The sequence below is a fragment of the Pseudanabaena sp. CCNP1317 genome (assembly GCF_034931345.1).
Classification (GTDB): Bacteria; Cyanobacteriota; Cyanobacteriia; order Pseudanabaenales; family Pseudanabaenaceae; genus Pseudanabaena; species Pseudanabaena galeata.
In genome coordinates this window covers 57,672-113,949 of the sequence record NZ_JAYGIF010000006.1, presented here as the reverse complement: position 1 = coordinate 113,949, position 56,278 = coordinate 57,672, and the positions used below count along the sequence as shown (strand labels likewise).

The 56,278-nt window shown below is 41.7% G+C and carries 45 protein-coding genes and 1 tRNA gene (1 of these 46 running past the window's edge); 18 read left to right on the top strand and 28 right to left on the bottom strand.

All coding sequences use genetic code 11. The features are described 5' to 3' along the window. The 9 genes from VB775_RS03950 to eis form a co-directional block, all read right to left on the bottom strand. On the bottom strand, positions 1–695 hold a 695-nt coding region (locus VB775_RS03950), incomplete at its 3' end, for a tetratricopeptide repeat protein (RefSeq protein WP_323216648.1). 458 nt (positions 696–1,153) lie between these two features. Next, positions 1,154–1,990 (bottom strand): Rpn family recombination-promoting nuclease/putative transposase, encoded by an 837-nt coding sequence (locus tag VB775_RS03945; protein ID WP_281006350.1) that lies wholly within the window; start codon positions 1,988–1,990, stop codon positions 1,154–1,156. A gap of 306 nt (positions 1,991–2,296) precedes the next feature. Further along, positions 2,297–3,157 (bottom strand): Rpn family recombination-promoting nuclease/putative transposase, encoded by an 861-nt coding sequence (locus tag VB775_RS03940; RefSeq protein ID WP_281006349.1) that lies wholly within the window; start codon positions 3,155–3,157, stop codon positions 2,297–2,299. Between the two features lie 13 nt (positions 3,158–3,170). Further along, the gene (locus VB775_RS03935) at positions 3,171–3,839 is read right to left on the bottom strand and encodes a DUF928 domain-containing protein (RefSeq protein WP_281006348.1); all 669 of its coding nucleotides are present in this window, start codon (positions 3,837–3,839) and stop codon (positions 3,171–3,173) included. Positions 3,840–3,921: 82 nt separating this feature from the next. Beyond that, on the bottom strand, positions 3,922–5,904 hold the full coding sequence (locus tag VB775_RS03930) for a CHASE2 domain-containing protein (RefSeq protein ID WP_281006347.1): 1,983 nt from the start codon (positions 5,902–5,904) through the stop codon (positions 3,922–3,924). A 145-nt stretch (positions 5,905–6,049) separates the two neighbouring features. Continuing rightward, the gene (locus VB775_RS03925) at positions 6,050–6,667 is read right to left on the bottom strand and encodes a DJ-1 family glyoxalase III (RefSeq protein WP_323216647.1); all 618 of its coding nucleotides are present in this window, start codon (positions 6,665–6,667) and stop codon (positions 6,050–6,052) included. Continuing rightward, entirely contained in the window at positions 6,627–7,412 is a 786-nt protein-coding gene (locus VB775_RS03920; RefSeq protein ID WP_281006345.1) for a GGDEF domain-containing protein, read from the bottom strand. Before VB775_RS03920 ends, VB775_RS03925 begins: the two co-directional genes overlap by 41 nt. Before the next feature lie 5 nt (positions 7,413–7,417). Continuing rightward, positions 7,418–7,807 carry a Fur family transcriptional regulator gene (locus VB775_RS03915; RefSeq protein ID WP_281006344.1) on the bottom strand — a complete coding sequence of 130 codons (390 nt, stop codon included), beginning with the start codon at positions 7,805–7,807 and terminating at the stop codon, positions 7,418–7,420. 51 nt (positions 7,808–7,858) lie between these two features. Then, complete coding sequence (eis, locus tag VB775_RS03910) at positions 7,859–9,085, bottom strand: GNAT family N-acetyltransferase (protein ID WP_281006343.1); 1,227 nt, start codon at positions 9,083–9,085, stop codon at positions 7,859–7,861. A 288-nt stretch (positions 9,086–9,373) separates the two neighbouring features. Between eis and remA the strand changes: the two genes are divergently transcribed. From remA to VB775_RS03895, 3 genes are all read left to right on the top strand, one after another. Further along, a complete protein-coding gene (remA, locus tag VB775_RS03905; RefSeq protein ID WP_009629073.1) occupies positions 9,374–9,634 on the top strand; it encodes an extracellular matrix/biofilm regulator RemA in 261 nt (86 codons plus the stop codon). Positions 9,635–9,960: 326 nt separating this feature from the next. Next, entirely contained in the window at positions 9,961–10,581 is a 621-nt protein-coding gene (gmk, locus tag VB775_RS03900; protein ID WP_281006342.1) for a guanylate kinase, read from the top strand. A gap of 187 nt (positions 10,582–10,768) precedes the next feature. Then, positions 10,769–12,085, top strand: coding sequence for a D-alanyl-D-alanine carboxypeptidase (locus VB775_RS03895; RefSeq protein WP_281006341.1), 1,317 nt, complete (start codon positions 10,769–10,771; stop codon positions 12,083–12,085). Between the two features lie 350 nt (positions 12,086–12,435). On the opposite strand, the gene VB775_RS03890 is transcribed toward VB775_RS03895, so the two are convergent. From VB775_RS03890 to VB775_RS03875, 4 genes are all read right to left on the bottom strand, one after another. Next, positions 12,436–12,744: a hypothetical protein gene (locus VB775_RS03890; RefSeq protein ID WP_281006340.1), complete on the bottom strand. Its 309-nt coding sequence runs from the start codon at positions 12,742–12,744 to the stop codon at positions 12,436–12,438. Positions 12,745–13,017: 273 nt separating this feature from the next. Further along, a complete protein-coding gene (locus tag VB775_RS03885) occupies positions 13,018–13,410 on the bottom strand; it encodes a type II toxin-antitoxin system VapC family toxin (protein WP_281006339.1) in 393 nt (130 codons plus the stop codon). Further along, positions 13,394–13,621, bottom strand: a complete 228-nt coding sequence (locus tag VB775_RS03880) for a hypothetical protein (protein ID WP_281006338.1) — start codon at positions 13,619–13,621, stop codon at positions 13,394–13,396. Before VB775_RS03880 ends, VB775_RS03885 begins: the two co-directional genes overlap by 17 nt. Before the next feature lie 247 nt (positions 13,622–13,868). Next, positions 13,869–16,088 (bottom strand): NACHT domain-containing protein, encoded by a 2,220-nt coding sequence (locus tag VB775_RS03875; RefSeq protein WP_281006337.1) that lies wholly within the window; start codon positions 16,086–16,088, stop codon positions 13,869–13,871. A gap of 294 nt (positions 16,089–16,382) precedes the next feature. Here VB775_RS03875 and VB775_RS03870 point away from each other — a divergent pair, with 294 nt between their 5' ends. After that, positions 16,383–16,553: a hypothetical protein gene (locus VB775_RS03870; RefSeq protein ID WP_281006336.1), complete on the top strand. Its 171-nt coding sequence runs from the start codon at positions 16,383–16,385 to the stop codon at positions 16,551–16,553. An 89-nt stretch (positions 16,554–16,642) separates the two neighbouring features. Here the strand turns inward: VB775_RS03870 and VB775_RS03865 are convergent, their stop codons facing one another. From VB775_RS03865 to chlP, 3 genes are all read right to left on the bottom strand, one after another. Further along, positions 16,643–16,777 carry a hypothetical protein gene (locus tag VB775_RS03865; RefSeq protein WP_323216646.1) on the bottom strand — a complete coding sequence of 45 codons (135 nt, stop codon included), beginning with the start codon at positions 16,775–16,777 and terminating at the stop codon, positions 16,643–16,645. Between the two features lie 324 nt (positions 16,778–17,101). After that, complete coding sequence (locus VB775_RS03860) at positions 17,102–17,521, bottom strand: hypothetical protein (protein WP_281006334.1); 420 nt, start codon at positions 17,519–17,521, stop codon at positions 17,102–17,104. Positions 17,522–17,769: 248 nt separating this feature from the next. Beyond that, positions 17,770–18,990 (bottom strand): geranylgeranyl reductase, encoded by a 1,221-nt coding sequence (chlP, locus tag VB775_RS03855; RefSeq protein ID WP_281006333.1) that lies wholly within the window; start codon positions 18,988–18,990, stop codon positions 17,770–17,772. A gap of 365 nt (positions 18,991–19,355) precedes the next feature. Between chlP and VB775_RS03850 the strand changes: the two genes are divergently transcribed. Further along, positions 19,356–21,050: an alpha/beta hydrolase gene (locus tag VB775_RS03850; RefSeq protein ID WP_281006332.1), complete on the top strand. Its 1,695-nt coding sequence runs from the start codon at positions 19,356–19,358 to the stop codon at positions 21,048–21,050. Between the two features lie 162 nt (positions 21,051–21,212). Further along, positions 21,213–22,292, top strand: a complete 1,080-nt coding sequence (acsF, locus tag VB775_RS03845; protein WP_281006331.1) for a magnesium-protoporphyrin IX monomethyl ester (oxidative) cyclase — start codon at positions 21,213–21,215, stop codon at positions 22,290–22,292. Between the two features lie 101 nt (positions 22,293–22,393). Here the strand turns inward: acsF and VB775_RS03840 are convergent. Then, positions 22,394–22,465, bottom strand: a tRNA-Lys gene (locus VB775_RS03840). Between the two features lie 137 nt (positions 22,466–22,602). Between VB775_RS03840 and VB775_RS03835 the strand changes: the two genes are divergently transcribed. The 3 genes from VB775_RS03835 to VB775_RS03825 are packed head-to-tail and all read left to right on the top strand — an operon-like array spanning position 22,603 to position 24,807. After that, positions 22,603–23,274 (top strand): hypothetical protein, encoded by a 672-nt coding sequence (locus tag VB775_RS03835; RefSeq protein ID WP_281006330.1) that lies wholly within the window; start codon positions 22,603–22,605, stop codon positions 23,272–23,274. 2 nt (positions 23,275–23,276) lie between these two features. After that, positions 23,277–23,633 (top strand): protein kinase, encoded by a 357-nt coding sequence (locus VB775_RS03830; RefSeq protein WP_281006329.1) that lies wholly within the window; start codon positions 23,277–23,279, stop codon positions 23,631–23,633. Further along, entirely contained in the window at positions 23,596–24,807 is a 1,212-nt protein-coding gene (locus VB775_RS03825) for a protein kinase domain-containing protein (protein ID WP_281006328.1), read from the top strand. The genes VB775_RS03830 and VB775_RS03825 overlap by 38 nt, the downstream gene beginning before the upstream one ends. 245 nt (positions 24,808–25,052) lie before the next feature. On the opposite strand, the gene VB775_RS03820 is transcribed toward VB775_RS03825, so the two are convergent. Beyond that, positions 25,053–26,693, bottom strand: a complete 1,641-nt coding sequence (locus VB775_RS03820; RefSeq protein ID WP_323216643.1) for a ShlB/FhaC/HecB family hemolysin secretion/activation protein — start codon at positions 26,691–26,693, stop codon at positions 25,053–25,055. 255 nt (positions 26,694–26,948) lie between these two features. Between VB775_RS03820 and VB775_RS03815 the strand changes: the two genes are divergently transcribed. Further along, positions 26,949–32,255, top strand: coding sequence for a CHAT domain-containing protein (locus VB775_RS03815; RefSeq protein ID WP_281006326.1), 5,307 nt, complete (start codon positions 26,949–26,951; stop codon positions 32,253–32,255). A 2-nt stretch (positions 32,256–32,257) separates the two neighbouring features. Here the strand turns inward: VB775_RS03815 and VB775_RS03810 are convergent, their stop codons facing one another. The 4 genes from VB775_RS03810 to VB775_RS03795 are packed head-to-tail and all read right to left on the bottom strand — an operon-like array spanning position 32,258 to position 38,611. Then, on the bottom strand, positions 32,258–32,962 hold the full coding sequence (locus VB775_RS03810; protein WP_281006325.1) for a hypothetical protein: 705 nt from the start codon (positions 32,960–32,962) through the stop codon (positions 32,258–32,260). A 19-nt stretch (positions 32,963–32,981) separates the two neighbouring features. Then, positions 32,982–35,597: a CHASE2 domain-containing protein gene (locus tag VB775_RS03805; RefSeq protein ID WP_281006324.1), complete on the bottom strand. Its 2,616-nt coding sequence runs from the start codon at positions 35,595–35,597 to the stop codon at positions 32,982–32,984. Between the two features lie 9 nt (positions 35,598–35,606). Beyond that, entirely contained in the window at positions 35,607–37,094 is a 1,488-nt protein-coding gene (locus VB775_RS03800) for a DUF1822 family protein (protein WP_281006323.1), read from the bottom strand. Between the two features lie 44 nt (positions 37,095–37,138). After that, positions 37,139–38,611, bottom strand: coding sequence for a hypothetical protein (locus VB775_RS03795; protein ID WP_281006322.1), 1,473 nt, complete (start codon positions 38,609–38,611; stop codon positions 37,139–37,141). A gap of 225 nt (positions 38,612–38,836) precedes the next feature. Between VB775_RS03795 and VB775_RS03790 the strand changes: the two genes are divergently transcribed. From VB775_RS03790 to rph, 5 genes are all read left to right on the top strand, one after another. Continuing rightward, the gene (locus VB775_RS03790; protein WP_281006321.1) at positions 38,837–39,040 is read left to right on the top strand and encodes a hypothetical protein; all 204 of its coding nucleotides are present in this window, start codon (positions 38,837–38,839) and stop codon (positions 39,038–39,040) included. A gap of 290 nt (positions 39,041–39,330) precedes the next feature. Next, positions 39,331–39,657: a hypothetical protein gene (locus tag VB775_RS03785; protein WP_281006320.1), complete on the top strand. Its 327-nt coding sequence runs from the start codon at positions 39,331–39,333 to the stop codon at positions 39,655–39,657. 60 nt (positions 39,658–39,717) lie between these two features. Continuing rightward, positions 39,718–41,151, top strand: a complete 1,434-nt coding sequence (locus VB775_RS03780; protein ID WP_281006319.1) for a ricin-type beta-trefoil lectin domain protein — start codon at positions 39,718–39,720, stop codon at positions 41,149–41,151. Between the two features lie 251 nt (positions 41,152–41,402). Further along, positions 41,403–43,049, top strand: coding sequence for a GspE/PulE family protein (locus VB775_RS03775; protein ID WP_281006318.1), 1,647 nt, complete (start codon positions 41,403–41,405; stop codon positions 43,047–43,049). 128 nt (positions 43,050–43,177) lie between these two features. Further along, complete coding sequence (rph, locus tag VB775_RS03770; protein WP_281006317.1) at positions 43,178–43,894, top strand: ribonuclease PH; 717 nt, start codon at positions 43,178–43,180, stop codon at positions 43,892–43,894. A gap of 27 nt (positions 43,895–43,921) precedes the next feature. Here the strand turns inward: rph and VB775_RS03765 are convergent, their stop codons facing one another. Continuing rightward, positions 43,922–44,356, bottom strand: coding sequence for a c-type cytochrome (locus VB775_RS03765; RefSeq protein WP_281006316.1), 435 nt, complete (start codon positions 44,354–44,356; stop codon positions 43,922–43,924). A 314-nt stretch (positions 44,357–44,670) separates the two neighbouring features. On the opposite strand from VB775_RS03765, the gene hemE reads away from it, so the two are divergent. Beyond that, positions 44,671–45,708: a uroporphyrinogen decarboxylase gene (gene hemE, locus VB775_RS03760; RefSeq protein WP_281006315.1), complete on the top strand. Its 1,038-nt coding sequence runs from the start codon at positions 44,671–44,673 to the stop codon at positions 45,706–45,708. A gap of 110 nt (positions 45,709–45,818) precedes the next feature. Here hemE and VB775_RS03755 read toward each other — a convergent pair whose 3' ends face one another. From VB775_RS03755 to hslO, 3 genes are all read right to left on the bottom strand, one after another. Further along, complete coding sequence (locus VB775_RS03755) at positions 45,819–46,439, bottom strand: hypothetical protein (RefSeq protein ID WP_281006314.1); 621 nt, start codon at positions 46,437–46,439, stop codon at positions 45,819–45,821. A 21-nt stretch (positions 46,440–46,460) separates the two neighbouring features. Then, positions 46,461–47,336, bottom strand: coding sequence for an S-methyl-5'-thioadenosine phosphorylase (locus VB775_RS03750; RefSeq protein ID WP_281006313.1), 876 nt, complete (start codon positions 47,334–47,336; stop codon positions 46,461–46,463). 101 nt (positions 47,337–47,437) lie between these two features. Continuing rightward, the gene (hslO, locus tag VB775_RS03745) at positions 47,438–48,373 is read right to left on the bottom strand and encodes an Hsp33 family molecular chaperone HslO (protein ID WP_281006312.1); all 936 of its coding nucleotides are present in this window, start codon (positions 48,371–48,373) and stop codon (positions 47,438–47,440) included. Positions 48,374–48,869: 496 nt separating this feature from the next. Between hslO and VB775_RS03740 the strand changes: the two genes are divergently transcribed. Together VB775_RS03740 and VB775_RS03735 are read left to right on the top strand one after the other, a co-directional pair. After that, positions 48,870–50,399, top strand: a complete 1,530-nt coding sequence (locus VB775_RS03740; RefSeq protein ID WP_281006311.1) for a tetratricopeptide repeat protein — start codon at positions 48,870–48,872, stop codon at positions 50,397–50,399. Between the two features lie 30 nt (positions 50,400–50,429). After that, positions 50,430–54,041 carry a PAS domain S-box protein gene (locus VB775_RS03735; RefSeq protein WP_281006310.1) on the top strand — a complete coding sequence of 1,204 codons (3,612 nt, stop codon included), beginning with the start codon at positions 50,430–50,432 and terminating at the stop codon, positions 54,039–54,041. A 94-nt stretch (positions 54,042–54,135) separates the two neighbouring features. Here VB775_RS03735 and apcD read toward each other — a convergent pair whose 3' ends face one another. Both apcD and VB775_RS03725 read right to left on the bottom strand, forming a co-directional pair. Then, positions 54,136–54,621: an allophycocyanin subunit alpha-B gene (gene apcD, locus VB775_RS03730; protein WP_281009429.1), complete on the bottom strand. Its 486-nt coding sequence runs from the start codon at positions 54,619–54,621 to the stop codon at positions 54,136–54,138. Positions 54,622–54,767: 146 nt separating this feature from the next. Beyond that, a protein-coding gene (locus VB775_RS03725; RefSeq protein WP_281006309.1) for a transglutaminase TgpA family protein crosses the window boundary here: on the bottom strand, positions 54,768–56,278 show its 3' portion. It continues 799 nt past the right edge of the window; only the last 1,511 of its 2,310 coding nucleotides appear in the window; its start codon lies beyond the right edge, outside the window — the gene reads right to left on this strand; the stop codon is at positions 54,768–54,770.

The window sequence follows — 56,278 nt, the reverse complement described above, 5'->3', positions numbered from 1 at the left end:
GAGTAGTTCCCCTGTGACTCATATAAAGCTGCGAGATTATTGAGACTGGAGGCGACATCGGGATGGTCGGCTCCTAATGCTTTTTCTCTAATTGCGAGGGAACGTTTATAAAGTGGTTCGGCGGCTGTGTAGTTCCCCTGTGACCTATACAACAATGCGAGATTATTGAGGCTAGTGGCGACAGAGGGGTGATTGGCTCCTAATGCTTTTTCCCAAATTGCGAGGGAACGTTTATAAAGTGGTTCGGCGGCCGAGTAGTTCCCCTGTGACTCATATAAAGCTGCGAGATTATTGAGACTGGAGGCGACATCGGGATGGTCGGCTCCTAATGCTTTTTCTCTAATTGCGAGGGAACGTTTATAAAGTGGTTCGGCGGCTGGGTAGTTTCTCTGTGAATAATATAAACCTGCGAGATTATTGAGGCTAGTGGCGACAATGGGATGGTCGCCGCCTAATGCTTTTTCAAAGATCGTTAGAATCTTTTGTGCTAGTGGAATGGCATCTTGGTATTTTCCCTCATTGCGGAGTTGAAACATCTGTTGAATTAGTTTCTCAAGTTCTTTCACCTCTGCTGCCTGCTCCGAAGCAGCAGAATTTGATTGACTAAAACTCGGCGCAACCAAATGAACACCAAACATTCCCAACATCAAAATCAATCCAAACCGACTCACCGCCACACCAACTTTACGCATCATTTCATCATCTCCATTGATTGAACGTTAATTCGATTTAAAGGTACAGATTAAGATCCCCGACTTTTTTTGTGAACTGGCAAATTGTCATTGCTTGCTTAGAAAAAGTCGGGGATCTGGGCATTTACAAATTTTTTAGGCTGACCAATCTAAACAGATCCCCGACTTTTTTTGTGAACTTGCAAATCCCTATTGATAGCAAAGAAAAAGTCGGGGATCTTAGCCTCTACACAGATGATCCCTTCAGGGGCAAAGCATTCCCACAGAAATCTATAATTTTTCAGGCAATTCCAATTTGGGAATGCTTTGCCCTAACCTCACAACGCAGAGACAAATTATCGGTAAAAGCACAAAGGGTTTAGCATTTGCATTTCAAGATTGTGGTGGGGAGTATAAAAATATTGGCGCAAATGCTAAACCCCTACAAATTTGTGTTTATAGGGGCGCAATAATTTATGACATCAACGCGGCGATAATCGCTTTGGTGACTTTGAGGCTTTTGGCGGCTTAGTGCTAGTTTTTTGCAACTTTTGGACTTGCTTGAGACTTAATCCAGTAATTTGCACAACCAAATCTACAGCTATATTAGAGCGCAACATATTTAAGGCAAGCTGCTTAGTAGTTTCAGCCTTACCTTTAGCTTCGCCTTCAGCGATGCCTTCAGCCATACCTTCCCGCAGGATTGCTTGATAAATAACTGATTCTTTCATGATTTCGCTCCTTAGTAATCTTTGGATGATTTCTTGGCTCAGGGCTATGCCTGATATTATAGCGGTCGATGCAGCTACGTTACTTTGCACCTGTTTATCGGTAATATTTTCGATTTGCTTGGCAACTTGTCTTAACGTTTCTTCAGGGTTATCGGTTTGTGACAGCGTTGCAAAAGGTAATAGCCCTCGATATTTTTGAAATATTTCCGTAGGCTGTTCCCAGAGTCTAATCACATTAAATTTATGATTTAGCTCCCCAGCATTGAAAGTATTTTCATATACGAAGGGCGATTGGCTGGGAGTGAGGTAAATGACTACTTGATATATCTCTGTGTCTGCAAATTGCCGATACAGCCGCAATCGATAATCTGCCATACGGAAAGGAATGTTTTTATTCGCCTCGGTCTGAAACTCGATGTGGAGAATGATTTTTGATGACTGGAGGAATATTACCGAGTCAGCGCGAATTGGCTCAACTGAGAGTTCAGAGGGTTTGAGTGTAGTCAGGGCGATCGCTTCCCCTAAAAGCCAACTGGCAAAATCGGTGGGGAAGGTTTCGGCTAAGAACTTACAGATATTGTCGATCATGTTACAAACTCAACCTCCCGACCCACAGAGCGATCGCGCTAAAATAATTTGCGTCATATTAACTCTTCAAAATACACAGATCGTCCTTGTAGGGGCAAAGCATTCCCACAGAAATCTATAATTTTTCAGGCAATTCCAATTTGGGAATGCTTTGCCCTAACCTCACAACGCAGGGACAAGCGATCGGTGAAAGCATAGAGGGTTTAGCATTTGCGTTTCAAGATTGTGGTGGGGAGTATAAAAATATTGGCGCAAATGCTAAACCCCTACAAATTTGTGTTTATAGGGGCGCAATAATTTATGACATTAACGCGGCGATAATCGCTTTGGTGACTTTGAGGCTTTTGGCGGTTTAGTGCTAGTTTTTTGCAACTTTTGCACTTGCTTTAGACTTAATCCAGTAATTTGCACAACCAAATCTATAGCAATATTAGACTTCAGCATATTTAAAGCAAGTTGATTAGTAGTTTCAGCAATGCCTTTAGCCTTACCTTCTGCGATGCCTTCAGCAATACCTTCAGCAATACCTTCAGCCTTGCCTTCCCGCAAAATTGCTTGATAGATAACTGATTCTTTCATGATTTCGCTCCTTAGTAATCTTTGGATGATTTCTTGGTTCAGGGCTATGCCTGATATTATAGCGGTCGATGCAGCTACGTTACTTTGCACCCGCTTATCGGCAATATTTTCGATTTGCTTGGCAACTTGTCTTAACGTTTCTTCAGGGTTGTCCGTTTGTGACAGCGTTGCAAATGGTAATAATCCTCGATATTTTTGAAATATCTCCGTGGGCTGTTCCCAGAGTCTAATCACATTAAATTTATGATTTAGCTCCCCAGCATTAAACGTATTTTCATATACGAAGGGCGATTGGCTGGGAGTGAGGTAAATGACGACTTGATATATCTCTGTGTCTGCAAATTGCCGATACAGCCGCAGTCGATAATCTGCCATACGGAAAGGAATATTTTTATTTGCCTCTGTCTGAAACTCAATGTGGAGAATAATTTTTGATGACTGGAGGAATATTACCGAGTCAGCGCGAATCGGCTCAATCGAGAGTTCAGAGGGTTTGAGGGTGGTCAGGGCGATCGCTTCCCCTAAAAGCCAACTGGCAAAATCAGTGGGGAAGGTTTCGGCTAAGAACTTACAGATATTGTCGATCATGATTATTATGACTTCATTTAATCGCTGGCAATTCCTTCAAGTCTCCGAACTTGTAGCGCATTAACCACGACTCCCATTCAGACTGAATTAGGCGATCCTTGGGGTTACTTCGGCGCAACAAATCTAAGACCATCAAAGCATCATATTCAAACGCTCGATAGCGCTCCCACAAAGCTAATTGCGATTGAGACTTCGCTTCAACCAGCGCCACCCTTTGCAAATCACCCACCACAAAATCATCAAAGTGGCGATTTACAGGATCGCAAATGATACTGAATTCCCACTTGTAACTTTTCTCCGTAGAAAGCTCTTTGATGATAGGTGCATTTGGTAATGCCACGCGCAAAATCCCTGCCTGACCTGACAAACTAAAAGTCTGGCGATAAATTGACTTGCTACGATCGCGAATGGAAAACTGCACCTGACGCGCTGTTGTGGTTGGCACAAGAAACAAAAATGTCGGATAGACAGCCATAGTGATCGCTTTCTTGGACAAAGGCGACAACAACTCAGGCACAAACGTAGAACAATTACCGCCGCCGCGTATGGTCGGATCAGTTGGTGGCGGTGGATCGTAAGTGGGGATAGTTTGTGCTGTGATTGACTGGCTTGGCATTGCCGCGATCGCACAAGCCATCAATACCATTGTCCTAAGAAACCTAGTCTGACTAAGAATTTTCATGAATTTATGGGGTGTAATCCAGCACAAACAAGCGATGTAATTTACAAGATTTTACGATGAAATACAATTTTCGCCACAACCCCTATCTGTGACCAATTACGCGATACACCTCCACTGACTGCGCCCTTCCCTTTAAAAATATTGCTCCCCAACTTTCTACCTCATAAAGATTCTCCAAATAATCCAGCGTCTCCTGCGCGATTAAAATGCGACAGTCTTCATCTTGACGTTCCTTCTCACAGGACTCCAACCGTGACGCAATATTCACCGTATCGCCAATTACCCCATATTCCAAACGACTCTTACCACCCAGACTTCCCACCATCACCGCCCCCGTAAAAATGCCCACCCGCATCTCAATTTTGGGTAATCCTCTCTGCTCAAAATTCTGATTTAATGACCTTAGCGCCGATCGCATTGCCAAGGCACAAGCCACCGATCGCCTCGCATCCGTGGCAATCTCCGCCTGTTGCTGAAGGGCGATCGGCACACCAAACACCGCCATCACACTATCGCCAATAAACTTATTCACCACGCCCTGATGCGACTGCACCACATCCGCCATTACCGTCAGATATTCATTGAGCCAACCCATCACCCGTTCTGGGGATTCTCCTTCCACAATCGTACTGAAACTCTTAATGTCCGTAAATAGAACTGTTGCGGTCACATTTTGCCAAGGTAATCGACCAGACTGCAACAGGCGATCGCGTCCTTCCCAAAGGGCATTGGCAATCTCTGGTGAAGTCTGTTGCCCCAATAGCCGCATCATCATCTGTTGCTGTTGTTGAAGCTGAGATTGGCGATCAATCAATGTGGTAATACTCGCTAATCCAAGAGCCAATGCAGGCGCTACCACAGGAATCCAACCCTGTTGCAGAAATAGAATATAGCTAAATCCTAACAAGATTACTAGAAATAGAAGTTCGCTGAGGATTAAAATAAGCGGTTTGCGAATGTTCCAAGTTAAGCTAATCCCTGCGATCGCCCAAATTAAAATCCATAAAAGCTCTTGCCACTCTGCCCAAAACCAAAACAGGCGATCGCCATCTAGCACTGCACCAAGCAACTGACTGGTAATGTGAGCTTGAATTTCCACTCCTGCCATTCTCACAGTTCCCTTAGCTGTCGAACTATAAGGCGTTAAAAAGACATCCTTGAGGCTGGGCGCACTTACACCAATCAGCACAATTTTCCCTTTAATCAAATCAGGATTTACTTCCTTTTGCAGAACTTGAGAGAGAGTCACTCGCTGCAATGATTGGGAAGAACCACGATAGTTAATCAGAATCTGATAGCCGCCACTATTAATCGTTTGGTAAGCTCCAGAATCTGACTTGAGAAGCGGAAATGTCACTTCTCCTAATTGATATTCTTTTTGGGAATTAAAAGATGGCTTGAGATTTTGACAAACTAAATCTTGGCGCTGGGGGCGATCGCGGGGACAGTCTGCTCGCAAATAAGCATTGAGCAGTTGAATCGATAAAGAAGCGCGATTGGTAAATAGCAATACACGCCGCATAAATCCATCAGGGTCGGCAGGTAGATCGACTAAGCCGACCTGTTCTTTGGGTAACTCAACGGGTGGATCGATGCGCTCATTCTGATTGTTGCCACTGCTAACTGCGGCAATCACATTGGGGCGACGCAATTGAGCTATTAGTTCGCTACGTTCTGGCTCAATGGGAATATTGCGCTGAAGATTTAGATCGACAGCGATCGCGGCGGGTTGATGTCGATTTAGCTCTGATAAAGTCTGTGCGACAAGGCGATCGGTTAATGGCCATTTGTATTGTTTGATGTCGCTTTCGGTGATCGTGACCAGTAACAATCTCGGATCGGCTACTTTGTCTGGACGCGATCGCATCATTTGGTCAAAAACCAGTAGCTCCAATTGTTGCAGTCCCCCAAGTTGCCTGACTCCATAGAGCATCCCCAAAATAATTGCGCTGCTGACAAATGCCGACCGAAATCTCGACAATTTTAATCCTGTCAACTTCGGCAATTGATTCGGCATTTGGTATTTGGGAAATAGAGATTTAAGCCCTTGAAACTTCTTTAGCATTAGTACCGATAAAAGTCTTAATTTCAATTAGAGTCAGGATTAGTTAAGCCTAACTCTAATAGCTTTATCAGATCTATAGCGATCGCCATAATGCTTAGGACAAATTAAACCTACAGAAGCTGAAACCCTGAAAACCTATTGATTACTAAACGATCATGTCTGTGGCAAGTTGATTAGCGATCGCCTCACCTTGCAAAATCTCAACTAACTTCAGCGCAAAAGCCATTGCTGTCCCCGCACCCCGACTGGTCACCACATTGCCATCAACGACCACAGGAATTGTCAAATATTCCGCAACTTGCATCTCATCTTTGACCGATGGATAGGATGTGGCGCGTTTATCTTTGAGTAATCCTGCGGCGGACAGAACAGTGGGCGCAGCGCAGATAGCGGCGACTAATTTATTGGCAGCAGCATAGTCGATTAATATTTTGGCAATGCGTGGATCTTCTCTCAGCCGAAACGTTCCTGCACCACCAGCGAGGACGATCGCATCAAATTGACTCGCATCGACTTGCTCTAGAAGTGTATCGGCAATGATGGCGATCGCATGAGCACCCATCACCGTTGTCGTTACTAAGCCAGCCGTAACTACCTCAATCTCCCCACGACGCAATACATCGATAACCGTAACCGCTTCGATTTCTTCAAAGCCTTCAAAAAGGGGGATAAGTACTCTGATCATGATATTTATTGATTTTATGATTTGCTTAGAGATGCTACTAGTCTGAGTCTTCTGCGATCGCACATTGATTACGACCATTATGCTTAGCCTTATACAATCCTCGATCTGCGTAGGATAGTAAGTTCATGCACCTTAGATCTGGCGGTGTAAAAAGGCTAATACCTATACTAATCGTGACTCTAATCAGTGTTCCATCAGTTGATTCAATAAGCTGCCCAGCCACATTCTCACGAATACGCTCAGCAATATCATAGGCTTCTAGCAAGGTCGTGTTTGGCAAAAGTACCACAAATTCCTCACCACCGAAACGGGCTATTACATCATAGGGGCGCAGGGTAGATTTACATTTTTGAGCAATCTCTTGGAGAACGATATCGCCAGTTGCATGTCCATAACAATCATTAATCGACTTAAAATTATCAGCATCAATCATCATCAACGACATTGGCTCATTTGAGCGCAAGGCTCTTGTTGATTCAATTTCCAGACAATCCATAATATAGCGACGACTATGTACCTTCGTTAAGGGATCGCAGTTAACCATTTCTCTAAGTTGTTTTTGTAGATCCTCAAGCTCAAATAACAGTTTTACAACAAAGTTACTTGCTAATGGCGCAACAACTGCGGGAACAATGACAGCAACCTGCAATGATCTGAATAGTACATCCAGTCCCTCCCACCACAACAGTGTCATCATTCCGAAAGTGATCACTACCGACAACACAATGGAAAACAAAGTGATGGCTAATACTGCGCGAAAATGTCCCAGCCCTAATATGACTTTTTGCCAACTATTTCCACTTTGAATCTTTTTGTGAGACATAACATCTAATCTGTTCCCTGTTGACATTCACTACATAACCCAAAAAATTCAAGGGTGTGATAGTAGATTTGAAAAGTATGCTTTTTGGCGAGTTGATTACCCAGATCGTGGATGGGGCAACAGTCAATGGGTAAAGACTTACCACAATTGAGACAATTGAGATGGTGCTTGTCGGCGGGAGTAACACTGTAAACAGTTTCGCCATTGGGTAAGGTCAGCGCCTTGATTAAGCCTTGTAGTTTAAGTGTATCTAGGGATCGATAAACCGTAGCAAGACCCATACTGTTTTCACTATTACGTAACTCCGAATGAATATCCTGCGCGGATATGGCGCGATCGCGATGTTGGAGGAGATGTAGCACTCGTTCTTGGCTGCGAGTGAGTTTTTCTTTCATGCTTTTGCTGTTTACCCAAGCAAATATCCTTAGATATTTGCTTGGGTATGGTTAGAACTTAAAAGGATTATAAATCAGACATGGTGTAAAGCATTTTTCTAATCGCTCGCAGGTTTCTGGTGTGATTTGCGTAATCCATTGTTTATGTACAAGTTCACCGATCGCCTGAGTACCATAAATCAAAGCGGAAATACCTGCGATCGTTGCTTGAAAATCGATCGCCAGATTCGCCATATCACCATTGCCATAGCGTTTAACGGTAAGCTGACCGCGATCGCCATTCACTCCAAAAACACCATCATTCCAATTGCAATAGGGATCGCTGAGGGCAAAGGTAAATGGCTCGCAGGTAATCGGTAAACCATGCAGAGCGCCAACAATATCGATCGCTCTCACCATCCAAGGATCGGTCATAGTTGACTCTAACCGTCCTGCATTGCTGAGCCATGTATGCAGATTTGCACCTAATGGCAATGGCATTTTCAAGCTATGAATCTGATCGCGATGACTAGCAAAGAAGTTTAATAGGCGATCGCGTGATTCGATATCTGTCCAAAATATTGACGAAATTTCAATCTGGCGATCGCGCATTGGCAAATTGCCACTGCTATCGATCGCATAGAGCGCTATGGCTACGGGTTGGCGATCGCGTTTGATTACTACACAGAGTTTCTGGCGATGTAAATGCCACCATTGATCGTAGGTAAAATTGGTAATCGCCAGACCATGACTATGGGGTAGAAGTGTTTGCGATCGCAGATTTTCGTAGAGAAAATTTGACAAAATATCCTTTGCTTCTGTAGCGGCAAGGCGATCGCAGGTTAGGTTAGCGGCATTCGACAGTTTCAAATATTTCGATAAAGACGCAACAGGAATATTTACTTCGTTGATGGCATTGGCGATCGCATAGCCCAGTGATTCATAAAAACTTTCTTTAAAGGGCGTAAGCATACTTACGCAGATCCCTTGCATCCGCATTTCTAAAAAGGCACTTTTGATCAGAGCCTTGACACAGCCTTGATTGCGATATTCAGGATATGTCCATACACCACCGATGCCGCCCATCGCCTTGAGACTGCCGCGCACCGACTGCTGAAAGCTAAAACATTGCAACGCCGCCACAATTTTGCCATCAATTTCCGCCGCTAAGACCTCTTCAGGATTGATCGCCGTCAAATGCGATCGGGGCAAATCTTGATTAGTCCAGCGTGAATAGGCATACAAATCCCCCTTGAGAATTTCCAGACGCTCATGGTTATTAATTTTACGGATTTTCATACTGAGCTAACTAACGGCATACTCTGTAAACTGACGCATAAGACACATATTTATGAATTAAAAACCAAACTCAATAAGGGTTTTCAAAACACAAAATGGCTATTCCATTTTGTGTTTTGGGATAAAACATGAAAGTAAGAAGCTTATAAGTATATCTGCTTAATTAAGATAAATTTCATCATACATGACAAAATATATCGGATCTAATTGATTTTTCTTGGATAATGCGATAATACTTTCAAAAATGAAGCTACACCACCTCTAAATCGATTTTAGATCGATAAAATTATGGACATTAAGCTCATCAACATCGGCTTTGGTAATATTGTTTCGGCAAACCGAGTTGTAGCGATCGTTAGCCCTGAATCTGCTCCTATCAAGCGTATCATTAGTGATGCCCGTGAGCATGGTAAGTTAGTTGATGCTACCTATGGTAGACGCACAAGAGCGGTAATTGTCACCGACTCTAGCCATGTAGTTCTATCTGCAATTCAACCTGAAACCGTCGCTAATCGTTTTGTCATCAGTAAAGAAGGCGCTACAGATTAAACCAACTTACATCAATTATCGATCCAACGAACCACAAGAGAATTTTTGAAAGTGTTGCGAAGCAACACTTTCAAAAATTCTCTTGGTTTGGGTTTGAGCGCAAAGCGTTATAAAAATCTTTGCTTTGCAGGGATTTTTACATATAACTAATGTTACGTGGAAGGAATTCCTTAGATAGCGGAAGTCTAGGGCTGGCACGGGGGCATAGCCCCTACGAAATATTAATTATTCAGGTAGGGGCAATCCCCCCGTGGTTGCCCTGCTTAGCTGGCGGCAGCAGATTCATCATCTGAGTTCCACGTAACATCAGATATAATGTGAATTTGATGAAAGCGCCAATTACTATTAACTCTATCTCTAGAGAGAACTACGAAACGTTGAGCGAAGATAACTTAAGCGTAGGCAAATTAATTGTTGTTACGGGACCAAGTGGTGTCGGTAAAGGCACTCTCTTACAGAAACTCCTTGAACGCTATCCCGATCGCATTCTCTTTTCAATATCAGCAACTACTCGATCGCCCCGTACTGGTGAAGAGCATGGTCGCGAATATTTCTTTTGGGATCGGGCTGAATTTGAACAGAAGCGCGATACAGGTGAATTTCTAGAATGGGCTGAATATGCGGGAAATCTCTATGGCACGCCACGCAAACCGATTGATCAGGCGATCGCCTTAGGGCAAATCGTTCTGTTGGAAATCGAACTGGAAGGAGCGCGACAAGTAGCGCAATCTTTCCCCAGTGCCAAACGAATTTTCATTGCCCCACCTTCGATGGAAGTACTAGAAAATCGTTTGCGCGATCGCAGTACTGATAGTGATGAACAGATTATCAAACGCTTGCGCCATGCCAAGTTAGAAGTCGCCGCAGCCCATGAGTTTGATATCACAATTATCAATGACGATCTAGAAATTGCTTTACAGCAACTCGAAAGCGCCATGTTTGACTAAATTCCCCAAAATCGATTTTTGAAAACCCACCGAAGGTGGGTTTTCAAAAATCGATTTATTGTTTCTAGCGCCAAAGGCGCTGGAAACAATAAATCGATTTTTATAATGAGAATTGCTGCACTAGAATGATTGTGCTTATATTGGCAAAGCCAACATAAGCACAATCATTCTAATTGCGGGTTTCTTTATGACTACGTGGAGTCTCGTTGGTGCTTTGCTGTTATCGGTTTCAACCCAAGTTCTCGATGGTCGTGAAGTTGCCGCCGTACCCAGATCGGTGATGAGCTATGCCACTCGTCCAGTCCTAGCCTCTGAAGAGATTGCCAATAATCAGTCCGATCCCGTTGCGAAGCAAGCGATCGCGACAATGCTCAACGATCTCAAACAAGCAGGGCTAACTAATCCCGATCAAGGCGTTTGGATTCAGTCCCATGATGGGGCGATCGCCTCAGGTCGTTTATCGAGCCGCCCATTGCCCTCAGCGTCGCTCACCAAAAATGCCACGACCTTGGCAGCATTGCAAACTTGGGGATCAAACCATCGGTTTATTACGAATATCAGTATTACAGGTCAACTGACAGGTGATACCCTCAGAGGCGATCTGATAGTTGAAGGCAGTGGCGATCCATTGTTTGTTTGGGAAGAGGCGATCGCCCTTGGCAATAAACTTAATCAATTAGGCATTAAACGCATTCAGGGCAATCTGATTATTACAGGTCGATTTTCGATGAATTTCGAGCCTGACCGACAAGAATCGGCAAACTTTCTCCGTCTCGCCTTTGATAGTAGCCGATGGCAGGGTGAAGTTGCCAAGCAATATGCGACGATGCCCGTGGGAACGCCCAAACCACAGCTAGTGATTTTGGGGAATGTGCGGATTGTGCCAAATCTTGCTGTAGATAATGTTTCTACCCGCAAATTGCTGATCCGTCATGCGTCTTTACCCCTTTGGCAAATCCTGAAGCGGATGAATACCTTTAGCAATAATGAGATGTCAGAAACCCTTGCCGTCCAAATGGGAGGAGGGAGACAAGTTGCGGCGATCGCAGCTAATGCGACAGGGATTCCCATTTCCGAAATCAGATTAATTAATGGCTCAGGCTTAGGACAGGGCAACCAAATTTCCCCTCGTGCGTCCGTGGCGATCTTGATGGCAATTCATAACCGCGCTCAAGTTGAGGGGTTAACCCTTGCCGATCTTTTCCCAGTCAGTGATTGTGATTGCGGTACGATCGAGGGACGGAGAATGCCAAAAGGCTCGATTGTCAAAACGGGGACGCTTTCTGATGTCAGCAGCTTGGCAGGGATCGTCCAAACTCAAGCCCATGGTGCAATTTGGTTTGCGATCGTCAATCGTGGTGAAGGGGATATTGATGCTTTTCACCGATCTCAGGATCGCGTATTACAGGCTTTAGTTGCTAAATGGGGTTTACCCAAATTACCAACTGCTAGTTTTGCGGAAACACCTTGGCAAGATAGCGATCGCAACGAGATCGTGAAATAAAGCATTTAGCCGCAATTTATAGCAATGTAAATTTTGCTTAGGACATAAAACCAAAAAGATGAGTGGCGGCGCTTCGCGCCGCCACTCATCTTTTTGGTTTTGATTTTTCCTAGATATCTTTTGCGTTGCGATAGAAAGTAAAACTATGACTCAAACCACTCCTAAAGGCATTTGGATTCTAGAGTTATGGCTTCGCGTTTAGATGTTGCCTGTTGGATTAGCTGAGAAAGCTCTTGATTATCGAGAACAGTTGCTTCTAGCATGGTTTTTACCTTTTGAGGATAATCACAATTTTATTTTACCTGCGATCGCCTATCAGAATATCTACAAGGACTAAGTCTTGAAAATATCTAAATACTGCCATTTTGACTGATGTTTTGTAAGCTTAGGAGAATCTGTAAGTCTTGAGTAATATTTTCTAAACAGCGATATTCGCCAAACCATTCAATATATTCTAAGTCTTTACCTTCTAGCTTCTCTGCTGTCCAAGAGGTGATAAATTCACTGGAGGAGATTTGATATTTCTGCTCGAATGTTTTTAATTTTTGTTCTATCTGTTTTTTACCTTGTTCCATTCGCAGGATTTCGGCACGGATTGTTTTTTGGAGAATCACAATTGCGCGATCGGGGTATTCGGTAAGGATTTTTAACTCGTTCATGGTCAAGTAGAGATAAGGGTTTGCTGCTATTTTAGCTTACGATTTTTGGGGATGATGAAAAATTTTGGGGTAACTTTAGTCTTTTTAGATCGTGTTAGATCGCTATGAATATGTGCAACACCCCATAATTTACCTCCAATTTTTCCATTTATCTTTTTCCTTGATAAGCGCCAGAGGAGGAGTGCGACTAGGTACGCGAGAAATAAGGGGAAGGTAATTAATTGATTATCGCTTATGGCGATCGCCTATCAGCACAGCTACAGTGCGATCGCTTCAAAGGATTCGGAATCCTGCTTGGGCAAAATGTTGATCGAAGGTGAGAACTTCTTGAATATGACGATCTTGCATGACGATAAATGAGACGCAATCTACTAAACCCCATTCTTTATCTGGGCGGGTTTTGTATAGCTCAAAGGCACGGTCAAATATTTCAGGGGTGAGGCGGATAACTTCAACATCTTCTGAATCAAGAAATTGTTCGATTACTTCAATTGCTTCATTTTTGTATCTACGGGCTAGAGAGTTGGCAATTTCGAGAAGGACTGCATCGGTGATGGCTACAGGTTGCTCAATATAGCGATCGCTTAAATCTAGGGCTTGGGTGTGATATTGATCGCGTTCGTTGATGAGGGCAATGATGAAAGAAGTATCAATGAATATTGTCAAGGTTCTTTTCTCCATTCATGTACTGGTCAATGTTCGCGGCAAAGTCAACTGGGGCTTGAATTTTGATGCGTTTGAGTTTGTTTAAGATGCCTGTTTTGGGTTTGGCTGTGGATTTGGCGATCGCAAGTTGTTTGACGAATTGGTATAGCTCATCAAGGTTGTCTTCTTCGATTTTGTTAATTTCGGCGTAGATTAGTTCTTTAAGAGTCATGGTGATTTACCCTCAACTGAATTACTTGCTTCAGTTTAATATTATGCAAAACGGGCTTAGTCCCGTCTATTTTATCTCATTTATCTAGGAAATTTCTTAACAGATTTGATGTAGGTCATCAGAGATCGCATATCACCACATCAACAGCGCGATCGCTCAAACAAAGTCTTCTATCCAGAGTGTTTTGTTAAAAAGCTAAGAAAACTATTGAATTACTGATAATTGCTGTAAGTTGCATTGAAGAGATCTATAGCTCAGCGTTAGGTATCGACGAGATTGGCAGTAAGAGAGTCGATTCGATTTCTTCTCGGATTTGTTCGCTTATGTTGCTACGGTTCATGCACTCGACAAGGAGGAGATTGGCTTCGTAATATTGATTAAGAAGTTTTATTTGCTCTTTAGTAAATTGCCAATCATGACCGATATTGCGGTGATCGATACATACTTGACGCAATTCTTTTGTCCATTGTTCGTAATTTGTTTTCCACCAATTACAAAACTGTCTGAAGTCTTCATCAGGGTGAGGACTATCATTTTTTAGTACTTGTTGCAACACATGATCGCTAAGTTCATAGGCATAATCTATAGTCTTAGTCAAAGAGAAATCATCAGATCTATATTCAATGTAGTCTGGAAATTGAGAAAGATTAAGAACGTGAGCAAGAGCGTAGTCTAGTTCAAGAGAATTATCGAGATTACCTTTAGATGAGGAATTATCAAGTCCAAACATTAAGGCAATTAGTGACGTTTTCTGAGTGCTGCGACGAATAACTCTGAAGGCAACACTAGAGTAAAATGCTCGTACAGCAACATTGTTATACTTGCATTGTACAGAGTTTGTTTTTTGCTCCACCCAAGTCAAAAAAGCCTGTAAATTTCCATCATATATCAATGTATTATCAATACACTGCTTCATTATCTTCACAAAGATATCTGAATCATCCGAGCGCCTCAACATTTCCGCAGTCAGATAAAAAACTTCTTTCCATCTTGGATTAGAAATATTCTGCATCAACGTTTCAAAATGCCTTTCTCTTTCAATTTCTCGCGCCGTAAAGTATTCCTGAAAAGTAAGATGAGAAAAAGAATAAATATTTTTTGCTCGTTCCACTAACAAGCCATGATGATACTCGATCGTCTTTAGCATATCTTCACTATCATCCGAATTAGATAAGTTGCAAATACATTCAATTTGTCTTTGTAAATCCTCTTTTTGAAAGACATACTCATCATTCTCAAATCCTCTCAAAGCAATCTGACCTAGCATATCCTGTTTGCTTTGGAGGGAAAGATTCTGATAAATGTGATCTCGTTCAACTTTACGCTTAGCTCCCCACTTTTTCATCAGTACCTCTAATCCTTCCTTATAGAGATCTGACCGTTTTGCAGGTAAATCGTTACAATTTTCAAATAAAAAGCATATCAGCGTCAGTAATAGAGGCATTTTTGCCAATTCTTTTACGGATTGATTATTATTTAGCTTTTCTAACAAAATTTTTACATTTGTTTGATCTTTTCCCGCAAACCATTTATTTATAAATATCTCAATCTGCTTATCATCAAAATCAGCAACCTCCACATCGGTAAACCTCTTAAATGCCTCACCTTCTGCGGCAATCCGACAGGTGATTGCAAACCGATTTTTGAGCCGACGTATCGAAAAGGTTTCAATATCTTGCCTCACTCGGTCATCATGCTCATCCTTAACTTCATCCAAACCATCCAACAAGATTAAAGCTTTCCCATTGTCTAGCAAGAGTTCTGCTTCTTCCTTTGTAACTTTGAGATGGTGTAATTCATCTAAAATATATTCCTCTAATGATGGAGAACCCTTAGTTTTGGAATAAGTCTTAAGAGTTATAAAAATTGGTACAAGTTCACTATGAAACTTTCCATTGAGGCAAGATATCGCTAAATATTTCAAAAATGTAGTTTTCCCCGATCCCGGTTTTCCTAACACCATCAGCTTTCTATGGGTTTCAACAGCCTCTAATCCAGCAATACGCTCCTTGATTTTTCCCATCATCCAGCGATCAAAATCTTCTTTGTTATTTGGTAAAACTTCGTTAGGCTTTACACGATTTTTGCTAGAAACCTTTTCAAGAATGTTCACATCGGTGTAAATCTGATCGAGATCGACAGATTGCGTCATGTCTAACACGCGCATCGTCCCACATCGCTCTATCAAAACATCTGCGATTTTTTGCCTTACATGTTTGACTATCGATGCAAGATCATCAGTAACAACATCATCTCCTCGTATATCTCGCCAATCCAATTCGAGAAATCTGCACAACTCCTCAAAATTTGTCCGATCAATTGGTTTTCCTCCCAGCAAATTTGTAATGACCGATCTTTTAAACGCCTTAAGTGAATCAACAAGAGCCGTTTGAGTCCAACCGCCTTGCTTCATTGCTTTTCTAATCTGTTTAATACCCTCATCAGAAGCCCTTAGCGATCTTGACATTACTAAACCTCAACCATCTAAAAACTATTTTGGCATTTTTCAAAGTCACGCAAAAATTTGACTACGAAAAACAAAAATTAGGTAAGCACAGGCAATCTCTAAAAGCTCAGATCCCCGACTTTTTCTACGCTATCAATGGGAATCTGCGGGTTTAAATAAAAAGTCGGGGATCTTAATCTCTGCTTTTTTAAGTTTATTTTTCGATACAAACTCACGCAAGTCAGACAAATCATGCAAAGTCATTCAAGCAGCCATATTTCATAGTGATTGCATTGTTAATTCGGAGCAAACATTATGTCAGTTCAACAACAAGTCACGACTCAAGCGATCGCCCAAACCAATAACAACCCACAAGCAAGCAGCAATCCTGCCTTTGTGAACGATCCGACATTCTGGATTATTGTTGCGCTAGCTTTTCTATTTCGCGTCATTTTAAGCGATCGCCCATCTTCAAACAAAAAGTAAAAACGCTAATATTGCTAAGTTGCTGCTTTTGAATAATCTTAAAATGCAACAACTTAGCGATACACATCCCGACGATAACCAACTTTTTTCTAACTAAGCCCTAACTCCCTTTTAACCTCAGCCAAAGGGATAAATCCATCTTCCTGTAAAGCCATTTCGGCATCGGCAACATCTTCAGCATCTTCTATCTCCTCCAAAACCAGCCAATCTCGTCTCAACGTCAAGACCTTGAGAATATAATTCGAAAAGACACATTAAGCCTTGAAGCTTCTATAGATAGCTCATGCTCTAATGGACTTGGCAAATCTAGCTTGATATTCATAGGTAAAAATCTAGCAGTTAGTTAAGCCTCAGAATAACCTAAAATCTCTCTGAATTTCAAACCACCAATCTGAATGCAGTAGGTGACGCAACAGCGATCGCAATTATGTAAGCTAGCCCCATATTTACATCTCACGATTTAACCTGATTTTCTCATGATTATGGCTAATCAATTAAGCCGAAAGCCGATAATATAACCTGTCTGCTAGGTGTGGAAATATAGACAGTCATTCTGGATGGGAGCTACTAGTCTTTGAGGATTTTATAGAAGCGTAAGCTCTCACCTTCATCATTGTCATGAGAGTATCAAGTTGTTCGTAAAGATTTAGTTCTGCTACTTCTGACGAAATAAGGTTTAGATCACGATTTTTTTGAAGTAATTCGCGCAACCGCTCTTGCGATCGCTCAGAAACTTTGAAGTTAGCAATCTGTTCTGATGTAGGGCGATTGACTAAAAAATCAATAATCTCCAAATAAGTTGGTAATTCTGTGGGTGAGGGAGTACTAGATACATCAAGTATTTCTGTAGACTTTTCGAGGAGTGATGATGTATTGACTAGATTAGCGAAAATTTCTGAGATTTGATTTTTGTATGGGGCTAGCCTTTGGGCTAATTCGTCGGGAATTTCAATGGTTAGCTGAGCCATTTTTTTGTGATATTTTGAAGTGCTCTTTTTAAATTCTAACTAATGTTACGTGGAACTCAGATGATGAATCTCTTGTTGCTAGCACGACAGGGCAACCACGGGGGGATTGCCCCTACTCCAATAATTTAGATTTTTGTAGGGGCTGTGCCCCCGTGCCAGCCCTAGACTTAGATGATCGTAGGAATTCTATCCACGTAACATCAGTTCTAACAAGAAAAAAAAGGAGCGCGTTACGCGCTCCTTTTTGATTAAGGTGCTAGAGCATTGCCTCTCAGCAAACTACCGATTGTCTTAGCAGTAATCTTCAACTGAGTGAAAGGATTAGCAGGCACAACGGTTTTGTAGAGATAGCTGTCAAAGGTGAGCTTCTGTACATCCTTATCGGCGCACATTTCCACAAAGGCTTCGCGAGTGGCGTTGGTGGCGTAAAACACATTCTGGAGAATGTCGAGAACCTTGTAGGTCAAGCCATACTGCTTATCCCAACGCTTGATGTAAACCTTGAGATCAGCTTCAGTGGGGATGCGTTTACCTGCTTCCGCAAACTCCACGATCGCTTCGGCACACATGCGACCAGACTTCGCAGCAAAGTAAATACCTTCGCCACTAGACTTAGTGACATAGCCCGCCGCATCACCAACTAGGGCAATCCGACCAACAACACGGCGAGGTCTTGGATGCTCAGGAATTGGGTGAGCTTCCACCTTAATCACTTCGCCACCTTCGATTCTGGGCAACGCACGGGCGCGGATGCCTGCTTGGAGCTTCTTGATCAAGCGTTGGTTTTTGTGCATCGTGCCAGTACCAACGGCAACGTGATCGTATTTAGGGAATACCCATGCGTAGAAGTCGGGCGAAACATCATCGCCAACATACATCTCAGCTAAATCTTTGTAATACTCCATTTTTTCTGGAGAAATGCGAATGCGCTCTTGGAAGGCGATCGCATAGTTATAGTCGCCAGCATCCATTGCTTTGGCAACAACTGAGTTAGCACCGTCAGCACCGACAATCAGATCGACCTCAAGAGTACGCATGATCCCTTCGTTGCCACCTTCAGCAAAGTCTGAATAGCTAAGAACATAAGGCTTCTTGCCATTTTCAGTGATCTTAATGTCAAGAATGCGACCATTGATCAAATTTGCACCAAGCTTGGCAGCGCGTTCCCGTAAAAACGCATCTAAAACTTCGCGGCGACACATACCGATATATTCATCGGGATTGTCTAATTTAATGTCTACTTCCACATTGCTGGGAGAGATCATTTTCATGTTGCGGACGCGGCGATCGATAATTTCGTCAGGCAAATCAAATTCAGAAACCATACATAGAGGAATTGCTCCACCGCAGGGTTTGGCGTTGTCCAGTTTACGCTCAAATATATAGGTCTCAATTCCTGCTTTGGCAAGTGTTTCAGCCGCACATGAACCCGCAGGCCCGCCGCCTACAACAGCAACTCGTAATGTCAAAATACGCTCCTAAAGCTTTATTTAATCGGGGTTTAACTATTTTGGATGTTAGCATTGCCACTAGAGTGATTGGGGCAAAATTGATGAATATTAACATTTGTATTGTTTTATGTATCGTGAAGGTTTTATTTAGGGACTAAAACCCAAAAGTTAAGTGGCGGCGCAAAGCGCCGCCACTTAACTTTTGGGTTTTAATTTGACGTGAATTTGATATAGCCATTTGCGCCGCGCGAAGCGCGGCGCAAATGGCGCAAAATGGTAAAAATCGCTCTGCGATTTTTACCATTTTGCGCGTTCGTCGAATTGAAGTTAATTAGTGAATGTTGTGTTAGCTTCTAGGGGAGATCTCCCAGATAAAGCTACATATGATGAAATATCTCACAGCCTCGATCGCCAATATTTCACGCCGATTGATTACCCGATCTGCCACTTTGATATTTTTGCTGAGTGCAATTAGTGGAGTAGCGATCGCTCAGCCTAGTGAAGCTGCTGAAACTGTCAATTTCCGATTTAATATTTTTGAAGTTTCGGTATCTGTGGATGACTTGGAAGAGTTTTCTAAAACGGGTGAATTGCGTGGCGCACTTGATATGGCTTCGCGATATATTTCTGCAACAGATATGGCAACCTTTCGGCGCATTTTGACAGAGCGAGCCGATGTTCCGATAACTTTACTATCAAGATTTCTCTACACATCTCAAGGAGAAAGATCGTTAGATATCTTAGGTGAGTTTATTAAAACTGGCCCGATGCTATCGGGTAATCGCGCTATCCGTGCGGCGGCTGTTTTGGCAACAGCCGACAAAGAGAACGGTTTAACTTTGCTTAATTTCCTCCGCAAATTCCCCACATCAGATATTTATTTCGATATTCAAGAAGGTTTGCAAACCGTTGGCGAGTTGAGCGACCTACTGCAAGATACGCAAAAAGTTGTGCAGATGGTCAACGATGAGGCTATTAAACAAGCTGGGCAATCAGGAGCAACACCAACGCCTTCACCAATAGAGTTAGCTGATTTGCGAAATAAAGGTGGATTGACATGGGAGCGCTATAGTCTCAAAGCGCCAGCCATAGATAATCGGTATGAAATTCCCTTTTATTTGTTTATCCCAAAGGTTGCCAATGCTAAATCTGCGCCCATCCCTGCGATCGTCATCTATCCAGGACTGATCTCTAATCGCGAACCATTGCTCTATCTTGCCGAACACTTAGCATCCTATGGGTTTGCAGTAGTGCTGACCGTTTCCCCCAATAGCAGCGAGGAGCAGTTAGATAAATTGATTATTGGGGCTGCTAGCGAGATTGCCCCACCAGAAAGCTTCATTGAGCGCCCCAATGATATTACGGCGGTGCTGAATTATCTAGAGAAGTCACCACAGACAGGTAATCCTAATAGCGCCAATATCAACTGGCAAAATGTGGGTATGGTTGGACATTCTTTTGGGGGATATGCGGCGCTGGCGCTAGTCAGTGATGCTCAGATCCAGTTTGCGGATTTGACAGAAGCCTGTCAAGGTAAATATAAGTGGAATGCCTCACTGTTATTGCAATGCGTAGCACTAGGCTTGCCAAACCAAACCTACAAATTAGGTGATGCGCGTATAAAATCAGCGATCGCGGTTAATCCTGTAACTAGTCATGTTTTGGGTAAGCCTGCATTGAGCAAAATTACTGCACCGATCACGATCGTTGGCAGTTCTGATGACACCTTTGCGCCTGCGGTCTCTGAGCAGATTGTGCCATTTACATGGTTGACTTCACCAAATCGCTACTTGATATTGCTCAATCGAGCAGGGCATACTGCGGTGACGGCTATTACCTCTAGCGATCGCATCAGTCCTGAAGTAAGTAGCGTTTTGGCTGGTTCCAGTGCGATCGCCTCGCAAGAGTATCTCAAGCTGCTGAGTGTGGCTTTTTTCAAAACCCATCTGCTTCAAGAATCTGATTATGCCGAATACCTAACTACCGCATATTTTGCGAATATTTCCACGCCATCGGCTCAGGTGAGTCTGTTGCGATCGCTAAGTATGGAGCAAATTGATGCGGCGATCGCGAATTAAGCAATTTTTTAACAAAAATTGCTTAACGCTTCTTAACAAGCAAACCTTATTTCTAGATATAACTACCCATAAACTAGACAGTAGTCGTAAAATAGGCAGTCAGATAGGTATTTAAACTGCAATTTATCCCCACCTTTATTCAGTATTTAAGAAACAGAGAATATGGTAGCTACCCCTTCTAAACCCGATGTAAGCCAGTCAAACCAACAAAAGGTTAACGGGACTGGCCGACGCGAATCGATCCTGACCCCACGCTTCTACACTACTGACTTTGAAGCGATGGCAAATATGGATATCTTCGATCTAACGCCAGATTATGAAGCTATTCTCGAAGAGTTTAAATTTGACTATAACCGTCGTCACTTTGTCCGCACTGCTGACTTTAACCAAGATTGGAATCATATCGATCCCAAAGTGAGAGAGCATTTCCGTGTGTTTCTTGAAGGCTCTTGCACCTCTGAGTTTTCAGGATTTTTGCTGTACAAGGAAATTGCTGTCAAAATTAAAGACAAGAATCCTCTGATGGCAGAAATTTTTAGCCTGATGAGCCGTGATGAGGCGCGTCACGCTGGCTTCTTGAATAAGGCAATGCCAGACTTTGATCTGCAACTTGATCTTTCGACCCTATCCAAAACCAAGAAATACGTTTACTTCGCACCGAAGTTTATCTTCTACGCCACCTATCTCTCGGAAAAGATTGGCTACTGGCGCTATATCAAGATTCACCAACATTTCCTTGCTCATCCCGAATATCGCATCTACCCGATTTTCAATTTCTTTGAAAACTGGTGCCAAGATGAGAGCCGCCACGGTGATTTCTGTAGCTTGCTTCTTCGCAGTGAGCAAAATAATATCAAGGGTATCAGAGCTAACCTTTGGAGTAAGTTCTTCTTGCTCTCAGTATTTGCCACCATGTATCTAAATGATATTTGTGTGCGTAACGAGTTCTACGAATCCATCGGCATGGATACTAGAAAGTATGTCGATGAAGTTCTTCGTGAAACCAATCGTGATGCTGCGAAGGCTTTCCCTGTGATTATGGATTTAGAAAATCCTAAGTTCTGGGCTTGTCTGAAGAAGTGCGAAGAGAACAATGCCAAGCTAGTAAAGATCGACGAATCTAATGCTCCTGAATGGATGAAGAAGATTCAGAAACTTCCTTATCTTGCTAATAATGGTTTGCAGTTCCTGACCATGTATTTACAACCTTCTATTCCTGCTCCTAAGGGCGTAGTTCTCTAATCACCAAAAGAGGAAGAGCGATCGCATTGCGATCACTCTTGTCTTTTAACAAAAGAGAGATGCAACGCGAAGCGTTGCATCTCTCTTTTGTATTTTGATAATGGGTGACCTGGGATTTGAACCCAGGGCCAGCGGATTAAGAGTCCGATGCGCTACCACTGCGCCAGTCACCCTAAATTTGCTCGTTTGTTCAAAGAGCGATTTCCATATTAGCAAATGTTTGCACCAATGTATAACAAAATTTGAAATAAAAATTTACTGCTAATTTTGATTGTAATTCTCCAAAGCTATACTAAGTAACTATAAAAACGTGTTTAAAGTAATGCAAAAATATACGGTGTCTGTTAGAGGTCGTGGTAACGCTAGTAGTGAGCCAAGAAAATTTTATTTTATGTCTGATGTTCTACCTGACGACAGTCCAGATGAATCCAAACAACAAATTTCTGCTATTTCTAAGAAAGAATTTTCTGGCAAAACTGAACCCTTAATTCCTGACTCTCAGACATCTAATCTAATTAAGTGGTTTGCAGATGAGCAAAAACTTTCTGAACCAGATGCAGTCAAAAGAGCAGTATCAGTAGCTGCGTACATTCATGATGTTATCGCTAATAAAGGGGGGAAGGTCTTCATCCAACTTAAAGATGGCTCATATCTTCATGAAGTCAAGGAAGCTAAAGATAAGAATTCTGTTGTTCCTCTTGATTTGCATAAGACGGCGATGCAAGCAGCACGAGAGAAAACTCGCACAAATTTGGCTACTTTTTTAACTTACACACTTGGTGGAACCATTGCAACTAGCTTTATCCTCATTATTATTTTAGTAGGAATGTCTGGACTTATTGTTGATGAAAAGAAGAATAGTTCATTTGACAAAACTAGTGCTTTAGCCAAGGATTTAATTACATTCATCTTGACCGCTCAGACTGGCTTAATTGGTACAGCCCTTGGTTTTTACTTCAGCTCAAAAGAGAACTCAGATTAATCGTGATAAACACCATACTTAGAGGACATTACAAAATTATTAGTCACCTTGGTGGTGGTGGCTTCGGTCAGACATATCTGGCTGAAGATATTGATTTGCCAACGCATCCCACTTGCGTGGTGAAGCAGCTTAAGCCTTTATCCCATGAGCCTTTTGTGTTGGAAACTGCTAAGCGTCTCTTCGATCAAGAAGCCGAGATGCTTTATTCTCTGGGTTCACACGATCGCATTCCGCGTTTACTTGCCCACTTTCAGGAAGGCGAAGAATTTTATTTAGTCCAAGAATTTGCTGACGGCAAAGATCTCACGCAGGAGATTGGTAATGGCAAGCGATCGCCTGAAGCTGTGGCGATCGCCTGAAGCTGTGGCGATCGCCTTGCTCAAAGAGGTTTTAGAAATACTGGTATATGTGCATGAGCGCAATGTTGTCCATCGTGATATCAAGCCAGCCAACTTAATTCGCCGTAACAGCGATCGCAAAATTGTTTTGATCGACTTTGGAGCAGTTAAAGAAATTGGTAGTTTGGCAGTTGATCCGCAAGGTAATACAAATCTGACGATCGCGATCGGTTCCCCTGGATATATGCCCATCGAGCAACTTAATGGCAAGCCGCGTTTTAGTAGTGACATTTATGCGGTGGGGATGATGGCAATCCAAGCAATTACGGGCGCAGAGCCATGCCTATTCGCTGAGCATCCTGAAACTGCGGAACTGGTTTGGCGCGATCGCTTACAGGGTAATTACTCACCGCAATTTCTAGATATTCTCGACAAAATGGTGCGTTACGATTTCCGTCAACGTTATCAGACTGCTTCAGAAGTGTTAGCGGCGATCGCCTCTCTGCCCAATGTTACTGAGCATGATTTGCCTACCGTCGTGAGTGCCAGCAATATGACCAACAACGCCGCAACTATCATCACGTCGTCGCAGGTTGCTACGCAAGCAGCAGGTTCTCAAGGCGATTCTTCCTATAGAAACCCTCACACTGTCGCCTTCCAAGAGTCCTCGTCGCGCAAACCATTTCCTATTTGGGTTTGGGTCACTGGAGGCGTTGCTTTGCTGCTAGTAGTGATCATGGCAATCATCAGCAAAACTGCAAAAAATGCACCTGAAGTTGTTAATAATCCCGTAGTTTCCAACTTACCGAGTCCAACGGCGATCGCGCCAACTCCTCCTACACCATCATCGACAGTAACCCCAACGGCGATCGCCTCGACACCTCCTACACCATCATCGACTACAACCCCAACGCCTTTATCCGTTAAAGAGTTACTTGCCCAAGCCTTGATCCTTAATCGCAATAACAAACCTCAGCAAGCTCTGGCAAAAGTAGAAGAAGCGATCAAAATCGATCCTAATAGTGCTGATGCATGGGGAGCAAAGGGATTATTACTGAGAAGTATGGGGCGTGAGAATGAGGCGATCGCAGCTTTTTCTAAAGCGTTGGAACTCAGACCTGACGAACGCTTAATCCCGCCCTCGAAACGCGAACTTCCTTCAAAAAAAGGTGGTAAGAAAAAAGATGATGATTGATGAGCCTAAACAATTTAAGCAAGCTTAATCCTCCTGTCGATGGTTATAGGATTTGATAAAGTTTACAAGCAGTGACTATATTTACTGATGTTACGGGCAATGAATTCGTTCCATAGCATAAGTTTGGGGCTTGCCCTGTGGCGCAGCCCGTAAAGCAATCTAAATTTTGGGGTAGGGTCAGTCCCCCTTTGGTTGCCCTGCTTTACTGCTCTTTAAAAATGGCGACAAGAAAAAATAGTCAAGCTCTAAAATTTATAGTTAAAACTAAAGTTAATTCCTTTGTCTTGGAGATTATTACCGCGATCATCAATAGATGTGATGGGAATCGCATAATCAAGTCTCATGTTTAAATTTTTGAGTGGCTCCCAAATAATTCCCGTACCAAAGCTCATCAAGAAGTTTTTCCCTGATAAAAAATTAGGATTGTCGTCTCGATTCCAGACAGAACCCATGTTAAAGAATGGAGCAATCTGAAAAATTGATTGACCTGCGCCATTTCGTTGCAAAGTGATCCGATTTTCTGCCGAAAAACGAAGTCCATTATCGCCAGATCTTGCACTTTGGCGGTAGCCTCTTAAAGTTTGTCCGCCGCCAACGATAAATTGCTCTGAGGGTAAGAGGCTATCGGGTGTTACTTGGAGGTCAGCTTGCAAAATCAAGAGGTTATCGTCATTTATCCTTTGCCAGCGTTGACCTTGGAAATTCCAATTTAAAAAACGGCTATCAGGGATCGGGGACTGATTGATTGTAGAGTTTACTAATCCTGTTCCTAATTTAAAAACTGATTGAAAGAACCAAGCTCCTTGTTCGTCGCGTTTGAGGTAGTCCTGTCCAAAGCTGAATACGCTGGTGCGGGTAATGCCATTAACATCTGCCCCAAATCCAAAGGGAGTAGCGAGATTGTTAAATAGAAATGTTTGTCCATCTTTGGCGGTAAATCCAAAAGAGAGCGCAAACTCTTCAACGAATGAACGAATGAAGGGCTGGCGATATTGAATTTCGTAGAGTTGTGATTTGGCGGCAATGCCAAAGCGATCAAATGGAGCCTCTGTAATTGTGCTGCGAGTAAGTGCAGTTCGTAAATTTAGTGAGCCATTCATCGGGTTTAGCGGGGTTGTGTAGCTAAAGTCATAGACATTAGAGCCGCCTGTAAAGGAGCGATTGTAATTGAAACTAAGCCGATCGCCCATTCCTGTAAGATTTTGATGACTAGCATTTACGCCTATCTGCTCGCCGCCCACACTGGGTGGTGAGTAATTATTAATAGAAGTACTAATACTTAATGGATTTGCTTCTTTTACTAGGACAAAGAGATTGGAATTTCTTGGAAAAGCTGGTTTATGTTGACATGGCTCATCTAGAGCAGAGGGTTCTAGTGTAAATTCCACATTCTCAAATTGAGGATCGTTTTTTAATAGTCGTAACTGATCTTCTAGTCGATTAACGCTAAGGGGAATGGTATTTGGAATTTGAATGCGATCAAGAATATAGTTTATATTTAATCGTGTTGTTGGTTGTGATTTGTTGGGAAAAATATTACATAAACCACCTTCTAATATGTTGATCTTCACAATTCTATGGAGATGATCAGTTTTATTTGACGCAAGTTCTACTCTAGAGGTTATATACCCTTTATTGATATAGAGTTCATAAATTAGCTGTTCGAGAATAGCTTCTATCTTTTTTACTGTCATGTCATCTTTCCATCGAATCGCTCTTCTATACGGTTCCCAATCTTCATCTGTATAGATTCGACTTTCGCTGAATATGACATCAGTAATTGTAAAAGTATCTTCTGCTGGTTGTTGGCTAGTTGGTGCAGATTGCGCGATCGCATTTGAGTTAATTGCGATATTGGTTACCCCATAGCAAAAAATCGTGATCACGAATACAGGAATCTTTGATATGTAGTTAGATATAAGCTTTGTGAACAACATAGACAGACGTTAGCCCCTAGATAAATGCTTTTTACTGACTTAAACTGACAATCTCAAAAAAATTGTCGGTAAGTGCGTGATTTATACACCTTTTTGCTATATATTGCTAGCCAATTAATCAGAAAAATATAGATTTAAGCTCAAGGGCTAAATTTATATGGCTTTTGAGTAATTTAGGGCTTAAGTGAATCAGGGATAGGGTCTATGCGCTCAGCTATGAATGGGCTTCAAGTTTTATTTGTTGCATTTTCTTTACAAATCTTGCAAGCTTTACCTGCGATCGCACAAGTGCAGATTGTGCCTGCGAATGACGGGACTGGGACAGTAGTTTTACCAAATGGTGATCGCATTGATATTAAGGGTGGAACTACGTCAGGCAATGGCGCAAACGTATTTCATAGTTTCCAAGGCTTTAATGTCCAGACAGGTCAAACGGCTAACTTTGTAGTTTCACCGCAGGTGCAGAATGTACTTGGGGGTGTGACTGGGGGTGATCCTTCGCTGATTAATGGCACTATTCAGGTTACAGGCTCCAATGCGAATTTATATTTGTTAAATCCTGCGGGATTCATTTTTGGTAATAATGCTCAACTAAATGTTAATGGCAGCTTTACGGCTTCGACTGCGAGAACTGCTTGGTTTGGCGATCGCCATCTGGATATTTATAATCCAAGTTACAGCAACTTGTCAGGGAATATAACTGGTTTAGAGTTCGATCCTAACAATCCTGCGGTGATCGTTAATTCTGGGAATCTCAGTGTTAATGATGGCAAGTCAGTAACTTTAGCAGCACCAACTGTTGTAAATACGGGAACAGTGTCTGCGCCTAATGGTTCAGTGAGCATTGTGGCTGTGCCTGATGGTCGGTTGCGGCTGAATGTTGGGGTGGAAGGACTAAATTTTGAGTTTCCGCAACCCAAGGATGCTCAGGGTAATCCTTTGCCAGTTAAGGCTTTGGATCTACCAAGTCTATTAACTACTGGTAAGTTGGATAGTAATACGGGTGTATCACTGAATAGTCAGGGACAAGCGCAATTAACCAATTCACAGACGGTGATTCCGAATACGGCGGGAACTGCGATCGTGAGTGGAACTGTGTCGGTTTCGTCGCCTGTGGCTAATCCTTCTCAAGTTACTTCCAAGATTCAGATATTAGGCGATCTCGTTGGTTTAGTGGGTGCAAATCTCGATGCTTCGGGTGTGAATGGTGGTGGTTCGGTATTTATTGGTGGGGATTTTCAGGGTAAGGGAATTATTCCAAATGCGTTGATGACTTTTGTGAGTGCAAATTCAACTATTAAGGCTGATGCGTTGCAGTCTGGGAATGGGGGCAGGGTAATTGTATGGGCAGATAATGCGACAAGATTTTTTGGGAATATTAGTGCGCGTGGAGGAGCGATTTCTGGTGATGGTGGTTTTGTTGAGGTTTCTGGTAAACAGAATCTTGTTTTTGATGGAAAAGTAGATCTTAATGCTGTGATCGGAAAAGGTGGAACATTATTACTCGATCCCACCAATATCTATATTGGGAATGACGTAGTAGATTCAATAGCTGTGCCAGTTCCTCTTGAAATTTTTGAATCTAATTTTAATGGAGACGATATAACTATTAGTCAAACAACGATTGAATTGCTGGATGGGAATTTCAATCTTATTCTTGAAGCAAGCAATAATATTAGAATTGGGGATAATGGTCTTACAAGTGGAAATCTAATTTCAAGAGCTATAGATGCTCAAACACCTGCAAAGCCAACACTTACGCTGCAAACTGGAACTGGAGATGTAATCTTTAGGGCAGGAGCAAATTTTATATTGGACTCAAATAGTGTTCTTCAGGCTGGAGGTAGAAATATTACAATTACAGCACCTAACATTAGTACTGGCACTATTGTTGCTCGTAGTTTGGCAAATGAAGGCGATGGAGGGAATGTCGAGCTAAATTCTACGGGTAACATTGCAGTAAACGGCGACTCAATCGATGTTATTTCTTTTGGTAATACTTCAGACGCAAATTCAGGAAGTATTAAGATCAATGCTGGTGGGGAGGTAACTATTGCAGGACTCTTACGTGCTTTTTCCCAATCTAAAAACGGCGGCGACGTTTCTGTAAAAGCAACTGGGGACATTACATTTAGCTGCACAGCTTTTGTTTTTGCTAAATGCGGTGTAGAGTCTTTTCCCGAAAGCAGTTTAGATGCTGTAAGTAATTCAGTTGAACGTAGTGCTGGCAATATAACTATAATTAGTACTAATGGTTCTGTAGCTCTTCTTAACAATGTAATATTAGATGCGGGAAGTGATAGTGCAAGTGTTCCTGTCAATAGTACTGATAAACGATCTTCAGGTACGGTGATAATATCCGCTCAAGGGGATATTACAACTGGCTTAGGTGGAATTACATCTGATATTGGTTTTAACAATGGAGAATCAGCTAGTAATATTAGTCTCACAAGCTTTCAGGGTAAAATCACAGCTTATAACATAACTGCTAATTCTGTTTCTGGCAAAGGTGGTAACGTTACTTTTAGCGCTCCTAATGGAATTAGTGTGAATAGCGTTATCACGGGTGGATCTGACTCTGCTTCCAGTGGAGGTAATATTACTTTTAATGGCAAAGTTGTTCTACTAGGAGATGCAACCATTAGCACAGGAATAGTTTCCAGTGGAAATGTTACCTTTACGAGTACCATTGATGGTGCGAGGAATCTTACTATAACTGCCAGTACAGGCACTGTTAATTTTCTAGGAAATGTTGGTAGTACAACGGCTCTAACGGGATTCATAACCGCAGCCCAAAACACAAATATTAATGGAAGTATCTCAACAGCTAATAGCGATATTAATTTGAATTCCTTAGCAACTTTCACAGCGCCATCAACTCTCAACGCAGGCACTGGTACTATCGCACTCAATGGTGGACTTGCCGCAGGAAGTAATGCTATATCTCTGATTGCTGACCAGATTAACTTAGCAGCACCGTTTAGTGGAACTGGTACACTCACCCTAAGACCTAGCTCAGTAGGGCGAAACATTGTTTTAGGTGGTACAGATTTAACCGCATTTAATCTTACATCAGCAGCACTCTCCATAATTACTAATGTGAAGCTTGCGATCGGCGATACCAGTGTTGGTAGCCTCTCAGTTACAGCCCCCATCACATTCAACACCTCAGCCAACTTAATAGCCTCAGTGATTAATCTCAATGCTGATATCACCACTACTGGTCAAGCGCTCACTCTCACTGGTAATACGCGCCTTAACACCAACATCGCTATCAATAGCAATAACGGCAACATTAGCACCAATGGAACTGTTAATAGTCTGACTGGCAATAACTTTGGATTAACTCTCAATGCGGGTAATGGCAACATCAATCTCAATGGCGCACTTGGGACTAGCGATCGCCTAAGTACCATCAGCTTCAACGCCAGCAATATTGGTCTATCAGGCGGTATTAATACAGTTAATAGCTTGCAGATATCCAATCCAATTACAATTACAGGCAATTCCACCCTCAGCACTCTCAATGGCGATATTAATATTGGTGCGCCGATCAACATTCAAGCAGGGACAGCCGCCAATCTCACTATCAATGCCGCAACAGGCAATGTCACCACTCAAGATATTAACCTCGCCTCTGCTGTAGGGGCTGGCAATAGCCTGACGCTATTAACTCCACAGGGCATCGTGACCACAGGCAATCTCAATGTTGATGGCACATCGGGCGGTAACATCAACATTCAAGCACGCACTGCGATCACGACTGGGACTCTCAGTGCTGTGGGATTATCTGGCAATGGCGGTAATATCTTTCTCGATCCTGACTCAGATATATTTATTGGTCCAGCCAATGCTCAAGGATTTGGAGGTGTTGGCGGGACTGTCGATCTGACATCGAATCGCTTTGTGAGGATTAGTGGAACTTTCGTTGACCAAAATGGATTGGTAGCCAGTGTCAGTACCGCAGGAACAGAAGGGGACGGGGTGATCATCATTCGTCATGATGGTGGCATAAGGTTTGAGCCTTTCAATGTTTTTAGCTCATTGATTAATGGTACTGATGGAGTCCTGACAACTGGCGCAGGAAACACCATCTTTACACCGCGATCGTTTCCTGGTCCCTACACACAGGGCAATATCCAAATCATTACCGCCCCAAATTTCACGATTTTCTTGGCAACGCAGCCTCTCAAAGAGCCTCCTAGAGTGCAGTGGGTAGATGAAGGCGATCGATCCCCCTTCCCTCCTGAAGAGTTTTACACCAGACAGTTTGCTGAGTTTTTCAAAGAGTCAATCTCCGATTACCAATCACCCAAGGCAATGACTCTCACCGAAGTCCAAGAAACCCTACGCCGTGTGCAAAGTGAGACTGGTGTTAACCCCGCACTACTCTATGTCACCTTCATGCCCGATCGCATGGACGAAAGGAAAAAAGATCGTAATTCCCAAGATGTTTGTTACAATCCCCCATCTAAGCCCAACGCTATATCTCCCTCACTAACCGATCTCGAAATCACCAAACTCCCCGACTCCTGCGACATCCTAGAGCTAACTTTAGTCACTGCAAATGGTAAGCCTACTTACAAAACTGTTAAAGTTGGCTCCCAATTTATTAGAAGAAGAGATATTGAGAGTGAGGCAGATGAGCATAGAAGATCTGTTGCGCGTTACGCTGAGGGTGATTCTTTATATGAATACGAACAATCATCACAAAAACTTCACAAGTGGTTAATACAACCATTGAGTAACCATTTAGAGAAGCAAGAGATTAAGAACTTAACGTTTGTCTTGCCTAATAGTCTCCGAAAGATTCCTATTGCAGCAATACAAAAGAGTCGAAATCAGTATCTTGTGCAAAACTATAGCGTGGGATTGATGCCAAGTCTTTCTTTAACGGATACAAGAGTATCTAGAGTCAATAACTACAACTTACGGTTTTTAGGATCTTCGATTTTTAGCAAAGAAAGTGGACTGTCAAATTTACCAAACGTTAAAAAAGAAGCTAGTAATGTCGCTAATATTTGGAACACAATTCCTATTCTGGACAGTGAATTTACTGAAGAAAGCCTAAGAAATTCTAGTGATTTTGGAATTGTCCATATAGCTACACATGCAAAATTTGAAACAAAAACTGGAAAGGGAAGAATTCACTTTTTTGATAGCTTTATAAGCTTAGATCGAATCCGTGAGTTTAATTGGAAAAATGTTAGCATGTTAGTATTGAGCGCTTGTGAAACAACCCAAGGTAATGAAGAATCTGAATTAGGTTTTTCTGGTGCTGCTGTGAGAGCAAATATAAAGTCTGTAATTGGCTCATTGTGGAAATTAGATGATTCTGTAGCTCCTGAATTTATGGAAAAATTTTATCAAGAATTAAAAAATAATCCTGCAATAATTAAAGCTGAAGCATTTAGACGCACTCAAGTTTACATGTTTAGTGATACCAAACAATTTAAATTTCAGCATCCAAAATTTTGGTCTACATTCACTATAATTGGTAATCCTTGGTAATCCTATTTACATACATTTTCAAAATGCTTTTGAAACGATGAACGCATATTATTTTTAATTGTTTTATCTTCATCTGATTCGCCAAGCAGATTGTTTACCTTTTCCGTAAATAAGTTAATAGTATTAACTTTATCTTTGCACAGATAATTAGGTGAAACGCTCAAAATGAGATTACTGGATTCAGCCCAAAAATTTAACTTGTACAGTTCAGTAGCATATCTTAATAAAGGAAAATTAATAATTGAAAGAGATTTTAACTCACTAGAAGAAACACGTTTAATATTTATGCCTGTAGAGTTCCCATCGCCTTCACCACATTGAACGTTGAATCGAAAATCCTCATTCTCATTCAATTCCTGATTGTCAAACGGTAGGGTGTATGACACAAATGTTGGATTCAGACTGTCTAACTTTAAAATTCTGCTTATAGTTTTGCCATTTAAATCTTTATGACTAACTTCTAAATCAGGGATAGTTCCAATTTTTGAATATTCAACATAAAACCAAATGACTGGTTTAAGTAAACTAGTTTTGGATACAAGTTTACCAGTTGGAATCAATGGAACAACTGTACAGCCATCTCTAGTTACAGTTCTCTTTGAGTTCCCTGTGTTACCATCACTGGGCTGTAAAGACTCAGATTTAACAGGTCTAATATTTATAAAACAAAATAGTATAGGTAATAGAAAAGAAAGTTTTGAAACCATTAATTTTAGCATTGGATTGTTATTGGTGTGTTGGTTTATAGTTTGAATATTGCAAATATATTATCAAAATTATACAGGATAGAGTTGAGCTGATGTAAGTTGGCACACTTGGAATCCACAGTGACATACTAATTAAAGTAATGAAATGTATCCAGAATATAAGTGTTGCATGAAAAGCAAATGCACTTAGAATCAATAAAAATCTATTATAATTACAGTTAATAAATAGATCTGTAATTATATAAGTGACACCAAGAGTATTTAGAAGGCAAATTAGAAATGTTAAGTTATTTTCAGAGCCAATCAACACATGATCACCACCTCTAAAAATTCTCAATAAATAATCAGTCGATAAAACATGGTAGCCTAAGTTATTCAGAGCTACATTGTCTTTGTCTGTACCGCCAATAATCACAACCTTATCTTTTAATGAAGTATGTCTGCCAGACAATATAGATTCCAAAGAAAACTCTACTACATCGATTTTATTTTTATAGTTCTTATAGTTAAAAAGAATAGATAAGTTTTTTGGCAAATCTTTAGAATTAGGATTTACGGATAGTGAAGGATCAATCTGATACCCTCCTTGTTGTTCAATAATATTTTCAATTTTTATACCTTTATATTCTAAAAAAACACGATTTTTAGGAGCCTTAATCATTACGTCTTTGTCTGAAATATCTAAATGATTTAAGACTAACCTTAATGCAAATGATTTAATTGCTTGTTCGCCACAAGCATCTTTGGTCGTTATCTTTACAAGCATCAAGCGTCTTATTCTTTCAGAATAATTTACATCAGGATATGAGTTTGAAAATCCAACTCTAGGATCTCTATATTCAGGGTTAATTACTGTCTGATTAGTTGGATTTTTTTTATCCATAGGTTGTGGAAAATAATCTCTCTCAGAACCTGGTATTCCCATAGCACAAATTGCAACCAACCTAGGCTCTACATCATTAAGCATTCTGGATACAAGCTTTTTATTATCATAGGAGTCAGACTTCAGATTAAGTCTCATAAATGTCATACCAATTACTTTAGGTTTCTCTTGATCAAGCTTATCTAAAAGTTTCACAAGATATTTATCACTAATTGAGTTTCCCTCTAAATTTTCTCCTTCCCTAATTTGCATTTCTTCATCTTCAGGAGTTACCCTTACTACTACAATGTCACGATCAACCTGTGCAGGTTTGCGAATATCCATCATGTGATCGTATAGAGATAGTTCGGCTGCTTGGAATATGCCTTGGGTATGGAGAAAGAAGACTAGGCAAGTAACGAAGAATGAAGTGACGATCGCCACTAATGGTGATGCTTTAGGTTGAATAGTAGCAGTAGGTATTTGAAAAACGACTGGCAAAAAATCAGCACAAGGGAAATAATTGCTATCAGTTTTTAATCTTTCTCTCGCATACCAGACTGCCTCCTTAATAGATCTGTCATCATTGATATAAGCATCTAAAAAAAGCTCAAGAAATTCTGGCGCTATTAGATTGTGCATCAAGTGCCTAGTTGCAATAACCATAGGTATTCCTGCATTTTGCAGATCTGCCGCAGCCCCAAGACTAATACAGGAGTTGAAAATAGCTAACTGCAAACCATTCTTAGCAGCCCTTGCTAAACCTTTCCTAAAGTCACCCAAAGTAATTGAGACATCATCTTTTAGATAAAGAATACCTTTACGTTCTTGTGTAGTACTATGTCCACCAAAGTACAAGACATCCCACTTTTCTTTCCATAACGCATCACTTATTCCCTTTGCATTGAGCATTTCAAGAACTTTTATCTCTGCATCTGGATAAAAAATTTGCCAGTTCAGCTTCTCATTCTCGTTCTTGATATCAACAAAGTCACCTAAAATTAGAAGAATTCGTGGTTTTTGCTTTTTCTTAAACGATTTATTTTGAATACTAGTCTTCAGACTGCAAAAAACTGGTTCGATATTTCTTGATTGAAATTCATCCCATAAGTGCAATGGCAACATTGCCAGCATTGGATCATCATAGCGAATATATACATCTGGCTGAGGCTGATCTTCTGAAGGTAATAATTTAATAAGTTGTTCTCTAACCTCCTTAAAATCCTTACTATCAAACAAATCATTTATACTTCGTTTTACTCTCTCACCTGCATCTTCAATAATATGTTCCGTTCGTGAGCCACTAGACTGCTCTCCAACAGTTTTCTGAGGTTTTCTAAATGCACCAGTATCAATATATCTTCCTACTTCAACTTTACAAACAAGCAAAATCAAACGATAGTAAAAAGAGTAAATACTTATATTATCTTTATCACTGTTAATTTGTTGAGGTAGATGATAAAAGAGGTTGGGGAAATCATTGCCTATAAAAAGTATCAAAATGTTTAGTAAATCAAATACTTCTTTCCATATAGCATATGATGGATAGTTCAAATTCCATTCTCTAAAATCACTAGCAAGTTTCTCTGTGATATTCGCACTTGTCAAAGCTATTTCCAAACGCTCGACCTGTAGTGAGACTTTAATCTTTTGAGGTGATAGAAAGTCGTCACCTGTAGTTAGCAAGTTTAGGAATATCTGTGGTTTAGGCTGCGGTGGGAAGAGCCAAGCTTTCATTGCCTTGAAAAATGCGTCTCTTTGGTCTTTTTTCATAACTTTCACCTATACAATAAATTCTGACCTTACACTTGCATCATCAAGGACAATTTGAATCCAAAAATAGCCGCCATAATCCTCTACAAAACTACCCTGATAAAATTCTCTATTTGACTCTTGAATACTAAATATACTGTCCCCATCACTATCGATCGCCTCAAACTTAAGCCCATTAGGTAATTTCTTCTCTTGAGAGTTCGTTAAATAAAAATGGACATGGGCTTGATGCTCTTGAATAGGCATAATTGTAATTTCAAGAGATAAATTAACTGTCCCTAAACTATAGGTTAAGTCAATTAACTGAACTCTTCTTAGCCCTGATTGAGGATGTTGTCGATCAATTTTACCGAGACAAACAGCAGCTTCACGGCGAACTGACAACTCCTCTTGAGGATTACCTTGCAATCCACTTACAAAAGCGATCGCCTCTTGATTTTGATAACCGATATCACCTAATAGCTGCAAAGCATGGATTCTGGCAATATCAGGTTTATTTGACTGAATGAATAGAATTAGATTAGGAACTGTAATATCGCTAGGCAAAGATAACTCATCCCTAAATTTAGTATTAGTTTTTGGACTTTCTAGCACGGCGGGACTTCTGAAGCCTGTTACAAACTGCGGCTGGGTTATAGGTTGAGACAGCAAAGTTTCAGATTCGCGTAGAATGCTATCGGTAAAATTAGCACCATGTATTCTCATTTTTTCAAGCATATTACTTATAGAAATAATTCCAGTTTCAATCATTTCTTGCAATGGCGATCGCATTCTCATCTCCCACAGCTTTTCCCGTAACTTATCATCACTCACAAAAGTTGCCCAATGATCGGCATCTAGATCAAGACGTGGGGAATATAACTTAGGGCGCTTGAGAGCCTCCAAGTATTTATTCTTTTGAGGTTGACCGATCGCAGTGAGAGCAGGAATTGCGGCTTTTTGGTTAGAGGCGATCGCCAAAGATGTCAACAAAACATCCATGTCATCAATGATTTGCTCCTGCGACAAAGTATAAGTACGCATAACCTTGTCATACTCAGCCTTTTGTTTAATCTGCTGATGGGTCGTAAAACCAAATACTCGTAACCAACCACTATCAGGACGAATCTGCACCGCCAGATAATATTCCCCAGCCCACGCATCAATATCTATCCATTCAAAGGGTATCGAAAACTCATCACTATCCGTTTCACTAGGAATCACGATTACCCGCTTACCATCGATAGTTAGTGCAAAGCCATTCACATATTCCCAAACGCTATCAGGTCTAATCGGATTATCCGCCAACTCAATATCACAGCCATAGGTTTGTTTAAAGTATGGAATTATATACTCCAAGCTCAAGCGATTGAGATAAGCCATCCACCTTGCCGCAGGATAGGAATAGCCCTGTAATAATTCCCATATTTCTGTTTGAGTTTCTTGAGGAATAACCAAACATATCTGGTCTTCAAGAATAGATTCAAGTTCAATCTCTTGTTTTAGAATTAACATCATATACCTCTGATTTGTTTTGATAGAATTTAATAGAAAGTTAGGTTTTAATTGCTGGGGCGATCGCTAATCCAAGTCTTGATAAAATCGACAATACTTGGAATTATAGGCTCACATGATCTAGTGATTTGAAATTCTTGTTGCAGATGATTAATTACTAAGTACACAGCAATACCGATCAAATTTTCTCCCTCTGCATCTATATATTCTGTTAAATCACAAGATTTATGCGGTTTTTGGTTCTCTTCCTGAACAAGAGAACCAACCAGCGATTCTAATAGCTGTGAAAGCTTCCTCTTGTAAAATGAATCTAAATAACTTTTAATCCACTTATCTAAATCATTCTGCCAAGATATATTTACATCCAGATCAACTACTTGTCGTTGGCAAAAAGTTACACATTGAGCGAAAGTAGCATCATAAGCTGGATGATAGCGCTTTCTTGAAATATTACTTTGATGAACACCGTAAAGCTTACCAACTGTAGTCATACTACAGTCAAAACCGTGCAGCAGAGTAAATATTGATTGTTGTTCTACAGCAAAAGATGAAATTTCTTGACAAACTACATCGCTCAACCCTGTTTGTAACTCCATCAAATTAGATAATTCATCATTGTCTGAATGATTCTGATACTTATCTGATTGCTCAAATACATCAATTAAAGCTATATCGCTGTCGTCATTACTATTGATAGGAGCATCTAAACTCTCAGGACTGCCTATTTTTTGTTGTCTCCAGAGAATTTCTTGTATGCAACTTTTCATCATCTCTAAAGTTTCTTGAGGATCAATCGCCACAAACTTCTTTTTCAATTGCTCTTTAATCAGAGGGGTTTGGCTATTGTACAGATCGCAAATGGCTTGTAGTTGATCACTATTTGGCTCTTGCCTTGCATGATTATTTTCTAATGGTGGGCAAATTAGTCTATAGAATTGATGGATGTAAACGTAGTCCTCTATATCCCTATGCACCTCTTCACTATACTTGTGAGGTTTGCGGATTATTGAGATTACGATCTGCCTCACACCTGTTGCAGATAGATGATAAAATTTCCCCCAAATACTTCTGCCGTCTCCTGTTAACAAATTCAGTACTCGATTCCTGATCGCATTACTTGCATAGGTACTGAGTTGAGACATTCTAGATGCATATCTCTCAAAAAAGCCTAGTCTGCAAATCGTTTCATGAGCGACTCCAAACGCATTTTCTACAGCATTTTCTCTGTTGAACTTGAAACATATTTTTTTACTTACAAAATAATAAGTTTCTTGTAGATAAGCGACTAGATGCGACCGACTTCTTTCAACGATGCGCTGATCTGAGTGGCGAAGCTCATTCAAGAAGTGGCGAACTATTTCTTCCTCAGTAGCATCAGAGTATCTCTCTAAAGCAAGCACTGTATCAATATTACGTTGTAGTTTTGAATCTACTTCCCACGAATAACTATTTCCTGCCGCATCGTGAATGGTTAGGAAAGTCGAAAATTTGTCCCGTAAGTTTTGCCGCTTTAAACTCATGCTGCATTTCCTGCTCAAAGATGACTGACCGAGCGATCGCATATCACTAATATTTTAGCTAACAAGCGATCGCTCTAGCTATACATCTACATATTCTGATCAGCGATCGCCTTTTATGCAGTAGGGTTCAAATTAACCTCAATCAGCAATGCAATAAAATTATAACCTTTCAGAATATAAGTCTTGTAAGGATCGGAACAAGCAATCTGTGGAGTTGTTATGTCTATGTTGCGTTTTATCCCTCATTTACTTAAGTTTCTGATGTTGGCGATCGCAGGACTAGCGATCGCACTTGTCTTACCTGTAATTTTTGGTGGCTATGCGATCGTTATGGAAATTATGCCCACATTTTTGATGTGGCTATGGCGAACCATATTTGTAGTGATTTGCCTAGTTTTGATTCTCACAATTTTTGAAGGTTTCCGCTAAATCAGCAAAGCCAAAGGAGAGACTGTAATGCTTACAGTATCTCCTTTTTACCTCAACTCCCAGAGCAAGTAAAAAAGAATTTCAAGTTTTTAATTTAATCGCTGCATAAGTGCAATGAACTCTACAGAAGAAATAGATGTAAGCGATGAAGCAAATCCACTCAACAAAAAAATCTAAGTTCAGTGCATTTTTATCCAAACCTTACAGAAAGAATAAGTAGCTTATGAAATAGGAACTCACAAGCATCAAGCTATCTAATCTCATAAACATTAGTATAGAGGAATCTATGAATGTATTTCAATAAATTGCTTCTTAAAGAGAGTTTACTACTTTTAACATCTATTGGTCTCCTAAGCCTTACTCTCAATATTCCCAAAGCTCTAGCTGGCGGTGGAGACGAGGTTGTTTTTGCTGACACTAATGGAAATCCTGTTGATGTTACTACTCAAAATCGCAGTATTGGCTCTATCCCAACGTTTTTAGATTGGTCTAAGTGGCAAGTTCCCACTCACAATGATCAAACTGTATGCCGAGCAAAAGATGGAAATATTGTTTGCGTCTCTCCTGCTCAAGCCCAAAATTTGCGATGGATGGGAAATACTATTCCTAAAATTTAGTTTCTTATCTACTATTGCTCTCTAACAAATAAATCTTACTTTTCTAAGGTATCAATTATCATGCTAAAAATTCCTCAAGCAGCCCAAATTTTACCTCTATCACTTTTTGCTTTGTTAGCAGTCTCCTCTCCCAGTTATTCTCAGTCCTATGAAACATTTTCAGTTAAAGCTAGTAACAATCAAGATAAAGCTTTAAATACAAATTGGAACTTCCGTAAGATTGATGGCACTCCTCGGATGTCAATTTTTAAGCGCGATGATTCAGACCCTGACCAACAGTTTGAGAGGATTCGTCTCAATAATGGTAGTTTCCGTCTAAGGCATCGTAGAACTGGACTTTGTCTAAATGCTCATTATCTAGCTAATGGCAGGGAAATTAATCTTTGGGGCTGTAGTGACTCAGATCCAGACCAACACTTTGACTTACTTGTATTAGGTGATGGTTCCAATTTGATCAGGCGGCGAGATACGAATCTTTGTGTAGACTCTCCTAGCCGTAATGATGGCGGAATCGTGCATCTGTGGACTTGCAATGCTGACAACGCTAATCAGAAATGGCGTAGCAGTAACCCTCCTCAAACACTGCCCGACAATGGCAATGTTGTTATTAGACCTTCTATTATCAATAGAACCTTTGGACGAGGTGAAGAATTTGTCACCTCCAATCGGTACAAATTTGTCTTTCAACGTGATGCTAATCTAGTTTTGTACACTCCACAAGGGAGAGCAATTTGGGCAACTGGCACAAATGGAACTGCGGCTAATATGTTGGCAGTACAGACAGACGGTAATGTTGTCCTGTATGCTAACAGCAGACCAGTCTGGGCAACTGATACCGCAGGTAATCCAGGAGCCTATCTAGCTATTCAAACGGATGGCAACGTTGTTGTTTATAGATCTAACAATGTGCCGATATTCAATACTGGTACTGTTGGAGGTGTAACTAGAACATTTACCGCGTCTGCTGATTGGTTGAGGAAAACTGTCGTAAATCCTCCATCAACCTCTAATCAAAAGCTTGAAAACTTTGTTCGTAATTTTGTAAACACAAGGGGTGTTGCTCGCCTAGATCGTACTCCAGGTTGGGATTCACGAGGACAATGCGTGACCCTAGTTGCTCGCTATATTCAAGAAGTCTACTTGGATGGTGCAGAAAAAACAAAATCTTATGCCTTTGGACATGGCAAAGATACAGCAAGAGTTGTTGCTTCGACCTTCTCAAGATTCTTCTTACCAGTCACAAGTGAAGGTTTGCCAAAACGTGGTGCTGTGGTATCCTTTCCACAAATTGGAATTGTAAAAGGAGTCAACTATGGACATACTGCAATTGTGATGGAATCACGGAATCTCAATGGTCAACGCCAGATCAGAATTATGGATTCCAATAGTGATAGTAGAGCGACGAACTCTCTAGTTAAGGAACACTTTAACTGGATCAACATTCCTAGTGATACTCGCTATAAGAATAACATTTATTGGACTAATCCACGCTAGTTTTCTTTGACTTGCATAAATCAAATTACTCCATAGAAAAAATTAGATAAGTGGTGATGTTTGTTGAAAGATCAATAAACATCACCACTTACCTAATTTTCTTTTTTAGGAGTATAAGTTAATGCGTAGAAATTCTTCTACTTACTAGGCGTGATCATTTTCCTACATAGATTTTTAGTAAGATCTGCATAGAACATATCAACTCAACAGAATGAATCTAGTAAGTAACTATATTGAACTTATCAGCAACTATGCAGGCTAAATCCCCCATACCTAATCTATCCATTGTTCCATCAACCTCCTGGCAATTACTTAAAGCTGGCAAAATATCCTGTGAAGAAGCGATCGCCAAGCTTATTAATCCAGATGGAACTGTGAACATGAAACTGCTGGATGCAGAAGTATGCGATCGCTTCTTTCGGCAAGCTCGCAATCAAACGGAGTTACCCCACTTTATTCCGCTATTATTTTGGCGACAACAATTCTTTATTGGCGCTCCTGAGACTATTTCAGAACTGGACATCAAGAGAATTAGTAACTTGATGGATATGACTGTTAAAGTCGTATCCATTACGAAAAAAAGTTACCAAGAATGGTTTGTTAAACAAAACATTCGCACCGATCGCATTTCTCTATCAGAGACAGATATCCCCTTTGCTGATGAGCTAGAACCAATGGCGATCGCCGAGACTGCAGAAATGCATCTCTCAAAAGCCGAAGATCAAATTAGTCGCATTAAGGCGATTATCACCAGTGCCTTGCAAAGTCGTGCTAGCGATATTCATCTAGAGCCAACCAAAGAAGGATTACGCATTCGCTTTCGTGTTGATGGTATTTTGCGAGACGTACAAGTATTGCCTTTAGCAATTAGTCGCAAAATTATTGTTGCACTTAAAGTCATGGCAGAAATGGATATTGCCAAAAGTCGGATTCCTCAAGATGGGCGCATTGGCGAAAAATACACCAGTGATGATCGTCATGCTAAAGGGTTAGATATGCGAGTTAGTACACTTCCCTGCGTTAATGGCGAAAAAATTGTAATTCGGTTGCTTCCACAAGAAAATCCCTTTTCGAGTATTGCCGATCTAGGATTTACTGAAAAGTCGCGTCAAATTTATGAACGCTGGCTACATCAACCACAAGGAATGATCATTTTTACGGGCCCCACAGGTTCGGGTAAAACCAGTACACTTTATACCAGTTTGCAGGTAGTTGCCTCTGAAAGTGTCAATGTTACTACTGTCGAAGATCCCGTAGAGTATGTCTTATCAAATATCACTCAAACTCAAGTCAATGAAGCCGCAGGCATGACTTTTGCCGCAGGATTGCGCTCAATTCTCCGTCAAGATCCAGACATTATTATGGTGGGTGAAGTACGCGATAGTGAGACGGCTGAAACTGCAATTCGGGCTGCTTTAACAGGTCACCTTGTTCTTACCACTATGCATACCAATGATGCACCTAGTGCCATCCCTCGACTGAAAGATCTTGGCTCAAGTCTAGTTGGTGATGCTTTGTTAGGGGTTGTTGCTCAGCGCCTTGTTCGTCGTGTTTGTCCGCACTGTGCAGAGGCTTATATACCTAGTGATGCCGAATTAAAAGTGATCGGATTAGATCGATCTACAGTTAATTTGGAAAAGTGCAGACAAGGAAATGGATGTCCTAAATGCTCTAATACAGGTTACTTGGGGCGTGAAGCTGTCATTGAACTTCTAGAGATCAATGACACGATGCGTCAAATTATTTACGAAGGAACATCAACTCAGCTAGATCTCTATTTACGCAGTATTGATTTTCAGTCCTTTCGTGTTGCAGCCATTGAGAAAGTTATACAGGGAGTAACAACTATCAAAGAAATTATGCGTGTAATTCCTCGTTCTGCTTTACTGCAACATTAATCACAACCAAAGAGAATGGCGGCGCTTTGCGCCGCCATTCTCTTTGGTTGTGATTATTAGCTAAAATTTCTAGAAGCAAGGGCTTGATATATGATTGGATCGATTTTAAAAACAGTCAAACCGTGATCATGAGTGATTTGCCGATTATCCAACGTCCCGATGGTAGAGCTTGGGATCAACTGCGCCCAGTGCACTTGCAGCATCCATTTACCCAAGCTCCTGCGGGTTCAGTGTTGGCAAAATTTGGCGACACCCAATTGATCTGTACAGTTTCCATCGAAGAAGGTGTACCTAAATTCCTGATTGGGAGTAATCAAGGTTGGCTAACAGCAGAATATCGGATGATGCCTGCATCGACAATTCCGCGTCAACAACGGGAATTTATGAAACTATCAGGACGTACTCAAGAAATCCAAAGGTTAATTGGGCGTAGTTTGAGAGCCGCGCTAGATATGACCGCGATCGCCAATTACACTTTTACTGTTGATATTGATGTGTTGCAAGCTGATGGTGGCACGCGCACGGGTGGAATCACAGGCGGATTTGTGGCTCTCAAAGCAGCTTGCGATCGCTTACTCTCTGAAGGTAAAATCACCAGATCGCCAATTCGTAATGCTGTTGCGGCTGTGTCTGTGGGTTTATTGGATGGTGTCCCCATTTTGGACTTAAATTACAAAGAAGATGTCGCTGTAAGTGTTGATCTCAATGTGGTTATGGACAGCACTGGCAAGCTGATCGAGGTGCAAGGCACTGGCGAATCGGATACATTTTCGCGATCGCAGCTTAATCAAATGCTCGATGTCGCCGAAAAAGGGATTGGCGAATTGCTGCAAATCCAATTATAAAAAGAGCGGCGCGAAGCGCCGCTCTTTTTATAATTGCTTGAGATAGCTCAACAAATCTGCCATATCTTGAGGACTTGGTTGAAACTGTGGCATGGGTGGAGTTTCACCACTGACAACCTGTTGGATTAGACGCGCATCGGACTTGCGATCGGATACACCATGCAAGCTGGGTCCAACTTTGCCATTAGCCCATTGCCCATGACATGCTACGCAATTCATCACAAAAATTGAGCGTCCCTGTACAGGATCGCCTGAAAGATTTAAAACTGACTGTGTATATTGATCGAGCGGTGGACTGAATATCCAAAAAAAGATAGCGATCGCCATGATCGCAAAAGTAACTGCGATCGCCACGATTGTTTTTAGGGGCGAACCTGCCTCAATTTCTTTCAATGCTGGAGCTGATGTCGTATCTGCCACCACATCAGTATCCTTTGTCAAATTTGCCCCTTCGTTAGTCACAGTTTTTAAACCTAGCTATTGGTTAGCCAAAACTTTTACTTGGTTTGTACTTCGTAAAGTATTCATAGCTTAAGTATTAATAACATATCTTAAAGAAAGTATAAGTAATCGAATTGTAATTAGCAATTAAATAAAGCCTAAGTTTGATCATTGCCTGATGCCCCATTCTGAGATACGGTGCGGCGATCAACCTTTGTCCGTTACCAAACTAACGACTTAGCCAAGCAGGCAAAGCGTTAGCGTCTGGTACTTGACGTTCTATAATTCAAAAGCACAATTATAAAAAAGTTTTAAAACACAGGAAAGAGTTGATTATGGGAGGAAATGATCGCTTGCTAAGGGCAGCAAGAGGTGAAGTACTGGATCGTCCACCAGTATGGATGATGCGTCAAGCAGGAAGATACATGAAGGTGTATCGTGATTTGCGCGACAAATATCCAACATTTAGAGAGCGATCGGAAATCCCTGAACTCGCCGCCGAAATTTCTTTGCAACCATTTCGCGCCTTTCAACCCGATGGCGTGATTATGTTCTCCGATATCCTTACTCCCCTCACAGGTATCGGCATTAACTTTGACATCATCGAAAGCAGAGGACCAATTATTGAGTCCCCAATTCGCACTCAAGCCCAAGTTGATGCGTTAACTGAGTTTGATCCCGATACTGCTGTTCCCTTCATTCGTAAGATTTTAAGCGCGATTAAAGAAGAAGTTAAAGATCAAGCGACAATTCTTGGATTTGTGGGCGCACCTTGGACATTAGCTGCCTATTCTGTTGAGGGTAAAGGCTCTAAGGATTATTCTACGATTAAGGCTATGGCTTACAAAGAGCCAGCGATCATCCATAGCTTTTTGACCAAGATTGCCGAAATGATCGGCACTTATGTAATTCATCAGATCGAGTGCGGCGCTCAAGTCGTACAAATGTTTGATTCTTGGGCTGGACATCTTTGCCCAACGGATTATAAAACCTTTGCGCTGCCCTACCAAAAGATGGTGGTAGATAAGGTCAAGGCAAAATATCCCAACACGCCCATGATTCTTTACATTAGCGGCAGTGCGGGTGTACTTGACCTAATGCCTAAGTCTGGTGTGGATATCGTCAGCGTTGACTGGACTGTGGATCTTGCCGATGCCCGCGATCGCCTTGGTCATGATATTCCTGTCCAAGGTAATCTCGATCCTTGTGTTCTGTTTGCTGAGCAGAGCTATATTCGCGAACGTATTTTAGAAGTTGTTGCCAAGGCTGGTAACAAGGGTCACATCATGAACCTTGGTCATGGCATTTTATCCACTACGCCCGAAGATAACGCTAGATTTTTCTTTGAGACAGTTAAAGGGCTTGGCTCTTAAAAAAGTATCTCTAACAAAAAAGCCTCGCTTAGCGAGGCTTTTTTGTTAGAGATACTTTGGGCAAAATAATATCGAGTGGCGGCGAGAAGCGCCGCCACTCGATTCTAGGTTTAGATCTGGCGATCACTACTGGGTAAACTATAGGGATCGATCCCATTTTGTCTAAGCACGGACTCAAAATAATCACGCTCACGACGGACATCATCATCTAGCGCGAACCCTTCACCCAAAATAGCAAGAGCCTTTTCCAATTGCTGATTTATTTGAGATAAGCGATCATTTCGTTCTTGTTCAGTGCGTATAATCCCAAAAGCATTGTCAAAACGACGTTCTAGGGATTCACTAGTTAGAGTAACTATCATCATTAAGGCAGAACGATTACCGCGAAAGCTTTCCCAAGCCCAATAAAGTGCTACTAATTCCAAAGGCAGCCCCCTAATGCGAGTCTGTCCTTGGGAAATAGCTTCACCAATTTCAACAGTAAAGTTTTCTGGTTTATAGTCATCAGGGAAGTCGTTAGGCAAAAAATCGAAAGTGCCTTGTACTTCACCTAACAAGCGTTTGAAGGTCTTTGATTGCAAAAAATCGAAAGTGCTTCTAGCTGGTTTACCAATACATTCAGCAGCTTGGCTAAGAGACATTCGATAACTACCATCGGGCAGCATAAAGGCATCAATGGATAAATCCCCGATCGCTATAGTTGCACGAGTTGCCTTAATTGATTCGCTCATAAAATTTACCGTTGGTAAGCTTTAGAGATACTTCTGCAAAATCACTTTTAAGCGATCGCGGCTAGCATCAGATACTTTACTTAAATCCGTCAAGATCGAAGTCTTCAGAGCATGATGAGCTTCAGATTTAGGCGGATTCACGGCAATTTTTGCCACTGCGTTTTGAATTACGGCTTGAGCATTCAAGGCATTTTTTTGTAAATTTTGGATGATCATTTCTACGGTTACGCTTTCATGATCGTCATGCCAGCAATCATAATCGGTAACCAAGGCGATCGTCGCATAGGCAATTTCCGCTTCACGGGCAAGCTTGGCTTCAGTAAGATTGGTCATGCCAATTACCTTAGCGCCCCAACTGCGATAGAGCAAAGATTCAGCTTTAGTCGAGAAGGCTGGCCCCTCCATGCACAGATAAATTCCACCTTTATGGACTTTGTTGCGCCCTAAGTCGATTGATTCCGCCGCAGAGGAGACAACAGATAACAGTGATTTGCAAATTGGTTCGCCAAAAGCGACGTGGGCGACAATCCCTTCACCAAAAAATGTGGAAGTGCGGTTAGTGGTGCGATCGATAAATTGATCGGGTAGCACGATATCAAGGGGACGGGCATATTCCTGCAACGAGCCAACGGCTGAGGCGGAGATGATGTACTCTACGCCAAGACTTTTGAGGGCATAGATATTGGCGCGATAGGGGACTTCGGTGGGTAGTAAATGGTGCGATCGCCCATGTCTAGCCAGAAATACTACTGGTGTCCCTGATAATTTGCCATAGATAAATGCATCTGAAGTTTTTCCAAAGGGAGTATCGATGTTGATTTCTTGAATATCAGTCAGGGCAGACATTTTGTAGAGTCCACTGCCACCAATAATGCCAATTTGTGCGTTAACTGTCATAGTTTTTAGGGATTATGCAAATTTATCGAGAAGCGTCTAGAAGTGAAGTTACCATAAAGCCTAACTAACAAGAAGTCTCGCGTAGCGAGACTTCTTATTAGTTAGGCTTTTGCTACCTGTAAATCTGCAAGTAAATTATTTAACTGCTCAGTACTAGCGTGATACACCTCACCACAGAAATGACAAGTTGCTTCTGCGCCCTTGTCCTCAGCGATCATCGATCGCAAATCTTCTTCGCCAAACATTTTCATCGCCGCTAACATGCGATCGAGGGAGCAAGGGCAATGAAATTTGACATCTTTAGTCATTGGCAAAATATCTAGATGCATATCAGCAAAGATTTCTGTCATTACCTCTTCGATCGCTTTGTCTTGAAGTAGCAAATCCATGAAATTTTGTGGATCACTTTTTGCTTCTAGTTGGAGCAGTAAATCTTCTTGAGAGAGGTTCGCGGTCTTTGCCGCCCGCAGGGTTGCCATGGGCATGATTTGCAGTAAAATTCCTGCGGCTACCTTGACGGGATTCTCGCTATGATCTTGATCGATTACTTCCGTCAGCATGAGCTTGGAATAAGTTTGCTCAGAAGAAGCCAAGTACCAAGCCACATCATTGGCAATATCACCTGCAATTAGCTCCACGGTGCTGCTATAGGGTTCGCCATAGCCAACGTCACGCATAACTTTAAAAAAACCTGTTTGCCCAACGCCTTGACTGACATTTTGTTGACCATCGGCAAGGGGGGGCAATGTAAATTGAGGATTGGTGACAAAGCCGCGCACTGTCCCATCAAATCCAGCATCAGCGTAGACTAACCCTAGTCCGCCATCCCCAGCCACTCTGACATTTACTCTGGCTTGAGGTTGCTTCATATTTGAAGCAAGCAGTAAGCTTGCTCCCATAGCTCGACCGAGTGAGGCGGTAGCGACTGCTGATAAATGATGGCGACGATGAGCTTCATTAAGGGATTGGGTAATATTCACGCCAATGACACGGACTCTGCCGTCGGCGGTGAGGGCGCGAATTAAGCGATCGTTCATGAAATTTTTGTAAGATTTGATTGTTCAAGAGAGTAGCGCAGGTAGAACCTGCGCTAGATCTCTATGTTATAGCAGTCCCAAAACCAAAGGCGAATTGCGGCGCAAAGCGCCGCAATTCGCCTTTGGTTTTTATGTTTTACAGCGACTTATCGCCAAGCGTGCCAACACTCTTATGATTAGAGGTCAGCAATTTTCATTATGAAACCGATTTTAGTGTTTCCAGCGCCGAAGGCGCTGGAAACACTAAAATCGGTTTTTTGAAAGCCTGCCAACGGCGGGCTTTCAAAAAACCGATTTTTATAACGACAATTGTTGATCATACCAATTCCCGAAAGTGTGGCCACACTTTTGGGAATTAAAAAACAAACCCAGTAAGGGTTTTCAACGTACAAAATGGCTACGCCATTTTGTACGTTGGTATTAGAGGTAGCGCTTAGCGCCGCCTCTAATCTTTTTTGGTATGATTAGTTTGAGTATTCGGTCAAATGGGAGAACCATGCAATACACTGGAAACACTTGGGATAAGGACGCTCTAAAAAATCCAGAGACAGAATATCAGACTCTAGTGGGTTTACTCAGAAACAAGCAAGATTTTGGAATGCTGTTTGTGCGTTGTTCGCCTGCGGAGGGAGAGCAGATAATTAAAAGGGTACGAGCTGATGCAGAGAGCCAAACAATTCGTGTATTAAGGCTCGATCGCCCGATCGCTGATTTTTATGAAATGTTTGCCAATGAGCCAGATTTACATACAGCAAACCTATTGTTTGTCACAGGTATCGAAGAGTTCTTAGAAAAGAAAGTTGAGGACTTAGACGATCAAACATTGGTAGAAAAGCTAACTCATCTGCCTCGCCCCCTTGCCCATCTGATCCTATTGAAATCTAAGCTCAAAGAGAATTTCCCGATTTGTTTTGTGTTTTTACTGCCTTTATTTGCACTGAAGTTTTTTATCGATAGCTATCCCGAATTTTTTGATGAAACTGTTGAGGTATTTGAGTTTCCCACTGATATGGAGTTGATGCGGCAAGAGGCTTTTCGCTGGGTCAGTGACGATCGCTATGAAGCCTATGCTCAAATTAGTGAGGAAGAACGCGATCTCAAGTATGAGGATCTGCAAAAGCTAATTGCGGCTCAGCCCCTAATTTCGGAACGCCGTATTGAGCTATTACTAGAGCAAGGTGGTTTATTGGTTGCAGGTAATCGTTGTCAAGAGGCGATCGCCAATTGCGATCTCGCATTACAGATTCGGGGCGATAATCATTTGGCTTGGTATAACCGTGCAGTTGCATTGGACCTATCTAGTCATCACGAAGAAGCCGTGCAGAATTACCGTCAGGCGATCGCCTATAAAGAAGATTTTTATGCCGCATTGCACAATCTGGGTACTTCCCTAAGTATGTTAGGTCGTTACGAAGAAGCGATAGATAGTTATAATCTTGCTCTTAAACATAAACCTGATTATTATTATTCCTATGGAGGAAAAGGTCTGGTTTACAGTGTTCTCGGTAAATATGAGGAAGCGATCGAGCATTGTGAAAAGGCTCTAGCCATTAGACCCGACTACGTACAGGGGTGGTTCAGCCGAGCCTATGCTCTAGAAAGTATCGGCAAATATGGAGAGGCAGTGGCAAGTTATGATCGCGCTCTAGAGTATAAGCCGCGTGATCATCAAATTTGGTATAGCCGCGCCAAAGCTCTGGAGCAATGGGGAAATTACACGGAAGCGATCGCCAGTTACGATAAGGCTTTAGAAATTCGTCCCGATGATTATTATGCATGGAATAATCGTGGGCTGGTACTGAGTAAGCTAGATCTTTATGAAGAGGCGATCGCTAGTCATGACCGTGCGCTAGAGATCAATCCTGACGACCATTTTGCTTGGTATAACCGAGGCAATGCGCTCAGTGGGCTAGGAATGCTCGAAGAGGCGATCGCCGCCTACGATCACGCAATTCAAATATCACCACAAGAACCACAGGTCTGGCAAAATCGTAAAATCGCTTTGAGAAGACTTGGATTTGATTAAAGCTCAGGAATAACGCAGAACACTAAGTCCATGACCAAACAGATCAATCCTCTATCTACTAAAGTAATCAGCACTGCGTCAACAGGATTCATCCCTACGCAAATAAATCTTTGTGAATGTAAAGGCTTGAGAATTCCTCTAAGCTTACTGATAACAGTGCCATTTCTGTTAAATACCTTTGGCATTGTTGGATTGATTGGATGGTTATCTTTTCGGAATGGACATCAGGCGATTCTTCTTCTTGCCAATCAGTTCCATCGTAAAGTTACTGAGCAAGTTCAAGACCGTTTACGATCCTATTTAGAGCTTCCCTCTACTCTCAATCAACTTAATGCCAATAGCATTCAGTTAGCCCAAATCGATCCTAGTGATGGAGAGAAAGTCCAAAATCATTTTTGGAAGCAACTACAAAGCTTTCCGCGCATTAGTAATATTTACGTTGCTACGGCTTCTGGCAAATACTTTGGTGCAAGACGAATTAAAGATGGATTTGCTCTGGAAAATTCTAATTCGACTTTTATGACCGATAAATTCGGCAGACCGCAAATATTATTGATGGCAAAAAACAGCTTTAATTTGAGCGATCGCCCTTGGTATCAAACTGTAGTGGAAACTAGACAAAGTATTTGGACTGAAGTATATACAGATTCGATTGCCGAGAAATCTGCGATCACCGCAATTAAGCCGCTATTTCAAGACGATGGTGAGCTACAGGGGGTTTTGGGTGTATCGATGCTATTGGGTGATATCAATCAGTTTTTACAGGAAACAAAGGTTAGTGAGCATGGGCAAACATTAATTATTGAACCTTCAGGCAAATTGGTAGCAACTTCTAATTTGGATGTAGAAACCTCGGCATTAGGTCATAAGTCAGAGCGTATTTTCGCAAACCAAAGCCAAGATAAATTAACTCGTACTGTAGCAGAATGGCTCAAATCACAGCCTGTAAAGAATAGTGATGAGATACAACAGTCAATGATCAAGTTTGAGGGTGAGAAATACTTTATTCAAGTTGGGAAACTGCGTGATGACTCTGGTTTAAGTGGATTGAATTGGCAGATTGTTGTGGCTGTGCCTGCTTCTGATTTTATGCTGCAGATTAAAGAAAATACAATATCCACAGGTATGCTATGTCTAATTGCCCTTGTTTTGAATGCCGTCTTGGGAATTATTGCCGCTCGTCGCATCAGTCGTCCGATCACTCAACTTAGTCAGGCTAGTCAATCGATCGCCAATGGTAATCTCGATCAAAAGGTGGAAGACTCCTGTGTAATTAAGGAATTAGCAATATTGGCAAATTCCTTTAATCAGATGAGTCGCCAGATGAAAAGGTCTCATACCAGACTAGAGGAATATTCACAGCTTCTCATGGAGAAAGTTGATGAACGTACCTATGCATTACAGCAGGAAATCTTGGAACATGAAATCACTGAAGCTGCTTTGAGAGAGTCCGAAGAGAAATTTGCTAAAGCATTTCGTTCTAGTCCTGATGGTATGGCTTTGCTCTCCAATGAAACCTATAAACATATTGATGTCAATAATAAGTGGTCAGAAATCACAGGCTATACTCGCGAAGAAGCGATTGGGGCTGCTCCTTCTGATTTAAATCTTTGGGTTAATTTAGAAGAACGCGATCGCATGTTAGCGATTTTAGAGGTTGAAGGAAGGGTATTTAACTACGAAGCGAATTTTGTAACCAAGGGTGGCAAGAGATTTACGGGGCTGATCTCTTCAGAAACCATTGAATTTGGTGGTAAGGTTTTTGCGATTTATGCAGTCAAAGATATTAGCGATCGCAAGATTATCGAAGAAAATATCAAACAGAGTGAAAAGAAATATCGCGATCTGGTGGAATCAGCCAACTGTATTATTCTCCGATGGGATACGCAGGGTCGGATTTGTTTCTTAAATGATTATGGATTGAAGTTTTTTGGCTATCGATTAGAAGAAATTATCGGTACATACATATTAGATACATTTGTCTCTGCTAGAGATGTATCAGGCGAAGATCTGCGAAACATGATTTCTGAAATATGTTGCGCTCCTGAGAAATATCAACTCAACGAGAATGAGAATATTTGTAAAGATGGGCGGCGGGTCTGGGTAACTTGGTCGAATAAGCCGATCTATAACGATCAGGGACAGTTAATTGAAATTCTATCGGTAGGAACAGATATTACTGATCGCAAGCAAGCCGAAAAGGAACTGCAATCTGCTAAAGAAGTTGCCGATATGGCAAATCGGGCTAAGAGCGATTTTCTGGCGAATATGAGTCATGAGTTACGTACTCCCCTGAATGGAATTCTTGGCTATGCTCAAATTCTCAAACGTAGTTATGATCCTGATAAACATAAAGCTGGTTTAGAGATCATTCAACGTAGTGGTGAGCATTTACTGACTTTGCTTAATGACATTCTCGATCTTTCTAAAATTGAAGCTAAGAAGCTAGAACTCAATCCGAGTGAATTTGATTTACCGAAGTTGCTGCAAAATATTACGGATATGTTCCAATTGCCAGTAGGGGCTAAGGATGTTCAGTTAATCTATCAACCACTGACAGCATTGCCGACTACGATGTATGGCGATGAAAAGCGATTGCGCCAAGTGTTAATTAATCTATTTGGGAATGCTGTTAAATTTACCGATCGCGGTAATGTCTCTCTAACCGTCAGCACTCAGCCCCTCGAATCCAGTAATAAACATAAAGTCCGTTTTGAGATCGCCGATACGGGCGTGGGCATTGATCCTGATAAGTTAGACGATATCTTTTTACCATTCCAGCAAGTAGGCGATCGCGCTCGGCGATACTCTGGCACTGGTTTAGGCTTACCAATTTGCCAAAAACTTGTGGAGATGATGGGGGGACAACTGCATGTGGAGAGCCGCTTAAATGAGGGTAGTACTTTCTGGTTTGAAATAGAGTTAACCGAAGTTCCTAATCACGTTCCCCATGTAATGCTCGATAGTCGTTCTATTATGGGCTACTTAGGAGACCGCCGCAAGATTTTGATTGTCGATGATAAGACTGAAAATCGGATGGTATTAAGTGATTTATTAACGCCTCTTGGATTTATTGTGGCTGAAGCAGTCGATGGTTATGACTGCATTACTCAAGCGCAGATATTTGAGCCAGATTTAATTTTGTTGGACATGGTGATGCCACAACTGGACGGACATGAAACCACAAAGCAGTTGCGTCAGTTGCCAATGTTTCAAAAAACCGCGATCGTCATGGTTTCGGCGAGTGCCTTCAATCAAGATCGCAATCTTAGTATTGCGGTTGGGTGCAATGATTTCATAGCGAAGCCCGTTGACCCAGATGCTTTGTTCTATACGATGCGATCGCTACTCAATTTGGAATGGCAATACGAAGATGCACATACTCATGATCCTAATGTCATAGATGTTGCCAATGACAAGGCTGAGGCGATCGCTCAACCTCTCATCCCACCACCCAACCATACACTCGAAAAATTACTGCAACTTGCCCGCATGGGTGATGTTCTGGCAATTCAGGATGAAGTCACACTTTTACAAGCAACTGATGCTACTTTTAGCCCCTTTGCCAATCAAGTATTAGACTATGCCCGTGATTTTCAAATCAAACGCATTCGCGAATTTTTAGAATTACAAATTCATTAATAAATTTAGAAGGGGGGCGCTCTGCGCCCCCCCCTTCTAAGCGTTAAGACATTAATAAAATTAGAAGGGGGCGCTCTGCGCCCCCTTCTAATTTCTAAGACATTGCTTGAATGATGTAGTCAAAGTAAGGCTCAGTGGTAGCAGCATCATCTCTGCTGAGTAATGCTAAAGATGCATTCTTGAGGCAGCGCACTGCATCAGCCATACCAACTAAAGGCACACCGAGGGAGTTGTACATTTCACGGACACCGATGATGCCGATTTTTTCGATCGGATCTTTATCACCTGCCAAAACCCCATAGGTAGTGAGGCGGATGTACCATGTGAAGTCTCTCAAGCACTGGTTACGTTGCTTTTGACCATAGGCATTACCACCTGGGGAGATGTAATCAGGATGAATTCTAAATAGTTCTTCGGTGGCTTTCTTGACGATTTTGTCTTCGCTTTCTGCCAAGGTTGTGGCAATGCGTACCCTTTGAGCGCCCGTGGCGAGAAAGTTCTGCACACTTTGTAACTCAGAAATGCTGGGATAACGGAGTTCTTCGTCGGCTCTTTCTAAAACTTGACTAACTACACTCATAATTAAAATAAAAAATTTAATATATTCGCCATCTAGTCTACCAAAAGCGGTGAATGCGCCAAGAATTTGTAATAAAATCACAAATCTTCACAATCAAAACCCAAAAGTAGAGTTGCGGCGCTTCGCGCCGCAACTCTACTTTTGGGTTATATTTTGGCTTTTAGCTGCTTGAGCAGCATTTTTAATTCTGTGGCTAAGTTATAGCCGATCCCCCGATCGCCATAACGCCAATCTTGATAGATCTGCGTAATTTTGGCGATCGCATCGGCTTGTTTCTCAGAGACGCGATCGCTGAGACTAGTTACATATTCTTGAGGAGTTTGGTAAGACGATTTTGGTTTGCCCTGCTCCGATAGCCATTGCAACATTTGTTGATAAGTACGCTGCGGGATCGGCATTTTTTGCAAGCGTTGCCGTTGCCACCACCAGATTGCCAATTGCCACAACGCCCAGCCACCAATACCAATACCAAAGGCGATCGCTAAACCAAAGGCAAATCCAATCCAGCCCATATCGATCAGCCAATTCATCACCCCACCCAAAAAATTACCGATACTTTCAAATAGGGCTGCAAAAAAGCTCGTCACTGAACTGGGTAAAAATTGGGCGATCCAACTCCAAAAGGTCTGCATCACGCCAAAGGTGCGGTTGTTTTCCAGCGATGGCGGAAACAGGGGACGATTTGGGATGGGATCAAAGGCAATCCAACCATAGACAGGGAAGTAAACTTCGACTAAGGACTGGGTATCAATGTTCTGCACCTCATACAGCCCTGTAAACGGGTTGAATTTTCCGGGGGCAAAGCCAACTACATAGCGAGTCGGAATTCCTAGCGATCGCAACATGACCGCCATTGTTGAGACAAAATGGCTCTCTTCACCACCACCCTGCTCAATAAACTGAGATACGAGATCGCCCTTAGACTCATCAAATTTTAGAGGTTTAATTTCGTAGTTTTGTTTGACGCTTTGGGCAATCTGTACCACGACATCGTAGGGATTATCCAAAGCGATCGGCTTGCCATCCTTGGCTTTAGCATTAGCAACTAGACTGAGAGCCTGATTCCGTACATCAGGAGATAAATTAGCAGGAACTTGTAAATAATAGTTACGAACTGAGCTTGGATATTCGTTGGGCAGTTGTCGTAATTGTTGGACATTACGAGCCACCACATTGGAAATTACCGTATAGGTAAGATCTTCAGGCAAAGGCCCTGGGCCGCGAATCATCCCCTCTGGATCGATATCTAGCTCTTCACTAGGAAAAAAGACCTGTTTTGGCACAGAAGCGGCAGGTACAAGGTTAGGAAAATTTGGTGATGTAATGGTATAGGTTTGGACTACATCTTGGCTAGCTATGGGTTGGAGTGGTTTTTTGATACCAATGGATGCATGGGGCTGTTGAGCTACAAAAAACTCGTAATTGAAGGGATTACGGCGCACTGTGCGAATTTGGGTGGGATCATTGCGCGAAATCCGCCAGCCCTTACCTGTAAATTCGTCATAGGCCATCACGCGCCAGAATAGCTCCGCTTGCGATCGCACCCGCATCACTAATTCAGGTTGACGCTGCTTACTTTGCTGAGAGCCAGAAACTGTGTCAATTTCAGGTGCAAATAATGGAGGCAAGGTTTCTAAATCGTTATTGTTCCCTGTTC

What these genes read in the sequence shown, in the direction of transcription:
- VB775_RS03780 (WP_281006319.1), top strand. Translation starts at nt 39,718, where the DNA reads ATGCTAAAAATTCCTCAAGCAGCCCAAATTTTACCTCTATCACTTTTT.
- VB775_RS03870 (WP_281006336.1), top strand. Translation starts at nt 16,383, where the DNA reads ATGTCAGTTCAACAACAAGTCACGACTCAAGCGATCGCCCAAACCAAT.
- VB775_RS03740 (WP_281006311.1), top strand. Translation starts at nt 48,870, where the DNA reads ATGCAATACACTGGAAACACTTGGGATAAGGACGCTCTAAAAAATCCA.
- VB775_RS03935 (WP_281006348.1), bottom strand. Translation starts at nt 3,839, where the DNA reads ATGAAAATTCTTAGTCAGACTAGGTTTCTTAGGACAATGGTATTGATG.
- VB775_RS03860 (WP_281006334.1), bottom strand. Translation starts at nt 17,521, where the DNA reads ATGGCTCAGCTAACCATTGAAATTCCCGACGAATTAGCCCAAAGGCTA.
- eis (WP_281006343.1), bottom strand. Translation starts at nt 9,085, where the DNA reads ATGAAAATCCGTAAAATTAATAACCATGAGCGTCTGGAAATTCTCAAG.
- VB775_RS03775 (WP_281006318.1), top strand. Translation starts at nt 41,403, where the DNA reads ATGCAGGCTAAATCCCCCATACCTAATCTATCCATTGTTCCATCAACC.
- VB775_RS03930 (WP_281006347.1), bottom strand. Translation starts at nt 5,904, where the DNA reads ATGCTAAAGAAGTTTCAAGGGCTTAAATCTCTATTTCCCAAATACCAA.
- VB775_RS03895 (WP_281006341.1), top strand. Translation starts at nt 10,769, where the DNA reads ATGACTACGTGGAGTCTCGTTGGTGCTTTGCTGTTATCGGTTTCAACC.
- hslO (WP_281006312.1), bottom strand. Translation starts at nt 48,373, where the DNA reads ATGAACGATCGCTTAATTCGCGCCCTCACCGCCGACGGCAGAGTCCGT.
- VB775_RS03810 (WP_281006325.1), bottom strand. Translation starts at nt 32,962, where the DNA reads ATGGTTTCAAAACTTTCTTTTCTATTACCTATACTATTTTGTTTTATA.
- VB775_RS03890 (WP_281006340.1), bottom strand. Translation starts at nt 12,744, where the DNA reads ATGAACGAGTTAAAAATCCTTACCGAATACCCCGATCGCGCAATTGTG.
- hemE (WP_281006315.1), top strand. Translation starts at nt 44,671, where the DNA reads ATGGGAGGAAATGATCGCTTGCTAAGGGCAGCAAGAGGTGAAGTACTG.
- VB775_RS03815 (WP_281006326.1), top strand. Translation starts at nt 26,949, where the DNA reads ATGCGCTCAGCTATGAATGGGCTTCAAGTTTTATTTGTTGCATTTTCT.
- VB775_RS03945 (WP_281006350.1), bottom strand. Translation starts at nt 1,990, where the DNA reads ATGATCGACAATATCTGTAAGTTCTTAGCCGAAACCTTCCCCACCGAT.
- VB775_RS03800 (WP_281006323.1), bottom strand. Translation starts at nt 37,094, where the DNA reads ATGATGTTAATTCTAAAACAAGAGATTGAACTTGAATCTATTCTTGAA.
- VB775_RS03940 (WP_281006349.1), bottom strand. Translation starts at nt 3,157, where the DNA reads ATGATCGACAATATCTGTAAGTTCTTAGCCGAAACCTTCCCCACTGAT.
- rph (WP_281006317.1), top strand. Translation starts at nt 43,178, where the DNA reads ATGAGTGATTTGCCGATTATCCAACGTCCCGATGGTAGAGCTTGGGAT.
- gmk (WP_281006342.1), top strand. Translation starts at nt 9,961, where the DNA reads ATGAAAGCGCCAATTACTATTAACTCTATCTCTAGAGAGAACTACGAA.
- VB775_RS03735 (WP_281006310.1), top strand. Translation starts at nt 50,430, where the DNA reads ATGACCAAACAGATCAATCCTCTATCTACTAAAGTAATCAGCACTGCG.
- VB775_RS03925 (WP_323216647.1), bottom strand. Translation starts at nt 6,667, where the DNA reads ATGGTCGTAATCAATGTGCGATCGCAGAAGACTCAGACTAGTAGCATC.
- VB775_RS03875 (WP_281006337.1), bottom strand. Translation starts at nt 16,088, where the DNA reads ATGTCAAGATCGCTAAGGGCTTCTGATGAGGGTATTAAACAGATTAGA.
- remA (WP_009629073.1), top strand. Translation starts at nt 9,374, where the DNA reads ATGGACATTAAGCTCATCAACATCGGCTTTGGTAATATTGTTTCGGCA.
- VB775_RS03795 (WP_281006322.1), bottom strand. Translation starts at nt 38,611, where the DNA reads ATGAGTTTAAAGCGGCAAAACTTACGGGACAAATTTTCGACTTTCCTA.
- VB775_RS03790 (WP_281006321.1), top strand. Translation starts at nt 38,837, where the DNA reads ATGTTGCGTTTTATCCCTCATTTACTTAAGTTTCTGATGTTGGCGATC.
- VB775_RS03920 (WP_281006345.1), bottom strand. Translation starts at nt 7,412, where the DNA reads ATGTCTCACAAAAAGATTCAAAGTGGAAATAGTTGGCAAAAAGTCATA.
- acsF (WP_281006331.1), top strand. Translation starts at nt 21,213, where the DNA reads ATGGTAGCTACCCCTTCTAAACCCGATGTAAGCCAGTCAAACCAACAA.
- VB775_RS03750 (WP_281006313.1), bottom strand. Translation starts at nt 47,336, where the DNA reads ATGACAGTTAACGCACAAATTGGCATTATTGGTGGCAGTGGACTCTAC.
- VB775_RS03850 (WP_281006332.1), top strand. Translation starts at nt 19,356, where the DNA reads ATGATGAAATATCTCACAGCCTCGATCGCCAATATTTCACGCCGATTG.
- VB775_RS03915 (WP_281006344.1), bottom strand. Translation starts at nt 7,807, where the DNA reads ATGAAAGAAAAACTCACTCGCAGCCAAGAACGAGTGCTACATCTCCTC.
- VB775_RS03805 (WP_281006324.1), bottom strand. Translation starts at nt 35,597, where the DNA reads ATGAAAAAAGACCAAAGAGACGCATTTTTCAAGGCAATGAAAGCTTGG.
- VB775_RS03880 (WP_281006338.1), bottom strand. Translation starts at nt 13,621, where the DNA reads ATGACTCTTAAAGAACTAATCTACGCCGAAATTAACAAAATCGAAGAA.
- VB775_RS03825 (WP_281006328.1), top strand. Translation starts at nt 23,596, where the DNA reads ATGGCAAGCGATCGCCTGAAGCTGTGGCGATCGCCTGAAGCTGTGGCG.
- VB775_RS03755 (WP_281006314.1), bottom strand. Translation starts at nt 46,439, where the DNA reads ATGAGCGAATCAATTAAGGCAACTCGTGCAACTATAGCGATCGGGGAT.
- apcD (WP_281009429.1), bottom strand. Translation starts at nt 54,621, where the DNA reads ATGAGTGTAGTTAGTCAAGTTTTAGAAAGAGCCGACGAAGAACTCCGT.
- VB775_RS03785 (WP_281006320.1), top strand. Translation starts at nt 39,331, where the DNA reads ATGTATTTCAATAAATTGCTTCTTAAAGAGAGTTTACTACTTTTAACA.